54 protein-coding genes (1 of these 54 cut by a window edge) are annotated in these 57,671 nt (G+C 52.8%); 28 read left to right on the top strand and 26 right to left on the bottom strand.

Features of this window, described 5'->3' with window-relative positions:
- The first annotated feature begins 100 nt into the window (after positions 1–100).
- From rimP to ACJJI4_RS16310, 10 genes are all read left to right on the top strand, one after another.
- Complete coding sequence (gene rimP, locus ACJJI4_RS16355; RefSeq protein ID WP_108734364.1) at positions 101–565, top strand: ribosome maturation factor RimP; 465 nt, start codon at positions 101–103, stop codon at positions 563–565.
- Between the two features lie 42 nt (positions 566–607).
- Positions 608–2,110: a transcription termination factor NusA gene (gene nusA, locus ACJJI4_RS16350; RefSeq protein ID WP_444925808.1), complete on the top strand. Its 1,503-nt coding sequence runs from the start codon at positions 608–610 to the stop codon at positions 2,108–2,110.
- A gap of 64 nt (positions 2,111–2,174) precedes the next feature.
- Positions 2,175–5,069, top strand: a complete 2,895-nt coding sequence (infB, locus tag ACJJI4_RS16345) for a translation initiation factor IF-2 (RefSeq protein WP_444925807.1) — start codon at positions 2,175–2,177, stop codon at positions 5,067–5,069.
- A 90-nt stretch (positions 5,070–5,159) separates the two neighbouring features.
- The gene (gene rbfA / locus ACJJI4_RS16340) at positions 5,160–5,558 is read left to right on the top strand and encodes a 30S ribosome-binding factor RbfA (protein WP_108734361.1); all 399 of its coding nucleotides are present in this window, start codon (positions 5,160–5,162) and stop codon (positions 5,556–5,558) included.
- A 3-nt stretch (positions 5,559–5,561) separates the two neighbouring features.
- Positions 5,562–6,503: a tRNA pseudouridine(55) synthase TruB gene (gene truB, locus ACJJI4_RS16335; RefSeq protein WP_444891928.1), complete on the top strand. Its 942-nt coding sequence runs from the start codon at positions 5,562–5,564 to the stop codon at positions 6,501–6,503.
- A 413-nt stretch (positions 6,504–6,916) separates the two neighbouring features.
- Positions 6,917–7,186 carry a 30S ribosomal protein S15 gene (gene rpsO / locus ACJJI4_RS16330; RefSeq protein WP_252083174.1) on the top strand — a complete coding sequence of 90 codons (270 nt, stop codon included), beginning with the start codon at positions 6,917–6,919 and terminating at the stop codon, positions 7,184–7,186.
- 263 nt (positions 7,187–7,449) lie between these two features.
- Entirely contained in the window at positions 7,450–9,573 is a 2,124-nt protein-coding gene (gene pnp, locus ACJJI4_RS16325) for a polyribonucleotide nucleotidyltransferase (RefSeq protein ID WP_444918105.1), read from the top strand.
- 114 nt (positions 9,574–9,687) lie between these two features.
- Entirely contained in the window at positions 9,688–10,338 is a 651-nt protein-coding gene (locus ACJJI4_RS16320) for a hypothetical protein (RefSeq protein WP_444925806.1), read from the top strand.
- Positions 10,331–10,735 (top strand): GFA family protein, encoded by a 405-nt coding sequence (locus ACJJI4_RS16315; protein ID WP_413663182.1) that lies wholly within the window; start codon positions 10,331–10,333, stop codon positions 10,733–10,735. Before ACJJI4_RS16320 ends, ACJJI4_RS16315 begins: the two co-directional genes overlap by 8 nt.
- Positions 10,736–10,786: 51 nt before the next feature.
- Positions 10,787–11,755 (top strand): zinc transporter ZntB, encoded by a 969-nt coding sequence (locus ACJJI4_RS16310; protein ID WP_413663181.1) that lies wholly within the window; start codon positions 10,787–10,789, stop codon positions 11,753–11,755.
- 70 nt (positions 11,756–11,825) lie between these two features.
- Here ACJJI4_RS16310 and ACJJI4_RS16305 read toward each other — a convergent pair whose 3' ends face one another.
- The 7 genes from ACJJI4_RS16305 to pcnB form a co-directional block, all read right to left on the bottom strand.
- Entirely contained in the window at positions 11,826–13,385 is a 1,560-nt protein-coding gene (locus ACJJI4_RS16305; protein ID WP_444925805.1) for a hypothetical protein, read from the bottom strand.
- A gap of 164 nt (positions 13,386–13,549) precedes the next feature.
- Entirely contained in the window at positions 13,550–14,587 is a 1,038-nt protein-coding gene (locus ACJJI4_RS16300; RefSeq protein ID WP_444925804.1) for an endonuclease/exonuclease/phosphatase family protein, read from the bottom strand.
- Positions 14,588–14,985: 398 nt separating this feature from the next.
- Positions 14,986–15,777 (bottom strand): acyl-CoA thioesterase, encoded by a 792-nt coding sequence (locus ACJJI4_RS16295; protein WP_444925803.1) that lies wholly within the window; start codon positions 15,775–15,777, stop codon positions 14,986–14,988.
- 78 nt (positions 15,778–15,855) lie between these two features.
- Positions 15,856–16,668, bottom strand: coding sequence for a 3-methyl-2-oxobutanoate hydroxymethyltransferase (gene panB / locus ACJJI4_RS16290; protein ID WP_413663177.1), 813 nt, complete (start codon positions 16,666–16,668; stop codon positions 15,856–15,858).
- A gap of 5 nt (positions 16,669–16,673) precedes the next feature.
- Positions 16,674–17,360, bottom strand: a complete 687-nt coding sequence (locus tag ACJJI4_RS16285; protein WP_444915629.1) for a deoxynucleoside kinase — start codon at positions 17,358–17,360, stop codon at positions 16,674–16,676.
- A 101-nt stretch (positions 17,361–17,461) separates the two neighbouring features.
- The gene (gene folK, locus ACJJI4_RS16280; protein WP_444925802.1) at positions 17,462–17,938 is read right to left on the bottom strand and encodes a 2-amino-4-hydroxy-6-hydroxymethyldihydropteridine diphosphokinase; all 477 of its coding nucleotides are present in this window, start codon (positions 17,936–17,938) and stop codon (positions 17,462–17,464) included.
- Complete coding sequence (gene pcnB / locus ACJJI4_RS16275; protein ID WP_444925801.1) at positions 17,938–19,314, bottom strand: polynucleotide adenylyltransferase PcnB; 1,377 nt, start codon at positions 19,312–19,314, stop codon at positions 17,938–17,940. The genes folK and pcnB overlap by 1 nt, the downstream gene beginning before the upstream one ends.
- 150 nt (positions 19,315–19,464) lie before the next feature.
- Between pcnB and ACJJI4_RS16270 the strand changes: the two genes are divergently transcribed.
- Positions 19,465–19,944, top strand: coding sequence for a hypothetical protein (locus tag ACJJI4_RS16270; RefSeq protein WP_444925800.1), 480 nt, complete (start codon positions 19,465–19,467; stop codon positions 19,942–19,944).
- A 184-nt stretch (positions 19,945–20,128) separates the two neighbouring features.
- Here the strand turns inward: ACJJI4_RS16270 and ACJJI4_RS16265 are convergent, their stop codons facing one another.
- From ACJJI4_RS16265 to dksA, 5 genes are all read right to left on the bottom strand, one after another.
- Positions 20,129–21,520 carry a sigma-54-dependent transcriptional regulator gene (locus ACJJI4_RS16265; protein ID WP_282931423.1) on the bottom strand — a complete coding sequence of 464 codons (1,392 nt, stop codon included), beginning with the start codon at positions 21,518–21,520 and terminating at the stop codon, positions 20,129–20,131.
- A gap of 129 nt (positions 21,521–21,649) precedes the next feature.
- A complete protein-coding gene (locus ACJJI4_RS16260) occupies positions 21,650–24,613 on the bottom strand; it encodes an ATP-binding protein (RefSeq protein ID WP_444925799.1) in 2,964 nt (987 codons plus the stop codon).
- Complete coding sequence (locus ACJJI4_RS16255) at positions 24,603–24,779, bottom strand: hypothetical protein (protein ID WP_169337099.1); 177 nt, start codon at positions 24,777–24,779, stop codon at positions 24,603–24,605. The genes ACJJI4_RS16260 and ACJJI4_RS16255 overlap by 11 nt, the downstream gene beginning before the upstream one ends.
- 142 nt (positions 24,780–24,921) lie before the next feature.
- Positions 24,922–25,845: a tRNA glutamyl-Q(34) synthetase GluQRS gene (gene gluQRS, locus ACJJI4_RS16250; RefSeq protein WP_444925798.1), complete on the bottom strand. Its 924-nt coding sequence runs from the start codon at positions 25,843–25,845 to the stop codon at positions 24,922–24,924.
- A 29-nt stretch (positions 25,846–25,874) separates the two neighbouring features.
- Positions 25,875–26,312 carry an RNA polymerase-binding protein DksA gene (gene dksA / locus ACJJI4_RS16245; RefSeq protein ID WP_108734345.1) on the bottom strand — a complete coding sequence of 146 codons (438 nt, stop codon included), beginning with the start codon at positions 26,310–26,312 and terminating at the stop codon, positions 25,875–25,877.
- Positions 26,313–26,570: 258 nt separating this feature from the next.
- Here dksA and sfsA point away from each other — a divergent pair, with 258 nt between their 5' ends.
- Positions 26,571–27,272: a DNA/RNA nuclease SfsA gene (gene sfsA, locus ACJJI4_RS16240; protein WP_444925797.1), complete on the top strand. Its 702-nt coding sequence runs from the start codon at positions 26,571–26,573 to the stop codon at positions 27,270–27,272.
- 18 nt (positions 27,273–27,290) lie between these two features.
- On the opposite strand, the gene ACJJI4_RS16235 is transcribed toward sfsA, so the two are convergent.
- The 6 genes from ACJJI4_RS16235 to ACJJI4_RS16210 all read right to left on the bottom strand — a co-directional run bounded on the left by ACJJI4_RS16235 (position 27,291) and on the right by ACJJI4_RS16210 (position 31,374).
- Complete coding sequence (locus ACJJI4_RS16235) at positions 27,291–27,635, bottom strand: Rieske (2Fe-2S) protein (RefSeq protein ID WP_444915635.1); 345 nt, start codon at positions 27,633–27,635, stop codon at positions 27,291–27,293.
- 48 nt (positions 27,636–27,683) lie between these two features.
- Positions 27,684–28,739, bottom strand: coding sequence for a S1C family serine protease (locus tag ACJJI4_RS16230; protein WP_282931426.1), 1,056 nt, complete (start codon positions 28,737–28,739; stop codon positions 27,684–27,686).
- Between the two features lie 285 nt (positions 28,740–29,024).
- Positions 29,025–29,555 (bottom strand): hypothetical protein, encoded by a 531-nt coding sequence (locus ACJJI4_RS16225; protein WP_444925796.1) that lies wholly within the window; start codon positions 29,553–29,555, stop codon positions 29,025–29,027.
- A 7-nt stretch (positions 29,556–29,562) separates the two neighbouring features.
- Positions 29,563–29,922 carry a hypothetical protein gene (locus ACJJI4_RS16220; protein ID WP_444925795.1) on the bottom strand — a complete coding sequence of 120 codons (360 nt, stop codon included), beginning with the start codon at positions 29,920–29,922 and terminating at the stop codon, positions 29,563–29,565.
- 108 nt (positions 29,923–30,030) lie between these two features.
- Positions 30,031–30,915, bottom strand: coding sequence for a protease HtpX (gene htpX / locus ACJJI4_RS16215; protein WP_282931439.1), 885 nt, complete (start codon positions 30,913–30,915; stop codon positions 30,031–30,033).
- 174 nt (positions 30,916–31,089) lie between these two features.
- Positions 31,090–31,374: a TfoX/Sxy family protein gene (locus ACJJI4_RS16210; RefSeq protein WP_444928239.1), complete on the bottom strand. Its 285-nt coding sequence runs from the start codon at positions 31,372–31,374 to the stop codon at positions 31,090–31,092.
- Positions 31,375–31,620: 246 nt separating this feature from the next.
- Between ACJJI4_RS16210 and ACJJI4_RS16205 the strand changes: the two genes are divergently transcribed.
- From ACJJI4_RS16205 to ACJJI4_RS16195, 3 genes are all read left to right on the top strand, one after another.
- Positions 31,621–32,340 carry a M15 family metallopeptidase gene (locus ACJJI4_RS16205; RefSeq protein ID WP_444925794.1) on the top strand — a complete coding sequence of 240 codons (720 nt, stop codon included), beginning with the start codon at positions 31,621–31,623 and terminating at the stop codon, positions 32,338–32,340.
- Between the two features lie 155 nt (positions 32,341–32,495).
- Positions 32,496–33,302 (top strand): serine O-acetyltransferase, encoded by an 807-nt coding sequence (gene cysE / locus ACJJI4_RS16200; protein ID WP_444925793.1) that lies wholly within the window; start codon positions 32,496–32,498, stop codon positions 33,300–33,302.
- A gap of 18 nt (positions 33,303–33,320) precedes the next feature.
- Positions 33,321–33,797, top strand: coding sequence for a hypothetical protein (locus tag ACJJI4_RS16195; protein WP_444925792.1), 477 nt, complete (start codon positions 33,321–33,323; stop codon positions 33,795–33,797).
- An 81-nt stretch (positions 33,798–33,878) separates the two neighbouring features.
- Here ACJJI4_RS16195 and ppa read toward each other — a convergent pair whose 3' ends face one another.
- Positions 33,879–34,415, bottom strand: a complete 537-nt coding sequence (gene ppa, locus ACJJI4_RS16190) for an inorganic diphosphatase (RefSeq protein ID WP_444925791.1) — start codon at positions 34,413–34,415, stop codon at positions 33,879–33,881.
- 162 nt (positions 34,416–34,577) lie between these two features.
- Between ppa and ACJJI4_RS16185 the strand changes: the two genes are divergently transcribed.
- The 5 genes from ACJJI4_RS16185 (at position 34,578) to ACJJI4_RS16165 (ending at position 40,391) form a co-directional block, all read left to right on the top strand.
- Complete coding sequence (locus ACJJI4_RS16185) at positions 34,578–35,951, top strand: glutamine synthetase family protein (protein ID WP_444925790.1); 1,374 nt, start codon at positions 34,578–34,580, stop codon at positions 35,949–35,951.
- Between the two features lie 12 nt (positions 35,952–35,963).
- A complete protein-coding gene (locus tag ACJJI4_RS16180) occupies positions 35,964–37,376 on the top strand; it encodes an aldehyde dehydrogenase family protein (protein WP_444925789.1) in 1,413 nt (470 codons plus the stop codon).
- Positions 37,377–37,481: 105 nt separating this feature from the next.
- Entirely contained in the window at positions 37,482–38,666 is a 1,185-nt protein-coding gene (locus ACJJI4_RS16175) for an iron-containing alcohol dehydrogenase (RefSeq protein ID WP_444915641.1), read from the top strand.
- 62 nt (positions 38,667–38,728) lie between these two features.
- The gene (gene msrA, locus ACJJI4_RS16170; RefSeq protein WP_282931447.1) at positions 38,729–39,322 is read left to right on the top strand and encodes a peptide-methionine (S)-S-oxide reductase MsrA; all 594 of its coding nucleotides are present in this window, start codon (positions 38,729–38,731) and stop codon (positions 39,320–39,322) included.
- Between the two features lie 25 nt (positions 39,323–39,347).
- Positions 39,348–40,391, top strand: a complete 1,044-nt coding sequence (locus ACJJI4_RS16165) for an alpha/beta fold hydrolase (protein ID WP_444925788.1) — start codon at positions 39,348–39,350, stop codon at positions 40,389–40,391.
- Between the two features lie 369 nt (positions 40,392–40,760).
- On the opposite strand, the gene ACJJI4_RS16160 is transcribed toward ACJJI4_RS16165, so the two are convergent.
- From ACJJI4_RS16160 to pdxR, 3 genes are all read right to left on the bottom strand, one after another.
- Entirely contained in the window at positions 40,761–41,561 is an 801-nt protein-coding gene (locus tag ACJJI4_RS16160; RefSeq protein WP_444925787.1) for an ADP-ribosylglycohydrolase family protein, read from the bottom strand.
- A gap of 200 nt (positions 41,562–41,761) precedes the next feature.
- Positions 41,762–42,571, bottom strand: a complete 810-nt coding sequence (locus ACJJI4_RS16155) for a right-handed parallel beta-helix repeat-containing protein (RefSeq protein ID WP_444891906.1) — start codon at positions 42,569–42,571, stop codon at positions 41,762–41,764.
- Between the two features lie 260 nt (positions 42,572–42,831).
- Positions 42,832–44,286 (bottom strand): MocR-like pyridoxine biosynthesis transcription factor PdxR, encoded by a 1,455-nt coding sequence (gene pdxR / locus ACJJI4_RS16150; RefSeq protein ID WP_444925786.1) that lies wholly within the window; start codon positions 44,284–44,286, stop codon positions 42,832–42,834.
- 103 nt (positions 44,287–44,389) lie between these two features.
- On the opposite strand from pdxR, the gene ACJJI4_RS16145 reads away from it, so the two are divergent.
- Entirely contained in the window at positions 44,390–44,989 is a 600-nt protein-coding gene (locus ACJJI4_RS16145; protein ID WP_444915645.1) for a pyridoxamine 5'-phosphate oxidase family protein, read from the top strand.
- 28 nt (positions 44,990–45,017) lie between these two features.
- Here the strand turns inward: ACJJI4_RS16145 and ACJJI4_RS16140 are convergent, their stop codons facing one another.
- On the bottom strand, positions 45,018–45,992 hold the full coding sequence (locus tag ACJJI4_RS16140) for a S41 family peptidase (protein ID WP_444925785.1): 975 nt from the start codon (positions 45,990–45,992) through the stop codon (positions 45,018–45,020).
- A 2-nt stretch (positions 45,993–45,994) separates the two neighbouring features.
- Complete coding sequence (locus ACJJI4_RS16135) at positions 45,995–46,465, bottom strand: MarR family winged helix-turn-helix transcriptional regulator (RefSeq protein ID WP_444911424.1); 471 nt, start codon at positions 46,463–46,465, stop codon at positions 45,995–45,997.
- Between the two features lie 264 nt (positions 46,466–46,729).
- On the opposite strand from ACJJI4_RS16135, the gene ACJJI4_RS16130 reads away from it, so the two are divergent.
- The 3 genes from ACJJI4_RS16130 to ACJJI4_RS16120 all read left to right on the top strand — a co-directional run bounded on the left by ACJJI4_RS16130 (position 46,730) and on the right by ACJJI4_RS16120 (position 50,800).
- Entirely contained in the window at positions 46,730–49,582 is a 2,853-nt protein-coding gene (locus tag ACJJI4_RS16130) for an ExeM/NucH family extracellular endonuclease (protein ID WP_444925784.1), read from the top strand.
- 456 nt (positions 49,583–50,038) lie between these two features.
- On the top strand, positions 50,039–50,407 hold the full coding sequence (locus tag ACJJI4_RS16125) for a hypothetical protein (RefSeq protein WP_444925783.1): 369 nt from the start codon (positions 50,039–50,041) through the stop codon (positions 50,405–50,407).
- 30 nt (positions 50,408–50,437) lie between these two features.
- A complete protein-coding gene (locus ACJJI4_RS16120) occupies positions 50,438–50,800 on the top strand; it encodes a VOC family protein (RefSeq protein WP_413663152.1) in 363 nt (120 codons plus the stop codon).
- Positions 50,801–50,866: 66 nt separating this feature from the next.
- On the opposite strand, the gene ACJJI4_RS16115 is transcribed toward ACJJI4_RS16120, so the two are convergent.
- On the bottom strand, positions 50,867–52,129 hold the full coding sequence (locus ACJJI4_RS16115) for a 6-phosphofructokinase (RefSeq protein ID WP_444925782.1): 1,263 nt from the start codon (positions 52,127–52,129) through the stop codon (positions 50,867–50,869).
- Between the two features lie 287 nt (positions 52,130–52,416).
- Here ACJJI4_RS16115 and mpl point away from each other — a divergent pair, with 287 nt between their 5' ends.
- The 4 genes from mpl (at position 52,417) to ACJJI4_RS16095 (ending at position 57,471) form a co-directional block, all read left to right on the top strand.
- Entirely contained in the window at positions 52,417–53,799 is a 1,383-nt protein-coding gene (gene mpl / locus ACJJI4_RS16110; RefSeq protein ID WP_444925781.1) for a UDP-N-acetylmuramate:L-alanyl-gamma-D-glutamyl-meso-diaminopimelate ligase, read from the top strand.
- 31 nt (positions 53,800–53,830) lie between these two features.
- Positions 53,831–54,493, top strand: coding sequence for a flavin prenyltransferase UbiX (locus ACJJI4_RS16105; RefSeq protein WP_444925780.1), 663 nt, complete (start codon positions 53,831–53,833; stop codon positions 54,491–54,493).
- Positions 54,483–54,770: an Rdx family protein gene (locus tag ACJJI4_RS16100; protein WP_282931461.1), complete on the top strand. Its 288-nt coding sequence runs from the start codon at positions 54,483–54,485 to the stop codon at positions 54,768–54,770. Before ACJJI4_RS16105 ends, ACJJI4_RS16100 begins: the two co-directional genes overlap by 11 nt.
- A gap of 118 nt (positions 54,771–54,888) precedes the next feature.
- Complete coding sequence (locus ACJJI4_RS16095; protein ID WP_444925779.1) at positions 54,889–57,471, top strand: efflux RND transporter permease subunit; 2,583 nt, start codon at positions 54,889–54,891, stop codon at positions 57,469–57,471.
- A 73-nt stretch (positions 57,472–57,544) separates the two neighbouring features.
- Here ACJJI4_RS16095 and ACJJI4_RS16090 read toward each other — a convergent pair whose 3' ends face one another.
- Positions 57,545–57,671, bottom strand: partial view of a peptidylprolyl isomerase gene (locus ACJJI4_RS16090; RefSeq protein WP_282931463.1) — the final stretch only. 155 nt of this gene lie beyond the right edge of the window; 127 of the gene's 282 nt are visible here — the last part of the coding sequence; its start codon lies beyond the right edge, outside the window — the gene reads right to left on this strand; it ends in the stop codon at positions 57,545–57,547.

Raw genomic sequence — 57,671 nt, 5'->3', positions numbered from 1 at the left:
CGGTCAAAGCCCCGTCAGGGGCTTTTTCGTATCTGCAAGAAAAGTTGCAGATATTTTTCGAAGTGGGCCGTAGGCCCATTTTTTGTATGTGGTGACGAGAATGGCGAGCAAACGCGAATTGCTGGAAGAGCTTCTGGCGCCGGTGGTGGCATCGCTGGGGTGTGAGTTGTGGGGTATTGAGTACCAAACCCACGGTCGCAACGCGCTGCTGCGCATTTATATCGACTCCGAAAACGGTATTTCCGTTGAGGATTGCGAGAAAGTGAGCCGCCAATCCAGTGCTGTACTGGATGTGGAAGATCCCATCAGTAGTAAGTACACACTTGAAGTCTCTTCCCCAGGGCTCGACCGCCCTCTTTATAAGCTGGCCCAGTACGAGCGCTTTATCGGCGCCCAGATTGAAGTTCGCCTGCGTATGCCTCTGGATGGGCAGCGTAAGTGGCGCGGACTGCTGGCCGGTGTAGAGGGTGATGAAGTGGTTCTGCGTGTAGATAGTGAAAACGAATACCTTTTGCCGATCGACAGTATCGAAAAAGCAAATATCATTCCCCAATTTACCAAATAACCTGTAGGAGCCTGAGCTCAGGCGATTTTGAGGCACAGTTGCATGAACAAAGAGATCTTGCTGGTAGCCGAGGCGGTATCCAACGAGAAGGGCGTTGACCAGGAGATTATTTTCCAGGCCATCGAAGCGGCATTGGCAACGGCCACGAAGAAGCGCTACGACGAAGATTCAACCATTGAGGTTATCATTGATCGTCGTTCAGGCGATTACGAGACTTTCCGCAGCTGGGAAGTGGTCGGTGATGAAGTCTTGGCTGAGTTGGGTACCCAGTTCACCCTGGAAGAAGCTCACGAAAAAGATGCTGACCTGAAAGCAGGTGATGTTTTCCGCGAGCAGGTGGAAAATGTAGAATTTGGCCGTATCGCCGCACAGACCGCAAAGCAGGTCATCGTACAAAAGGTACGTGAAGCCGAGCGCGCCAAGGTTGTAGACGAGTACCGCGATCGCGTCGGCGAAATGGTTAGCGGCACTGTGAAGAAGGTGACCCGCGACTTTATCGCTGTAGACCTGGGTAATAACGCCGAAGCGCGCCTGCCCCGCGATCAGCTGGTTGGTCGCGAAATTTTCCGACTCGGCGATCGCGTGCGCGCAATCCTGTTGGAAATCCAGCCGGAAGCCCGTGGCCCCCAGCTGATGCTGAGCCGCTCCTGCCCGGAAATGATTATCGAGTTGTTCCGCATTGAAGTGCCGGAAATCTCCGAGCAGGTAATCGAAATTAAAGGCGCGGCCCGCGATCCCGGCCTGCGTGCAAAAATCGCTGTAAACACCAACGACGGTCGCATCGACCCGGTGGGTGCCTGTGTGGGCATGCGCGGCGCGCGTGTTCAGGCGGTATCCAACGAGCTGTCTGGCGAGCGCGTAGATATCGTTCTGTGGGACGAAAACCCCGCTCAGTTCGTTATCAACGCGATGGCGCCAGCAGAAATTGAATCCATCGTTGTAGACGAAGACACCGGTTCTATGGACGTGGCCGTAGCAGAGGAAAACCTCGCAATGGCTATCGGCCGCAGCGGCCAGAATGTGCGCTTGGCCTCCGAGCTGACCCAGTGGCAGATCAATGTCATGAGCAGTGACGAGTGGCAGAGCAAGCAGGAAGCCGAGTCCAGCTCCATCATGCAGGTGTTTATGGACCGCCTGGATATCGATGAAGACGTTGCTGGTGTACTGGTTGAAGAGGGCTTTGCCTCTCTGGAAGAAGTAGCTTATGTACCCATCGAAGAGATGCTCGCAATTGAGGGCTTCGATGAGGATATCGCTGAGGAGCTGCGCGCCCGCGCCAAGGACACCCTGTTGACCCAAGCGCTGGCATCTGAAGAGAAGCTGGATGCATCTGAGCCCCAGGAAGACCTTTTGAATATGGACGGTATGGAGCGCCAGCTGGCATTCCAACTGGCCAGCCGTGGTATTTCCACAATGGAAGACCTGGCAGAGCAGGCTGTCGATGACCTGCTGGATATCGAAGGTCTCGACCAGGAGCGCGCTGCAGCGCTGATTATGAAGGCGCGTGAGCCCTGGTTTGCCGATGACAGCGGCGAAGAAGCTTAAATGCAGCGAAAAATAACTTACGTATAAGTAACCCCCTCCGACCAAGTGACTTTTAGGAGAGAGAATGGCCGAAGTAACAGTTAGTGAACTCGCCAAATCGGTTGGTGCCACCGAAGACCGTCTGCTCAAGCAGATGAAAGAAGCGGGTTTGCCTCACACTTCTGCAAACGCAGTCGTGTCAGACGAAGAAAAGCAGGTCTTGCTCAGTTTCCTGAAAAGCAGTCATGGGGAGCAGGGCGCCGCGCCGCGCAAGATCACCTTGAAGCGCAAAACCACAAGCACGCTGAAGACTGGCTCTGGCACCGGCCGCAAGACTGTGAATGTGGAAGTGCGCAAGAAGCGCACTTATGTGAAGCGCCCTCAAGCTGAGCTTGAAACCGTAGCAGCAGGCGAAGAATCGAGCAGCCCCGAGCAGGAAGCGGCAGTCGATGCCCTGCAAAATGAGCAGAAAAGACTGGAGGCCGAAGCCGAGCGCGCACGCGCAGAAGCTGAGGCAGAAGCTGCACGCCTAGCGGCGGAAGAAGAGGCGCTAGCCAAAGCCGAAGCCGAGGCGAAAGCCAAGGCTGAAGCAGAAGCGAAAGCCAAGGCCGAAGCAGAAGCGAAAGCCAAGGCTGAAGCCGAAGCGAAAGCAAAAAATGAAGTAAAAGCCGATCAAGATGCGGCTAAATCAGAGGATAAGACCGCGGAAAACGTAGTGAAAAAGGCAGAGCCCGCCGCACCAATCCGCTCAAGCTACTCCGACGATATCGAGGCAATGCGAATTGCCGCGATGGAGCGTCGCAAGCAGCAGGCTGAGCAGGAAAAGCGTGAACTTGAAGAGAAGAAAGCTAAAGTAGAAGCTGACCGACGCGCAGCCCAGGAAAAGAAAGAGAAAGCTGCACAGGCTGCACAAGCAGCCAAGGCTAAGCCCGCACCGGCAAAAAGTGCTGAGAAGACCTCTGAGGTCAAGCCAGCTCTGCGTCGCAAGCTGGAGGCAGCATCCACTGCTCCCGCTGAAGCTGATCGCTCTGAGGACGAGCCGCGCAAGCGTCGCGGTCGCCGCTCCAAGTCCGGCCCGAAAAAATCCAGCAAAACCGCTCTGTACGAACAGGCGCTGGAAGTATTTGAGGAAGACGAAGCATCCAAGCGCAGCACGCGCTCCCTGTCTCGTCCGACCTTGAAGGTTAAACCTACGCACGGCTTTAAAAGGCCCACGGAGAAACAGGTGTACGAAGTACAGTTGGGCGAAACCATCACTGTTGGCGAGCTGGCCAAACAGATGAATGTGAAAGCCGGTGACCTGATCAAGCGCCTGATGAAAATGGGCGAGATGGTTACTATCAACCAGAGCCTGGACCGTGAAACTGCACAGCTGATCATCGAAGAGATGGGCCACAAGGTGGTATTCCGCTCTGAGAGCGAGCTGGAGGAAGCGCTGGTTGCCGAGACCCAGGCCAGTGAAGGCACTGAGGTGTCCCGCGCACCGGTAGTTACCGTTATGGGTCACGTTGACCACGGTAAAACCTCCCTGCTGGACTACATCCGTAAGACCAAGGTGGCTTCCGGTGAGGCCGGTGGTATTACCCAGCACATCGGTGCATACCGTGTGAAAACCAGCCAGGGCGAGATCGCTTTCCTGGATACCCCGGGACACGCCGCCTTTACCGCAATGCGCGCCCGTGGCGCCCAGGCAACTGACGTAGTTATCCTGGTAGTGGCTGCTGACGACGGTGTGATGCCGCAGACTGAAGAAGCTGTGAACCACGCTCGCGCTGCCGGTGTACCGCTGGTTGTTGCAATCAACAAGTGCGACAAAGAAGCTGCCGATCCCGATCGTGTTAAAAACGAGCTGGCTGCGAAAGATGTAATTCCTGAAGACTGGGGCGGTGATACCCAGTTTATCAATGTGTCTGCACACACCGGTGAAGGCATCGATGACCTGCTGGAAGCGATTTCCCTGCAAGCAGAGATGCTGGAGCTGAAGGCCAAGGTCAAGGTACCGGCAACGGGTGTTGTAATCGAATCCCGCCTGGAAAAAGGTCGCGGTGTTGTGGCCACCCTGTTGGTACAGAACGGCGAGCTGAAGCGCGGCGATATCATACTGGCAGGTCAGAGCTACGGCCGTGTTCGCGCCATGACCAACGAGCTGGGCAAGCAGGTTAAAGAAGCTGGCCCCTCAACCCCGGTTGAGCTCCTGGGTCTGGACACCACACCCAACGCCGGTGACGAGTTCATGGTGGTTGCGGATGAGCGCAGAGCTCGTGAAGTAGCCGAACAGCGCGGTGACAAAGAGCGTCGCGAGCGCATGCAACGCCAGCAGGCGGCCAAGCTGGAAAACATGTTTGCGAACATGGAAGCCGGCGAGCGCAAAGTACTGCCGGTTGTTATCAAAGCGGACGTTCGCGGCTCCCTGGAAGCTATCCTGGGCGCACTGGCGGATATCGGCAACGAAGAAGTTTCTGTCAACGTCGTGTCCAGCGGTGTAGGTGGTATCGCCGAGAACGATATCAACCTGGCCCTGACCTCCGGCGCTATCGTACTGGGCTTCAACACCCGTGCTGATGTGGCTGCCCGAAAGGTTGCTGAGACAGAAGGCGTAGAGATTCGTTACTACAGCGTGATCTACAACCTGCTGGACGAAGTGAAGCAGGCGCTGTCCGGTATGCTTGATCCGGAAATACGCGAAGAAATCGTGGGTATTGCCCAGGTTCGCGATGTATTCCGCTCACCGAAATTTGGCGCCATTGCCGGTTGTATGGTTACCGAAGGTACCGTCTACCGCAACAAGCCGATCCGCGTACTGCGCGACAACGTTGTGATCTACCAGGGCGAACTGGAATCCCTGCGTCGCTTCAAAGACGATGTGCAGGATGTGCGCAACGGCATGGAGTGTGGTATCGGGGTTAAGGACTACAACGACGTTAAGTCCGGTGACCAGATCGAAGTTTACGATATCGTTAAGGTTGCTCGCGAACTCTAAGGAGTTCCGCAGCGGATCGAGGATAAACCCGCGCGGCGCTAGCCGTGCGGGTTTTCCTGTCTTTAAACCGCCATTCTCAATAGGTAAACAATGGCAAGAGAATTTCATCGCGCAGACCGCGTCGCCGACGCCATGCGCCGCGAGCTGGCCCAGCTGATCCAACACGAGATTCGCGATCCTCGCCTGGGTATGATCAACGTCAATGATGTTGAAGTCAGCCGCGACTTAACCGTTGCTAAAGTTTTTGTCACCCTGGTGGGTGAGGATGATCGCAGCAAAATTAATACCTCTATCGAAGTGCTGAACAAAGCCGCCGGCTTTTTGCGTACGCAGCTCGCGCGCGCGATCCAGATTCGCACTATTCCCCGTTTGCACTTCCGCTACGACGAGACCTCGGTGCGCGGCCAGGCGCTGTCTGCCCTGATCGACAAGGCGGTTAAAGAAGATCGCAAACACCAAGACGACGATAGCGACTCCAACGAAGATTAATCCATGGGCCGCAGACCAAAATGGGGCCGGCCGGTTCACGGCGTGCTGTTATTGAACAAGCCCGCCGGGATTACCGCCAACGACGCCCTGCAAAAAGCCAAACGACTCTTTTTCGCCAATCGCGCCGGTCACACCGGAGCGCTGGACCCCCTGGCAACCGGTGTGTTGCCGATCTGTTTCGGCGAAGCGACCAAGTTTTCCCAGTACCTGCTCGATGCGGACAAGCGCTATCGCAGTACTTTTGTTTTCGGTATGACCACTGCTAGTGGCGATGCCGATGGCGATGTACTGGAAACTAAAGATGCTTCCGGTTTGACTGAAGAAGCCGTGCTGAAAGCGATGGAAGCCTTTCGCGGTCGCATCAAGCAAGTGCCGTCCATGTACTCGGCCCTCAAGCACAAGGGGCAGCCGCTGTATAAGTTGGCGCGCCAGGGCTTGGAAGTGGAGCGCGAGGCGCGGGAAGTAGAGATTTTTGAATTTGAACTGCTGAGCTTTACACCGGGCGCCCAGCCCCGTGCAGAAGTTGAGGTTCACTGCTCCAAGGGCACTTATATTCGCAGTATTGCCGAAGACCTGGGCCAGGCCCTGGGTGTCGGTGCCTATGTGGAAGAGTTGCACCGCAGCGCCGCCGGTCCCTACGTCGAGGCCGATTCAGTGACCCTGGATGAGCTCACAGAGGAGCGCGGTGAGGGAATGGCGGAGGAGTTGGATCACCACCTGTTATCGGTGGATTCTCCCGCCTCTTCGCTGCCCAAACTCACCCTTCCGGACGAGTCTGGTTACTATGTGCGTCAGGGGCAGCCGGTAATGGATTTGCAGGTCTACCGTATCGGTGAAGAAGGTGATATGGTGCGCCTCTTCCTGGAAAATGGCGATTTTCTGGGCGTAGGAGAAATTACTGACGACGGGTGTGTAGCGCCTCGGCGTCTGGTAAGTAGTACTTAAGCAGAAAACGCTATATTGGTGAGAGCCGATAGCGGTTGATGTGAGAGTATTGCAGTGGGCAAAGGAGCCTCTGAATAACTCCGTAATGCCTCTGCGGGCCTTGAAGGCTGCAGATGTTAGGCGCAGCTCGCCGTGAATGGCCTTAGCCCTTTGCAAGAGCTGTAACGCAGCAGCTGTGGCCTTCAAGGCCCGCCCTTCGGGGCTTGCAGAGCGATTCACACTCTGCGTTGCGACTTCTTGAAAGGTCTAGACATTCCTGCGAAGCCGCGCCTTGATTGTGAACCGCTCTGCATGCCAGAGGTATCACGGAGTTGTTTAGAGGCTCCTTAAGTCCACAACAGTGAGTAGCTGGTCTGTAAATATGCACGGGCCAGCCGAATCTTTTAAAGCATATTACGACGAGGTTAATCGTTATGGCACTGTCTGCAGTAGAAAAAGCAGCAATCCTGAAAGAGCACGGCCAATCTGAAGGCGACACCGGTTCTCCGGAAGTCCAGGTAGCCCTGCTGACTGCCAACATCAACAAACTGCAGGGTCACTTCTCTGCGCACAAGCAGGATCACCACTCTCGCCGTGGTCTGATCCGCATGGTAAACCAGCGTCGCAAGCTGCTGGACTACCTGAAGCGCAAGGATCTGAACCGTTACGCACAGCTGATCGCTAAGCTCGGCCTGCGTCGCTAAGACCCTGGAATGCCCGCCTCTGGCGGGCTTTCTTCTTTAATGCTTGCTGAAAAGTGGCGCTGTTGTCACTTTTCGGCAGTTTCGCAACACAACCCCAGGGGCAAATATCCCGGCGGATGTGCTGCGTTTGCACCGGCCACCCGGGTCGGTAGCGGTACATCCCCGTATCGCTCTGGATTGAAGGTTTGGAACTTCTATCCAGGCAACCACTGTAGGGGTTACTGGAATGGGCCAGTAACCGTAAGGAAATAGGAAAAAAACTAGTGAATCCAGTAAGCAAAACTTTCCAATACGGACAACACCAAGTCACCATCGAGACCGGCCGTATCGCGCGCCAGGCTACCGGTGCTGCCCTGGTTAGCATGGGAGAGACTGTTGTCCTGTGTACTGTTGTCGGCGCTAAAGAAGCCAAGCCTGATCAGGGCTTCTTCCCGTTGTCCGTGCACTATCAAGAAAAAGCCTACGCGGCTGGCAAAATTCCCGGTGGTTTCTTCAAGCGTGAAGGCCGCCCGTCTGAAAAAGAAACCCTGACTTCCCGTCTGATCGATCGCCCGATCCGCCCGCTGTTCCCGAACGGCTTTATGAACGAAGTTCAGGTGATGTGTACTGTTCTCTCCGCTGAGAAGGACATGGACCCGGATATCGCTGCCATGATCGGCACTTCCGCAGCGCTGTCTGTTTCCGGTATTCCTTTCGCTGGCCCAATCGGTGCTGCGCGCGTGGGTTACACCCAGCAAGACGGCTACCTGCTGAACCCGGGCTACGAAGCTCTGAAGACCTCTGAGTTGGACATGGTCGTTGCCGGTACCAAAGACGCCGTACTGATGGTGGAGTCCGAAGCCCAGGAGCTGCCGGAAGACATCATGCTGGGTGCCGTACTCTACGCACACCAGGAAATGCAGGCCATTATCAAGGTTTGTGAAGAGCTGAAAGCGGAAGCGGGCAAGCCCCAGTGGGACTGGCAGGCTCCGGCGGAAAACACCGAGCTGAAAGCTGCCCTGGACGCTCAGTTTGGCGAGAAGGTTGCCGAAGCCTACCGCATCACCAACAAGCAAGAGCGCAGCACCCGCCTGGCGGAACTGCGCAGCGAAGCCGCTGAAGCCCTGGCTACTGAAGAAATTAGCGCCGATCTGGTAAAAAGCTACTTCGGCAAGCTGGAGAAGAAGCTGGTGCGCGGCGCTGTAGTGCGTGGCGAGCCCCGTATCGACGGTCGCGACAGCAAAACTGTACGTTCGATTGCTGTGGAAGTTGGCGCTCTGCCCAAGTCCCACGGCTCTGCGCTGTTCACTCGTGGTGAGACCCAGGCTCTGGTAGTGGCTACCCTCGGTTCCACTGGCGATGCACAGATCATCGACGCCCTGGAAGGTGAGCGCAAAGACTACTTTATGCTGCACTACAACTTCCCTCCCTACTCTGTAGGTGAAGCGGGTCGTGTAGGTGCTACCGGTCGTCGCGAAATCGGTCACGGCCGTCTCGCTCGTCGCGGTATCGCTGCAGTTCTGCCGAGCCCGGACAGCTTCCCCTACACCGTGCGTGTGGTTTCCGAGATCACTGAATCCAACGGTTCCAGCTCCATGGCTTCCGTCTGTGGTTCCAGTCTGGCGCTGATGGATGCGGGTGTTCCGCTGAAGGCACCGGTAGCCGGTATCGCTATGGGTCTGGTGAAGGAAGACGAAGGCTACGCGGTTCTGACCGATATCCTCGGTGACGAGGACCACCTCGGCGATATGGACTTCAAAGTAGCGGGTACCGCCTCTGGTGTGACCGCGCTGCAGATGGACATCAAGATCGAAGGTATTACCGAAGAGATCATGGAAACCGCTCTGGAGCAGGCTCTGCACGCGCGTCTGCACATCCTCGCGGAAATGAACAAGGTGATCGACTCTTCCCGTACCACCGTGAATGAGAACGCACCGCGCTACGCGACCCTGAAGATCCATCCGGACAAGATCCGCGACGTGATCGGTAAGGGCGGTGCGACTATCCGTTCCATCACTGAAGAGACTGGCGCCTCCATCGATATCGAAGATGACGGCACTATCAAAGTCTTCGGTGAAGACGGTGAGAGCCTGGAAGCGGCGGTAACCCGCATCGAGGAGATCACTGCGGAAGCTGAGATTGGCGCTATCTACGAAGGTACCGTGGTACGTATCGTAGACTTCGGTGCGTTCGTTAACTTCCTGCCGGGCAAAGACGGTCTGGTGCATATCTCCCAGATCGCTGAAGAGCGCGTAAATGCCGTAACTGATTACCTGAGTGAAGGTGAGAAGATTAAGGTTAAGGTACTCGACGTTGACCAGCGTGGACGTATCAAGCTTTCTATCAAGGAAGCCAAGGCCGATGCAGCTGCCGCTGAAGAAGCCAAGCAAGCTTCCGACGAAGCTTAAGTCTACGGACTGAAAAAACCCGGCTTTTAAGCCGGGTTTTTTTGTATCTGCCGAAGCGGAATTGTCGCTTATTACCGGTTTTCTATTAGAATTCTGGAAAAAAAGGGCAAAACATTGGACAACTTCTGGCTGATCGACATTCTCCTCACCCTCGCCGCACTGCTGATTGCCAATCAGTACTGGCGTCTTACCAATGCTCGCTTTCAATCAGCTGCACTCTTGGTGATGGCGGGTCTTCTATTTATCGCTGTCTCCGCGATTGTCGGTGCCTATCGCTACGGTATTGATCCCGGGGCAACCCAATTACACCGGGCTTTACTGCAACTATCCGGGTTTAGTTCGCTGTTGCTAATTGGAATAGGGTTGGTTTGGGCACGTTTCGAGATAGGTATTGGACAGAATACCCGGGGACCCGCTTATGTAGTGCTGGTGCTGGTATTGGCCTCGTCTATTGGCGTCTCGGAAAGTGGCAGGTTATCGCCGCAGGAAGTGACAGAGGTATTTTCCGCCCTGGGGCTTTTGTTGTGGTTGTGGGTTGCAATGATGGAATTGATGTCACCGCGACGACTATCGCCACCGGGTCCTTTGTTACTGGGGGCAGGGGCAGTAGTCATTGCAATGGATGGATTGTTTGTGGGTACCGGCGCTCCGCGAGTGCTGGGCTTGGCGCGTACAAACTGGTTCCACCTGCTGCTGGGCCTTTCGCTGTTTTCACTGTTGGCTGCCCGCCCGTTATTTGAAAAGGACAATAATTCAAATGAGTAAAGTTACTACTGAACTTCGCGGAGGTTGCCACTGTGGCGCTATTCGCTATCGGGCGCGGCACGAGCGCGACTCAGAGGAGAAACTGGTAGCCCATGCGTGCAATTGCTCGATGTGTGAGAAAGTGGGTTTTCTGCACGTCATTATTCCCGCTGAAAACTTTAAGCTGGAGTCTGGGGAAAAAGACCTGGATTGTTATACGTTTAATACGGGGGTGGCCAAGCACCTGTTTTGTCGCCATTGCGGCGTTAAGTCTTTTTATGTGCCGCGCTCCAACCCGGATGGCTATAGTCTTAATGCGCGCTGTTTTGATGAGAGACCCGGAGACTTGGAGGTCGAACCTTTCGATGGTCAAAACTGGGAACAGAACGCCGCAGAGCTGGCCCATCTCAGTAAATAAGTCGCGCAAAGAAAGTGATGCTCCAATCAATATCAGGTGATATGAGAGCCTATGGAAACTGGTCTGGTCTACGCTGTCTTACTCGATCGCAAAGGCTCGGGCCGAGAGCTTTCCTGGGCAGAGGTGAAATCCTGGCAACCTGATCAGGGAATTCTCTGGTTGCATTTTGACTACGACAGCACCAACACCGTCGAGTGGCTGCAACAAGATAGTGGACTTACAGCTACGGCGATAGAGACCCTGTCTGCGAAGACAACGCGCCCCTGTGTAATGACTGTGGATCAGGGGCTGATGTTGGCTATGTACGGCATTGAGCGAAAATCCAAACCGCGCGCAAAGGATATGATCGCCATTCGCATTTGGGCCGAGGAAAACCGTATTATCAGTACCGGCCGACGGAAGCTGCTTTCAGAGGATGACTTGCTTTCTCGCTTGCGCAGTGGCTTTGGTCCCCGTGGAACTGCGGCTCTTTTGATGTCCCTGGCAGATCTGTTGGTCTTGCGTATGTGTGATCGGGCCGAAGACTTTGAAGAAAAAATTGATGACCTGGAAAACCTGTTATTAGATAAGGGAGGTTCGGAGCTTTCTTCCCTACTGGTTCGTCTGCGCAAGAGAACTATCGTATTGCGACGCTACTTATGCCTGCAGCGGGAGGTGCTCGGGCGTTTGCAGCAGGAATCCCTATCCTGGTTTGATGAGCACAGCCACGCCCTATTGGGAGAGGTAAATGATCGATTACAGCGCCATATCGATGATATCGATGCGGTAAGGGAGCGCGCGGCAATCGCTCAGGAGGAATTGTTGAGTCGCACTTCGGATCAGTTGAATAGTCGTATGTATGTACTATCAGTGGTGGCAGCAGTTTTTCTGCCGCTGAGCTTTCTCACTGGATTGTTTGGGATTAATGTCGGCGGTATTCCCTGGGGGCAGTCGTCCTTGGGCTTTATTGCTTTTTGTATCTTGCTGGTGGTGGCATTGGCTGGACAAGTCGCTTTATTCTATTGGAAAAAGTGGCTGTAGCGCTCTTTCGCTGTTTTTGAATCCAATAGTCGCTCAGGGATACTTGTAATTTTGGCGATATAGCAGTTAATTACGAAAATTTTATAGATCTTACAATTCGATCTGCATTTGCCATTATTGTATAAGCAATGGTTGAACCTGCAATATTGGGGAAGTTAGCGGAATCCACAATATGGACGTTCTTGAAGTTTGCAGGCCGTCCTAACAGGTCAGAGGAAAAGGTTTCGTGTTCCCCCTTCATTGGAAAGCTTCCACCGCTATGGTAACTTTTCCCCGGAGGAAGTACTTTCAAGTAAAAGGGAGGTACTAAACCCAACTTAATTAAACTGCGCCTTATCAATGATTGAGTTCTTGCTATAACCCAGCGGGCCCTCGGGTTTTCAATCCCTTTTATTTCTACTGTAGAGCTATCTGGACGTTTGTTAGTTAAAGTCAATTCCAGAGTATCCGAATCTTCCGAAGATAAGAAACCTTGAATGATATATAAACGGTCCAAAGCAAGATCTTTTGAGATAAATGATGGCAATAAAGCCGCAACCTGGTCTTCAATGATTTGGCTGCGGCCATATAACTGAAGGTGAATCTGTTCTGGGCTTATGTTCGCGTTCTCTATTTCCAAGAAAATTTCTGCTAATGTGAATTCAATTTCATAGTGGTGTCTTTTATAGGTGAGAAAAGGAAAAAAGAAATATTGACTGCTTTGAATCTCGATGGGTGTATTTAGCAGGTTAAGGGATCTTGCTACGATAGTAGTTGTGGCGAAGTGCCCCGCAGCCAAGAAGACTTTCTCTGCAAAAAAATTGTATACCTTTCCATCGTCTATGCTAACCGCAATAACTTCGACTCCCTCTTTATTCTCTTTCAGCTCCAATACAACAAATCCCTGGTGTATGGTCAAACCATCCTTTTGCAAATCTTCAAATAATGTTTTGGGGTTGAAGATGGATTGATATGCGCAGCCGTAAAGACAGTGCCCGCAATATCGACATCCACGTTTGCCAGAGCTTGCATCCACGGCTAACCGAGCCCGACCAAACTCAATGCCATTGCCCCGGAGGTTGTCTTCGACATTGGTGAGTTTTTGCAATATAAAATCTGTTGCTGGATTTCTTTTCAGGGTTTCAAAATTTTCCGAAAATAGTGGGAATTTTGTCTGGAGGTTGTCTGGCTCCGCACTTATTGGCATAAATCGGAGAACATTTTTGTAAGATGGGGCCAGTTCACTTAGGGAGAGTGGCCAGTTTCTTAATTGGCGCTCGCTGTAGGGAAGGATCGCTGCACCCCACACATTTCCAAGGCCACCAAAGCCGTGGGAAAACTCTGTGTTGCAGTTGGTTGTGTTGACTTGAAAATGTTCTGGGGTTCTATAAGGAAAGTCAGACCCAAAGATATACCTTCTTTCGACGCCGCTGCTGGAGACTTTGGGGGGAGGGAAAATCCGTTTTTTTTCTTCATCTTTCCAGCTGTCCACATGTTTTTGCGATAAGGTGTGAACCTGGTGCTTAATGTGATGTTCAAGATCATATGAGACGTCAATGACTTCGACTTCTTGCCCAATATCTTGCAATGCCTTGACTGTAGCGATACTCGCAGGACCACTTCCGACAACTAGGTTCTTAATCCTGTCCACTGAAAGCCCTTCCCGCCAAGCATGCGGTTTATGCGTGGGTTAAAGTTCTCCTCAATAAGTAAAATTGTAGCTGGATTGGGTTTTCAGTCCGGTGTCGTTCACTTTGTCGGTAAATTGGTTAAGCCCCTTCCGATCCCCTGCGGAAGAGGCTGTGTGCCGCTCGTTTAGTGTTTAACCCATGAGAAGTCTACAAATACTGGGTCGTGGTCGCTCAGCCCTGTGTACTCCGCGGAGCCAATGTAGTAATTGGTTACGTCCAGCGTGTAATTGGGGTTGTTATTAATAACGACGACATGATCGGTATCGTCCTGAAGTTCATCAGTACAGGCTTCCAAGCTGGTGTCGCTGCCAGATAGCATATATTGGCACGCATGCTTGCCGCCGGTTTTGGCAAAAAATGCTTTCCAGGTTTGGTAGTTTGTACCGCGCCAGCCGTCGTCATTTTCATCAAACGCCATATTGAAGTCGCCAGCCAATATGACTGTGGCATTACTTGAGTGGGCGACGATCATATCGGCAATCTGGTCGAGTTGCTTGGCTTTGGCATTTAGGTCATCGTCTTGGTGTCCTGCATCCATATGGGTGTTGTACACATGGACATGGAAGTTTTTGGTCACTTCAACTTTTGCTACGGTAAAGCCTTTTTCGGTATCACAGTCATTACCTGCGCACTTATCAAAAGTTTCCTCCTCATAAGTGGCGAAGGTGTAGTCGTCGTCATCGCGATTATCTCGGTCAAACGGAAACTTGGAGAAGGTCAGCAGGCCATTGCCAAAGCTGGTACCAGTGCCTTTCCAGTGTTTTGAGCGATAGGGGACTGTATCGTTATCGAGCTTGTCGTCGTCGTCCAGATAATTGGCTTTGGTTTTGCTCCAAGCCTCCTGCATCAACCAGAGGTCTTTGGGGTTATTCTCAAAAGTGTTAATAATCTGTTTGAAGTCAGATTTACTGTTGCCGCCTATACACTCCAAAAATCCATCCATGTTGTAGACGATCATGTCAAAGCTGCCTGAATTGGCATCGGCAAATTCAGTGTCACCGTATTCATAGCCGTCCAGGTCTTTTGAGCCGGTATCGTCGACATCATCAATAAATTCAAACCAGTTACAAGAAGTAATTGCATCCCAAACGTCTTCAAAATCTACTGCTGCGGCGGAATGGCTGAATAGAAGTGTGAGTGAAAAAAATATTCTTTTTATCATTATTGCTCTCCAACTTTGTTATTACCGACGGTTTTGTAGTGGGGTCGAAAATTGAGGCGTTTCTCTGGCGGCCCCTTTGTTTTCGATGGAGGGGATGATGGATAGCGTAGATTACAAATTGGAGTAAAGGAGGTTTTTTTTATTTTATTTTTCTGTAAGGGCGGCGCGAATTATTTTTTTCATAAAAAAATAATAAAAATCATGAAAATTGTATATTTTTACGCGGGTAATAATTGGTTCGTTAGGCGGGTTAAGCAGGCTTGGGAAATATTATTCAGAGTGGTCTGAAGATCGCAGAAAAATCACAAAATTCTTTAGGGCCGCTTAATTGGTTCCATCCGTGGAGCCAAGGCATTCAATGAGCGCCGGTAAAGGGGTAGTTGATCGACGAGTGCCGGTTAACCAAAGATAGTGACCATTTGGCGGGAGAGGGCGGTTAAACGTCCATCGGCATCCCACAAGCGGGCCTGGATCACTGCGTAGCCACCCTCGGCCTGTTCCACTTCGGCCTCGTATTGCCACCAGTCAGAAGCAGTGCGCTCTGGGAGTGGCTCCATAAACTCTATTGTCCATGTTAATGAGCTGGCGGGAGCCGGCTCTTTCATCATGGGGAGTGTCGCCGGTGGCCAGGCATCGATCAGTGCGAGTAAGTGGCTGATCCCAGTACGGCTCTCACTGCCATCCTTAAATCGTACCCAGCCACCTAAAACTCTCTCTGTCGCGCCGCTGAAAGGGAGGCCCCCACAAGCGATGCGGTAATCGAACTTCTGTGTGAACTCCGGCACTACACCTTCGATATAGGGCAGGGGCAGGCATTTATCCGGGGTGGGGTACTCCGGTGCTGAGGGACCTTTGGCGAGAACGGATGACTCCCTGCCGCGGCCAAAACTGGCGAGGCCCGCCAGCATAACGGCACCTTCCTGATCGAGGTGCCCCTGCACCTGGGTGACAGAGCGACCTGCGCGAAGGACATCCGCACGGGTGTTAATCGCCCCCGGGGCAACCGGGCCTACGAATGAGGTGGTAAAAGAGCGCAAGCTGCTGTCAGAAGGCAGGTCTGAAGCCATCTGCTCATACAGCATTGCGGCTACAAGGCCGCCAAATGTAGCCCGCCCCTGGGTCCAGCCTTCGGGCACAGAAGTGGCGCCATTGGTCGAGAGCCAATCCTGGATTAGTTGGTCGAAAGTCATAGTGTTACCGCTTGATAGCGGCAGGTGGGACCTGCCGCAGAAAAATACCAGGTGAGAAGCACCCGGATGAGGGGAGTATTATTTAAATATGTGTTCCTCGCCGGGGAAAACGCCTTGTTTGACGTCCTCGGCGTATTTGCGCAGGGCCCCGGGAATATCCTCGGCCTCTACCAGGAAGTTTTTGGAAAACTTGGGGGGCTGTTGGGTGAGGCCCAGGATGTCATTGATTACCAGTACCTGGGCATCGCAGTCGCGGCCCGCGCCTATGCCGATGGTGGGCATGGATACGGCTTCGGTAATACGCTTTGCCAGGTCGGCGGGAACACATTCCAACACCAGCAGGTCAGCTCCGGCTTCGTCGAGTTGCAAGGCGTCTTCGAGGATTTGCTTGGCGTGTTCTTCGTCGCGCCCCTGAACGCGATAGCCTCCCAGTTTGTGTACTGATTGAGGGGTGAGGCCCAGGTGGGCGCAAACGGGAATACCGCGATCAGTAAGGATTTTTACGGTATCAGCGAGCCAGGCGCCTCCCTCGATCTTCACCATATGTGCACCGGCCTGCATGATCCGGGTTGCATTCTGGAGTGCCTGCTCTGGGGTGGCGTAAGTCATAAACGGCATATCCCCCATAATCAGGGACTTCTTATTGCCGCGCGCGACCGCCTCGACGTGGTAAATCATTTGCTCCATCGTCACTGGCACGGTGCTGTCGTAACCCAGCACGGTCATGCCCAGGGAATCTCCGACGAGCAGTGTCTCAACCCCGGACTTTTGTGCCATCGCAGCCATAGGGGCATCGTAGAGAGCAACGGTAATAAACTTCTCACCATTCGCTTTCATTTTTCGCAGGGTTTGAACGGTTACGAGCTTTTCTAATTCAGAGGGTGCATACATAACGATTAACTTCCTGGGTTGTAATAGTGCCGGCCACTGGTGATCGTGAACAGATATTCGACCAGCTGTTGGTAGTCCTCTGGGCTATCGACAATGTCGATCTCCTCGGTATTGACGATAAGTAGAGGCGCCTCATCGTAAAAATGGAAAAAGCGGGTGTAGGCGTTGTTGAGGGTGGCGAGGTACTCATTGCTTATCGCCTGCTCAGCCGGGATTCCCCGATTGCGGATTCGGGCTTGCAGCACATCGAGGGGGGCTTGCAAATAGATCACCAGGTCCGGCTTGGGTGCTTCCAGGGTGAGGTGTTTGTACACCTGTTGGTACAGGTGCAGCTCATCCTTATCCAGGGTGACTTCAGCAAACAGCTGGTCCTTTTCGATCAAAAAGTCCGACACCCGCACCGGCTCAAAGATATCGTCCTGCCGCAGTGCCTGGATTTGCTGTGATCGCTGGAGGAGAAAGTGCAGCTGGGTGGGCAGTGCGGCATTTTGGGGGTCCCGGTAGAAACGCTCCAAAAAGGGGTTCTCCTCGGGTAATTCCAACAGCGTGTCGTAATTGAATGTGGAGGCCAGCTTCTTTGCCAGTGTGGTTTTTCCCACACCAATATTGCCTTCCACCGCGATAAATTTAGGCGGTGTTTTATTAGACAGGTTGAGTTCAGCTGTGCTGGTCTCGGGTTTTTCGATAACCACTTGAGCGACTCCTCTTTGTCTGGGGTCTTCCCTGATGAGTTGCAAACGCAAAAGTACTATTGAGAGGGCCGCCCGTCGAGTAGTTGGGGAGCCTCAGTCGATCAAACCTTTTCCAGGCGGTTTTCCGGGCAGCCCTGTAAGAGTGCTGGAAGGGCTCCCAATCCGGGCAGCTCCATCGCGGGAGCCAGCTCAGAAAGGGGTAGCAGTACGAAGTTGCGCTCGGCCATGCGCGGGTGTGGGATCTGTAGGCGGGGCTCATCGATTTGAGATTCCCCAAACAACAGGATATCCAGGTCCAGGGTGCGGGCGCCCCAGCGGATGGAGCGCTCGCGCCCGTGGGACAGCTCGATAGATTGGAGCTGGTCCAGTAGTGCTAGCGGGGACAGTGCTGTTTTCAATGCTGCGACGGCATTGATGTAATCGGGTTGGTCGCCGGGGCCGACCGGGGCGCTTCGGTAAAAGCTCGAGCGCCCCAATAATTCTGTACTGGGGATTTGCTCCATGGCCGATAGGGCGCTGCGCAGTTGTTTGCCGGGCTCTGCCAGGTTACTGCCCAGGCCGATGTATACCGTTTCCATTACTGTTCTGCTCTCGGCTTGCGACGGCGGCCGCGAGAGTTGCGGTTGCGGCGCCCACCGCTGCCTGTGCGCTGTAGCTTGCGGACCATTTGCTGGCGCTGCTCATCGTCGGCCTGTTGGAAGTCGGTCCACCATTTGCCCAGGCCCGCTTCAATCTCGCCACTTTCTTCCCGCAGCAACAGGAAGTCATAGGCGGCGCGGAAACGGGGGTGTTCCAGCAAGCGCTGGGCCCGGCTGCCACCGCGCTGGGGCAGGCGCTGTTGCAGGTCCCAGATTTCCCGCATGGGGATTGAGAAGCGCTTGGGAATAGCGGTGTGGGCCAGCTGTGAACTGGTAACTTTTTGTGCCGCTTGGGCCAGCGCCGGCGCTGGCGGGGTGCCCTTGGCAATCAGCTTTTGTTGCTCGGTGCTCACCGCAGGCCAGAGTAGGGCGGCGTAGAGGAACGCTGGTGTAACACGCATATCGGCGCGGATACGTTGGTCCGTGTTGCGCAGGGCTTGCTGGGATAGTTTCAGGGCCGCGTTGTTGGCCTCAATTTGTGCAGCGTTATCCGGGAACAGGTGTTGCCAGAGCTGGTACTGGCGCAGCAGCTCAAAGGTGCGCTCTCCGTGGCCACTCATTAGCAGCTTGAGAATCTCATCGAACAGGCGGGCCGGGGCAATATTGCGTAACAGTGGCGCCAGCTCGTGCAGGGGAGCTTCGGTCTTGCCTTCAATAGTGAAATCTAACTTGGCGGCGAAGCGCACTGCGCGCAGCATGCGCACCGGGTCTTCCTTGTAGCGGACCTCTGGGGAGCCGATCATTCTAATCAGGCGCTTTTCAATATCCTCGACACCGCCGGTGTAGTCGTGGATTTCGAACCCTTTGGTGGTGTAGTAGAGCGCATTGACCGTGAAATCCCGACGCATGGCATCACTTTCCAGGTCGCCATAGACATTGTCACGCAGCAGCATACCGTGTTCGGACTGCTTGGCCTCGTGGGTCTCGCCATCGCTGTGGTGACCGCGGAAGGTAGTCACTTCGATAACTTCACGGCCTATACGGGCGTGCAGGATGCGAAAGCGACGACCGACAATGCGTGCGCCGCGAAAAAGCACCTTGGCCTGCTCTGGAGTGGCGTCGGTGGCCACATCAAAATCCTTGGGGTGACCGCCGAGCATCAGGTCGCGTACACCTCCACCTACGATATACGCCTGGTATCCGGCATCCTGAAGGCGCTTCATAACTGTTAAGGCCGCGCGGCTAATTTCTCGGCGCGAGATGCTGTGGTCGTTGCGGGCGATAACCCTGGGGCCTTTACTGGCCGGCTTGCGCCAGCGTTTGATACTACTAATCAGGTTGTTGAGCATACGGCTGTCTATGTTGACTGCTGCCATTTAGGGATGGCCGGGAAAGCCCCGCTGTGCTTGGCCACGCATTGGTTGGCGGCCTGTATAAGTGGTGGTCCCTCTGGGGAGATTCACGATGGCACTGCTGGAGCCTCTATACCTGGGCTACCCCAGGAGCGAGTCCGGAAAGGAGCCTCAGTGGCTGTTTACCCTCAGAGATCGGAACTCGCGGGCGCGATTCTAACACACGCAAAGGAATGCGCCCGCAATATGCGGGTGCCTGTAAGTTCGGGGGAAAAGAAATATGGGAATTATTATTACCAGTATGAAGGCAGCGGCTTCCTTGCGCTCTCAATTTGCTTTCAAGCAAACACCCTCTCCCAGGTACAGTTCAGTCAGTTTGCAACGCGCTTGTTGTTATTCTTATTCTTCTTGAGTTTTATTGTTATTGTTTATTGTTGTTCTTGCGGTTTTGGCCACTCATTGCTTTTATTGTCGGCCGCCCCATTATTTTTATTATGTTTCGCCCCACTTATTGTTAGTTGTTATAGGGCTTTTAACAGTCATTTATTTTTATTGTTGGCTGTTTTCAATTTTTGTACTAAGAGTAAAGCACTTAGTATGCCAACTTTTAAAAATCCTTATAAATCAATAGGTTGCGATCTTTACGAAATTTGACGGAACTTTTCCTGGAGCTATTGCGTTACGGAAGGTGCGAGAGTTGTTACTTCTGGGTGGGTGTGGGTAACACTCTGGTTGGTAACCCCTGTGGGGGTGGGGTAACAAAGTGATGGAGGAGACTGGCAGGTGGGGGAGGAATGGGAGCAGGGGGCGGAAGCCCCCAGGGGGATAGGGTTAGTTTTTACACTTCTGCGGCAGCGCTGCGGCGACTCTTCTTGCGGGGGATACCCAGCTTTTGGCGGCGTTCCCACAGGCACTTGCGGCTGACGCCGAGCTTCTTGGCCAGGTCCGTCTCACTCATGGTGTCCTGGTGTTCAATAACAAAGCGGGCGAAGTAGTCCTCCAGGGACAGGTCCTCGCGGGGGTCTGTGTGCAGGCTGCGTGGGCGAGGGATGCCATCGGCTTCTTCGATCGGTACCAGGTCCAGATCGATGTCCAGGGTTTTGTGGTCGATCTCACGGCTGTTCTTATCCGTCAGGATCACAGCGCGCTGAATGGCGTTTTCGAGTTCGCGCACGTTACCGGGCCAGGTGTAGGTGGTAACAGCCTGGATGGCTTCCGGTGACAAGCGCAATAAAGGACGCTCGATCTTGGTGCAGAACTTTTCCAACAGGTGCTCTGCCAGTGCTAGGACGTCTCTGCCTCGCTCGCGCAAGGGGGCAAGCGTCATTTGCACCACATTGATGCGGTAGTAGAGGTCTTCTCGGAATTTACGCTCCGCTGATAGCTGGCGCAGGTTGCGGTGGGTGGCTGTTACCAGGCGCACATCCACTTTGCGGGATTCGATCGAGCCAATTGGCCGCACTTCGCCCTCTTGCAATACACGCAGCAGGCGGGCCTGTGCCTCCAGGGGCAGCTCACCGATCTCGTCGAGGAACAGGGTTCCTCCATCGGCTGCCGCTACCAGTCCCTCCCGGGAACTCTGGGCACCTGTAAATGCGCCTTTCTCGTAGCCGAACAGCTCAGATTCAATCAGAGTGTCGGGAATCGCGGCACAGTTGACGGAGATCAGGGGTTTGTTGGCCCGGCGGCTCTCCTCGTGAATAGCTCGGGCGACCAGTTCCTTACCGGTACCGGTTTCACCGTGCACCAGGACGGTGGCGTCTGTGGGGGCAACTTTATGGATGCGACCGTAGAGCTCCCTCATCACAGGGCTGCTGCCAATCATGCCGGCGATAGTGCCGGTATTCTCTTTCTCGTTGACGGGCTGGGCGCGATTCTGCTCCGCTTTGCCTATGACTCGGCGGACGGTTGCGAGCATTTCGTCGTGGTCAAAGGGCTTGGCGATATAGTCTGCGGCGCCCATACGCATGGAGTCCACCGCAGAGCGCAGGCTGGCGTAACTGGTCATGATCAGTACCGGAATATCACCGGCGTGCTTGAGCAGGTCGGTGCCCGGTGCGCCGGGCAGGCGCAAATCGGAAATAACCAGGTCAACTTCATTGAGGCGGTACTTGGTGAGCGCCTCCTTTACCGAACCCGCTTCACTGATTTTGTAGCGGTGCCGCTCTAAAAGCTTGCGCAGCGCCGTTCGGATAATGGCTTCATCTTCGACGATGAGGATGTGGCTCATATGTTACGCCTGGTTACAAAATGCTCAGTAAGCGCCTAGTTTTACCCGGGCGCCGTTTCGATGCAACTCAAAAACGGTTAATCGGGTTATTTTTGCACAAATAATGATCGATTTGGGTGTCCAGCCATCTCAGTCTCCCAGGGGGAGTTGCACAATAAAGCGGGCGCCAGTCCCGGTTTCAGGATTTGCGGGACTGACCAATTCCAGCTGGCCGCCGTGCTCCTCGATAATGCTGTAAACCATTGCCAGCCCCAGTCCTGTGCCTTCCCCGGGCTCTTTCGTTGTGAAGAAGGGCTCCAGAATCCGTTCACGATGTTGAGCCGAAATTCCCGGTCCGCTGTCGGTGACAGAGACACAGGCGCTGCCGCTCTTGCGATAGCCCTCAATTACAATCTGGCCGCCATCGGGGCTGGCATCGCGGGCATTACTGAGCAGGTTGATAAACACCTGGATTAGGCGCTGGTTATCTCCCGGGGCGATCAGGTCTTCGGGTACCCGATTCTCAAACTGGACCTCGGTCTTATCCCGTTGCAGGGACAGCAGGTTGACCGCCTCCTGTACACAGGCATAGAGGTCCACTGGGGCCCGCTCACTGTCTTCCTGGTTGCCGCTGTGAGAGAAGTTGACCAACGAATGGACGATACGGCTGATGCGCTGGGTCTGGCTCAGGATCTGGTCGGCGGTATCCAGGACTTCCGGATTGTCACAGTCGTACTGGAGATTTTGCGCCAGACAGGCGATCCCCGTGACCGGGTTACCCACTTCGTGGGCCACGCCTGCGGCCAAACGGCCCACAGAGGCCAGGCGCTCGCTGTGGATAAGTTCCTGCTCCAAGACCTGTGTTTCGGTAATGTCCTCCAGCAACAACATTTGTGCATCGCCGCGCTCGTCGCGGGAGCGGTCGCTGCGGCTGCGTTTTTGCCGTGCCTTATGTAGGTTGAGCCAGTGGCTGTTGCCGTCGAGGCTCACCTGTTGCTTAAAGCGGCTGGCATCAGTGGATAGGGCGAATTCCCCCAGCAGGCTGCGCCAGGGTTCCGCCAAGTATTCCAGTTTCGAGCCGATTACCTCGCTGGCACTGATACCGGTGAGGTCCTGCATGGCGTAGTTCCACAGCAGGACTTCTCCGTCGCGCCCCAGGGAGCAAGCGGCCATTGGCAGCTCTTCCAGCATTTGGCGGTGATACAGACGCAGGTTATTGAGTTCTGCGGCCAGGCCAGTGAGCTGGTGCTTATAACGGCCCAACCGGGTCTCGATCAGGTGAATGTCCTTGTTTGCCGGCTGATCGCTGTTCTGGAACGGGAAGTGTCGATCAATAATTTGCACCGCCAGAACACGCCCCAGCAGGCCGGAGAGATTGGACTCCAGCTTGTTGCGCAGTTGACGCAGGGCGTAGGGGCGGCGCTCGTTGTCCGGCAGATTGAGGGCGGCGAGAGCGCGTTTAACTTCTTTATTCGCAGTAGCGGCTCCGAGGCTTTCAGCCAAGCGCAGGCGAAAATCTGCGGCAGATTCCACATCCAGTCCCAGGCGCAGAGCCTGGGCGATGGTGTCGTCGCTACACAGGTCAGCGGCGTACTGCTCCAGGCTGCTGGTGCGGGTGAACAGAGATAGGCCGACAAATAACAGGACATTGACCCCCAGTGACAGGGTGGTGATCTGTGTCCAGATAGACATCCCCAGGGGGATCTGGAGGGAGGTGCCGGGCAGGGTGATGCCGGTAATCCCAAAAATTGACGGAATTAGCAGGCCGCCCCCCCAAAGCAACATGCCCGCCAGCAGGCCACCGACAAATCCGCGTCGATTGCCTCGCGGCCAGTGGATTACAGCAAAAATCCCAGGCAGAAATTGGAGTGATCCGATAAATGCCAGCAGGGCCAGATCCGACAGGGAGAGTCGGTTGTTGAGTAACAGGTAAAAGGCAAAGCCGGCAATAAATAGAGCGGCGATCAGAGCGCGGCGCAACCACACCAGCTGCCGGTACATATTGTCCTCAGAGTGCCAGCGGGTGCCGGGTAGCAGCCAGTGGTTCATCACCATGGTGGCGAGGGCCAGGGTGATCATAATCAGCGCGCCAGTGGCTGCTGACAGGCCGCCGATAAAGGCCAGGGTGGTGAGCAGTGCCGAGCCACTGGCGCGGGGAACCGCCAGGGAGAAGTACTGCACCGGGCCGGCCACATCCAGGGCAAAGCCCGCCCACATGATGGGGAAGATGGGCAGGGCCATCAGCAGCAGGAACAGGGGGAAGCCCCAGCTGGCGGTGCGCATTGCCTGTCCGGTGGGGCGCTCGGCAATACTCAGGTAAAAAATATGTGGCATAGCCACGGCAGTGGCGATAAACACCAACAGTAGGGTATGGGATGAGCCCTGCTTGATGGGGGTGTAGAGCAGCTGGTGCATATCGGGGTTCTCCAGCAGCCACTCATCCAGGCCGGAAAACCCTCTGAAGACGCCGTAAATGGCATAGCCGCCCACAGCGGTGAGAGCCACCAGTTTTACCAGGGACTCCAGGGCCATGGCACTGGCCAGGCCCTCGCCACGCTCGCGGGTAGCGCCGTACATACTGGTGAATACCGCCAGCAGCACGCAGTAGAAAAATGCGATTAAATTTTTGCTCGATACACCGCTGTCCGGCAGCGCCAGGGCTGCCACACTATCCCGCGACAGCAGCGCCAGGGTCTCAGATACCGCCTGGATTTGCAGGGCGATCAGGGGGAGCAGCGCCAACAGCATAAACAGGGTGGCGAGAGTCCCCGCCTGGCGGCTGTGATAGCGGAACACCAGAAGATCTGCCGGGGAGTACAGCTGGTAGCGCTGTGCCAGGCGCGCCAGTGGCTCCAGGGCTACTGGCGCAAACAGGAACATGGCGCCGGTGCCCAGATAGTAGGCGAGTACCCCGTAACCATATTGCCAGGCCAGGTCGACGATACCGTAGAAGGTCCAGGCCGATAATGATACGCCCAGGGAGAGCACATAAACCAGCGGATGGCGCACCCAGCGGGAAGGCAGCCAGCCCTTGGAGGTGGCGAAGGCGACAAAAAACAGGGTGGCGATATAGGCCACTCCCACCAGGGCAATGTGGGCAATATCAAAGCTCATTCGATTTGCGCCTCCACTGGATAAAAATCGCCAGTAGGATCAGCACGAACCAGAGGATAAAAGGCCGGTACCAGGCGCCGACGGGATTGATCATCCAGGTAAAGATGGTGGGGGAGAATACATAACCCACCAGTACCAGCAGAATTAATAGTGTGCGGTTACTCATAGATCGCCTTGAAAACCCGCTAGAGAAATTTGTTGCCCGCGCACTGTACCGGTGAGAAGTCATCCCTGTGTAATCGTCAACGCGGGTTATCAGCCGGACCCCTAAGGGCGGCTGGCGCGGAAATGGTAAGTGCAGCTTGGAATCAGTGCAATTGGCGGTTGCGCATATCTACCTGGTGGCGGCGCCAGCGTGCGGTAGCCCACTTGAGAATATGCTCGGGGGATTCCGTTAGGGCAGTGTTTGGCAGTTTGAAGCCGAGGAACTGTAAAGCCTTACACAGGTTACCGGAAGCCATGTTGTCGTCGATAGCCGGCGCGTGATTTTGTTTGCTGAGTTTTTGCCTGTCGTCAGGGCCCATCACCAGCGGCAGATGGCCGAACTGGGGGGGAGTAGCGCCGAGGATTTTAAACAGGCGCTGTTGTGCACCGGTGGTATCCAATAGATCTGAGCCGCGCACCACCTGGTTGATTTGTTGGTCGATATCGTCGACAACGACTGCCAGTTGGTAGGCATAGAGGCCGTCGCGGCGCTTGAGAATGGTGTCTTCGCGGATGAGCTGCCGTTGCTCTCCGTGCCAAATATCCACAAAGCTTTCCTCGCCGCCTGCGCATTGCAATCGCAGCGCTGAGGGTTCGCTCACATCGTATTTAAGGCGACAGAAGTCGTTCGCATGTCCACCATTTTTCTTAATCTGGCTGCGTGAGCAGTCGCAGGGGTAAATCAGTTGCCGTTGGCGCAGTGTGGACAGGGTTTCCTCGTAGAGTGCGTAGCGCTTGCTCTGCCATTCGACGGGGCCGTGCCAGTGCAGTCCGTGGGCTTCCAGGGATTTCAGAATGCGGGTTGCCGCGCCGGGCTCTTCCCGGGGAGGGTCGAGGTCTTCCATGCGCAGGAGCCAGTGTCCGCCATGGGCGAGGGCGTCAAGGTAGCTGCCGACGGCGCACACCAGTGAGCCGAAGTGGAGCGGTCCACTCGGGGAGGGTGCGAAGCGACCAATATAGGGAGTTGTGCTGTTCAAAATGAATAGGGGCGATACATTGATCGCCCCCTCCGAGCAGGGCGATCGCAAGCGAACGCCGTGCCGCTATCGGTTGTGGATCAGCCGGAGATCTGCCGTTCCTTGATTTCCGCGAGGGTTTTGCAGTCCACGCACAGAGTGGCGGTTGGACGGGCCTCCAGGCGGCGAATGCCGATATCAACACCACAGGCTTCGCAGAAACCGTAGTCATCCTGGTCGATAAGCTCCAGGGTGGCATCGATCTTCTTGATCAGCTTGCGCTCGCGATCGCGGGTGCGCAATTCCAGGCTAAATTCTTCTTCCTGGCTGGCGCGGTCTGCGGGATCGGGGAAGTTTGCGGCCTCGTCTTTCATGTGGGAAACGGTGCGGTCCACTTCCGCCATCAGCTCGGCCTTCCAGGCCAACAGCAAGTTGCGGAAATGCTCCTGCTGCTTCTCATTCATGTACTCTTCGCCCTGCGTCTCCTTGTAGGGCTCAAAGCCGTGCAGAGATTCGGTGCTCGCAGCAGTTTTGGGCATAGTCGTTGCCTCTCTTTCTATACGGGCCCCCCTTTATGGGGGCGATACCACCAAATTCAATCTAGCCTAGACCGGAATCTTTCTAAGTGATGCTTTTTTCACCTATCAAATTCGCTGCGGTGTCAGGCTAATCCTGTTCTCGGTACCGATACCCCTGGCGACCGAGAGCGAGGAAGCTATCAAATCTGCGCGATTCGCGCCACAAATAGTTGTCTGCTATTTTGTGGCGCCTGAAATTACAGCCAAGTGGTCCAGCCCGTGAAATTTACCCCCCCGTTGCAAAAGGCAACACTTTTGCGCCGATACAAGCGCTTTCTCGCCGATGTGGAATCTGCCAGTGGTGACGTGTTTACCATCCACTGCCCAAATACGGGGTCTATGAAGAATTGTTGGGTGGAGGGGGGAGACTGCTGGTACTCCGATTCTGGCAACCCCAAGCGCAAGTATCGCCACACTCTGGAAATCTGTACGACCCCGGATGGAGCCCTGGCGGGGGTGAACACAGGCCGCGCCAATGCTCTGGTTGAAGAGGCCATTCTGTCTGGCGTAGTCAGCGAGTTACAGGGCTATGAATCCCTGCGCAGGGAAGTGCGTTACGGCGAGGAAAACAGCCGTATCGATCTGTTGTTGTCCGGCGCCGATGGGGACTGCTACGTGGAAGTGAAAAATGTGACCCTGGCAGATGGGGTGCAGGGTTACTTCCCCGATGCGGTAAGTACTCGGGGCGCCAAGCACCTGCGCGAACTGCAAAAGTTGGCTGAGAGCGGAGTGCGAGCGGTACTTTTTTACTGCGTCCAACACAGCGGTATCGAGACGGTGCAGGCGGCGCGGGAAATTGATCCCGCTTATGCTGATGCCCTGGATTCCGCTGTCGATGCTGGTGTGCAAGTGCTTGCATACCGCGCGAAGCTCGATGCTGAAGGCGTCGAGCTGGCGGAGGCCCTGCCTTTTCTCTCGTGAGGGAAAGGCAGGGGGCTGTCAGTCGGCCAGTAATGCGTAGAGACCATCCTGTGCATATTCCACGGGTACTGGGGTCAGGGCATCACCAGTACAGGGCCCGGCGATACACTCCCCGGATTCAATCAGGAATAGCGCGCCGTGGGAGGCGCACTGAATAAGTGCGCCATCGGGATCGAGGAACTGGTCTTCCTGCCAGTCCAGATTGATGCCCCGGTGAGGGCAGGTATTTTTGTAGGCGTAGACCTCGCCATCTTTCATCACAGCAAACACATTGTCAGTGCCGGCGGCAGTGTCTCCGAGGGAGAACCCTTTAGATTGACCTTCGCTTATTTCGTCATAGCGACACAGGAAGTACTTCTGCATAGATTATCGGCTCCCGGCCTAATTCTTGTTCAGGGCGCAAGCGCCTGCTTATTCGGGTGCCGCGAGTCTAATGGACGTATAGCGAATTGTCCCGTCACGCAATATGCCGATAGTGATTTCGTCACCGGCACTGTGCTTTTCCAGGGCATTGAGCAGATCGTCGTAGCTGCGAATCGGCTGCTGTTCTATTTCTACAATCACATCGCCTAATTCCCAGCCTCCACCCCGGGTGCGGTGGATACCGCGCAAGCCGGCTTTCTCTGCGGGAAGCCCGGGAGCGGTACGCAATACGGCGACCCCTTCAAAGCCGTAGCGGCTACTCCACTGGTCCGGGGCGGATTCGATACCAATAATCGGGCGCACCAGGCGGCCGTGATTGATCAGTTCCGGCACAATTTTTTTGACCGTATCCACTGGAATCGCAAAGCCAATACCGACACTGGCGCCACTGGGGCTGTAAATTGCGGTGTTGACCCCGATTAAACGCGCTTGGGAATCCAGCAATGGGCCGCCGGAGTTACCTGGATTAATAGCAGCATCAGTTTGGATAACATTACGAATGGTGCGGTTGTTGGCGGCTTCAATTTCCCGCCCCAGGGCGCTGACCACCCCGGTGGTGAGAGTGGTGTCCAGGCCGAACGGGTTGCCGATAGCCAGTACTTTGCGGCCTACCGCGAGATTGCTGGAGGTGCCCACAACCAGCGGTTTTAGCAACTCCCTGGGAGCGTTAATTTTCAGAACTGCCAGATCTTTTTCCGGCGCAGATCCCACCAGTTCGGCCGGCCACTCGCTGCGATCCTGCAAAGTAATAGTGATTTGCCGCGCACCCTCAATGACGTGAAAATTGGTGACAATATGGCCCTGAGTGTCCCAGATAAATCCGCTGCCGGCGCCTTTGGGCACTGAGTGGAGGCGCAGGGTCCTGCGATCCCGCACCAGGGTTTCATTGGTGACATAGACCACCGACGGACTGGCAAAATTGAACACCTGCATGGTGTTGCGTTCGTCGTCGGTGGCAAAGGTTTCTGCCTGTGCAGATATTGCTGGCGTAAGCAGTAAAAAGACTGAGATTAAGCTGGCGCGTAGAGTTTTAAGTAGAGTCATTAATACAATCCTCCCTTTGAACTACCGGATTGGAAGAGACGTCTGTAACTGTCGTCTCCCTTTTTGTTTGTTGCTGTTTTGAAAGTGTATCTTGTTTGCAATCGTTATGCGGTGTTGGCTGTTTATTGGGGGCTGCTGGCGAGATTTAAAGTTGGGGGCTATGGATCGGAACTCACTTTGGCTGAGCGTCGCCGACTGCTGCTGGAGCAATGAAATTTCTGCGGTGGGATTAATGGTGACATATGCGCTAGTTTTGTCGAACAGTACAAAACCTGTTACGGCCTGTCAGGTTGACTCGCCACGGGCCTGGTGATTAAAAAACAGTACCAGGTTCCGGACCGTTGTTACCTTGCCAAAATAGGGATTGCTTTGATAGTCCTCAAGGGTTCGCCCGGTTCTTTGTGCGATCTCTTCAAATAAGTCCAGATAGAGATCATCTTCATCCAGTTTTAGGGTATTAAAGAAATCATCTGATGTTTGAATTGGGACCAGTTGTTTGGTGGGAAGTGTCGCTTGTAGTTGCTCATACACCGCTCTAATAATCCATGTATCTACAATTTTGCAATCAAACTCCCGGGCAAATTCACAAATGGATAAACCTTTGCGGTTGTCACGTAGATGTTGGAAATGCCTATCAATTTTGGGTTGTTCGAGATAGCCCCAAATTATGGCCAATAATACTAAGCCAACTAAAGCTAAAAGGTATATTGGATGGTAAATAAGGAGAGCTAACACTGCTGTTAGAAAAGTAAATAGTGTAAATTTACTTGCCCTTTCAGGCTTGTATTTAGGCATAAATCTTGATGCTTTTCTCATGTTTTTATTATTGCTCCAGTTTTGGTAGTTGTAGCTTTTGTTGCAATTTGGCAAAGGTTTTTTCTGTGTAGGGGCCAAAAATAAACTTGGAAGAATCTGCGAATTTGTGGTCTTTAAGTCGATCTATGTAATAGTAAGCGCAGGCACCCTCAGGGCAAGCGTAGACTGAGACGAACATCTCGTTTGCACTGATATGATGTGGTTCATCGATACGGCGGATGTAGGCATCGTCCCCCAAATTAAAACCAAGGGCTTTTTCGCCATCTATCCAATAAATCTCGTAAGGGCCATCACTCCATGAAGGAGAACACCCAATTAAAAATATGGCGATGAGTAGTGGGATGTACTTCAGGACACTTCTTTGCATAAATGCTTTTACTTTGCATCTGTCCACATAGAAAGTAACTACGTTTTAGTGGCAGCTCTGTGAGAAATTGAAACTACAGCTCTGATCACTTATCTATCCAATTAGACACTAATTACGGAAGTTTTGCAGGGCGAGAATACGATCATCCAGTGGTGGGTGCGTGGCCATAAGTGCTCCCATGCTACCGAATATACCGAAGGCTTTCATATTGCCGGGTAGGGGTTCCTCGTGACCGCGATCGGACTCCACCTTGAGTCGTTGCAGTGCGGCAATCATGGATTGGGGGCTAGCCAGTGTGGCGCCGGCATGGTCGGCCCGATATTCACGGCGGCGACTGAACCAGGCGACAATCATCATGGCGAAGAAGCCGAATATGATATCCATAACAATGGATGTGACAAAATAGCCGATGCCCAATCCCTCTTCGTTGCGCAAGATAACCCGGTCTACGAAGAACCCAACCAAGCGGGCGAGGAACATCACAAAGGTATTTACCACGCCCTGGATCAGTGCCAGCGTCACCATATCGCCATTGGCCACGTGACCAATTTCATGGCCAATAACGGCGCGGGCTTCCTCTCGGCTGAAGCGCTGCAACAGACCGGCACTGACAGAGACCAGAGCGCTGTTGCGATTCCAGCCGGTGGCGAAGGCATTCGCCTGGGGCATTGGAAATATCCCCACATCTGGCATACCGATGCCCGCCTTGCGGGAAAGTTCTCGTACGGTTTCTACCAGCCACTGTTCATCAGCACTGCGGGGTTGCTCGATAATTTGTGTGCGGGTACTGACCCGTGCGATGGTTTTCGATAAGAGCAGGGAAATAAAAGATCCGCCAAAACCAAAAATCGCGCACATCAGCAACAAGGCGCCGAGGTTGAGATCGACACCGTTTGCCTGAAGAATTCCCCCAATTCCAAAAATGTTGAAAATAATGCCAACCAGTACAAGGACAGCAAGGTTGGTCAGCAGGAATAGCCCAATGCGCAACATCGGATCTCTCCTTTGAGTGAGTGTCTTTACGGAATTATTCCGCGGCTCCACCGGTAAGTTTAGATAGGGTTGGCGCAACTTGCCTTACTGTAGATCGGCACAGCTTGGCCTGCTGTGCCGAGTCCGTCGAGTGCGCGTGTCTGCGACGCTTTCCGTGGTGTTTGAGGGGAATTGCTAGTTAGAGTTTTGGGTGGCAAGGAGGCGGTCGACCTCGCTGGTGAGGTGTTGTTTCAGCTCCGGCTCCAGGTCGTTCCAGTGCACATCCATCAGCGCGCCCTGAAGAGCGTAGAGCATTACTTTGGAGGCGTTAATCCCCCGGTTGCGAATACTGATAAAGGCCTCGACAGGCCCAACCCTGCGCAGGTCATCGTGGGAGCGAATGCCAATAGAGTGGAGAATATTGACCGAGGCCAGGCCCAGGTTTTTTAGTTTTAATAGTTCTGATTGACTCGGGTGCATTCGGTTTTCCCTACCAGTTTGAGCGTCCGTTGTCGCAGCCAACCCCTCGACTGCGGCTTTGAACTTAACATAAATTAACAGGTGGCTAACAAACATTACCGCCAGATTATTGTGCGGCGCGCCTGCTTTTGGTGCCCCTGCTTTGGTGCCATAGTTAAGGGCGATTGTCTGCGCTCTGTTAAAGTAGGCATAGCCTGTTGAATAATTTAGCCTGCCCTTTGGAGTTCGCCTAATAATGAGATGCAAATGTTATCGACACCGCTGAAGCGTATGTTATTTGGACTCGGCGATGAGCATGTCATTGTCGACCCAGCTTCTGACCAGCTTTTACATCCCGAAGCACTGATTGCCTTCCAGCGCTTGAGTCGGGATGCCCGTGAAGAGGGGTTTGCCCCCAAAATCGTTTCCGGTTTTCGCGCCTTTGATCGACAACTGTTGATTTGGAATGCCAAAGCGCAGGGTCACCGCCCGGTTCTCGATAGTCACGGTACTCCCCTGGATATTGAACAGTTAAGCGAGCGGGAGCTGATCTTCGCCATTCTGCGCTGGTCCGCATTGCCGGGAGCATCCCGTCACCACTGGGGTACCGATTTCGATATTATTGATGCGGCCGCGGTCCCCGCTGACTATGCAGTCCAGCTTACCCCCCAGGAGGTGGCGGACGACGGAGTTTTTGGCGCCTTCCACCGCTGGCTGGATAACCAAATCAGCACGGGTAATAGTTATGGGCTGTTCCGACCCTATGCAGAGGATCGCGGCGGAGTCGCACCGGAACGCTGGCACCTGAGCTATGCCCCCAGGGCCCGAGAGCTTCAGGAACTTCTCAGTGTGGAGCGCCTGTCCGAGTTGCTACAAGAGTCAGAACTATCCCTGGGCACTGCGATTTGCGAGCACCTTCAGGACATTTATACGCGCTATATCTGGGTTCCGGATCACTGCTATCCCCCATTTAATGGGCAACTATAGCGGCCTGTTGAGATAGGTTGGTTACAGTTCATTACCACCTCATTGGGGGTGGCAAGAAATCTACTTTGCGATGGAGGCTTCCTCTTGAAAGGGGCTAGTGATCCTGCCAAGCTGCGCCGCAGTGAGTGCCCTGGGGAATATAAGGGAGATGAATTATGGGTGAGGAAGCGGCCGTTCAAGGCCAGCGGGATATCTGGCAGGCGATGCGGGCTGAAGCCTCAGAGGCAGCTGCCGGTGAGCCTATCCTGGCAAGTTATTTCCACAATACCATTTTGCGCCACAAGTCCTTGGATGATGCTATAGCTGATCACCTGGCTTCGGTGCTTGAGCACAATGCCCTCACGGCAACCGCGCTTCAGGAAGTGATTGCCCTGGCTCTGGCCAATGACCCGAGTATTTCCCGCTGTATGGGCGAGGATATTTGCGCTTGGTATGACCGTGACCCGGCATGTGACCAGTACCTGACGCCTTTCCTGTATTTTAAGGGTTTTCACGCTCTGCAATCCCACCGGATAGCGCACTGGTTGTGGAATCAAGGCCGCCATACCCTGGCGCTCTATTTCCAGAGCCAGGTATCGGAGCAGTTTTCGGTGGATATTCACCCAGCAGCGCGATTTGGCTGCGGCATTATGATTGACCACGCTACTGGATTGGTGGTGGGGGAGACCTGTGTGGTAGAGGACAATGTCTCGATTCTCCACTCGGTGACATTGGGCGGCAGTGGCAGCGGCAGCGGCGATCGCCATCCGAAAATTGGCCCCGGAGTGATGATTGGCGCCGGTGCTAAAGTACTGGGTCCGGTTAAGGTGGGAGAGGACGTCAAAATTGCCGCCGGTAGCCTGGTCTTGCACGATGTGCCCGCTCATACAACCGTCGCCGGTGTTCCCGCCCGCCAGGTAGGAGGGCGTGTTGAAGGGGCTCCGGCTTATACCATGGACCAGACTCTGGATTCGGAAGAGTAACTCAGGGAAATATTATTGATGTCGCAATCTACCTACAGTTTGGTTTTTCGCGGTGATTTGGTGGCGGGTTTTACCGCTGGTGATGTAAAAGCCAGTATGGTGCGCCTGTTTAAAAGTAATCCCCAGGCGATAGAGAAACTATTCAGTGGGCGCCCGCTGGTACTGAAGAAAGGGTTATCTCTGCCCCAGGCACAGCAGTTTCGTGCAAACCTGGCCAAAATAGGCGCACAGGTCAGTATTAAGGAAGAGAGAAGCGGAGCAGCTGTTGCCGAGCAAACCAAGCCGAAGGCGGAAACTGCGGCTAGCCCGCAATGGACCTTGGCACCCATGGAGGGAAACCTCGTAAAGGAGCACGAACGCAAGTCGGTGGAACCGGTCAGCGTTGAGGTAGAGCACCTCAGTTTGCGTGCAGCGGAAGGCCAGCTTCTGGATGAGAGTGAACGCAAGGGGGAGGAACTGTCTCCTGTCCCTGTTCCCAATTGGGAAGTTAACTGACAGGACTTCTCCTAACAGATAATAAAAAACCGGCAATTGGCCGGTTTTTTATTGCTCAGAGTCTCCCGAAAGAAAAGGGGATTAGCCTTCTTCTTTCAGGTAGCGCTCGCGGGAAGCCATAACTTCTTTGCGTGCAGCTTCGGCGTCAGCCCAGCCTTCTACTTTAACCCACTTGCCCGCTTCCAGGGCTTTGTAGTTTTCGAAGTAGTGCTCGATCTGCTTGATCAGTAGCTCGGGCAGGTCACTGATTTCTTCAACGTGATCGTACAGCTTGGTCAGCTTGGTGTGCGGTACGGCCAGCAGTTTGGCATCAACACCAGATTCGTCGGTCATGTTCAGAACGCCCACAACGCGGGAGCGGACTACAGAGCCAACCATTACCGGGTAAGGCGCTACAACCAGCACGTCCAGGGGGTCACCGTCTTCAGACAGAGTCTGGGGCACGTAGCCGTAGTTTGCTGGGTAGAACATCGGAGTGGCAACGAAGCGATCCACAAATACTGCGTCAGAGTCCTTGTCCACTTCGTACTTGATCGGGTCGTGGTTGGCAGGGATCTCGATGATTACGTTGATATCGTTGGGCAGTTCTTTACCTGCCGGGATCTTTTCGAAGCTCATTGCTGGTCCTGAATGAATAGATAACTGAAAATCTGGAGCGCGGATTATATATGCTGAGGGGCTCGGCTGAAAGTCACGCCTGCGCCGGGTTTATGGCGTCGAAGCTCGTCTGGCGGGTCTATCCTGTAACTCGGAGATAACAACAACGGGGCAGGACCAGTCATGGTAAAGGCACGGGAGGTAAAAACCGCTCAGGAGGCCCGCGCAATTGTCGAAGAACGAGGCCTCAGTCATGTCAAAGTGGGCTTATTCGATACTGATGGTGTAATGCGTGGTAAATATATGAGCCGCGCCAAGTTCCTCTCATCCCTGGAAAAGGGCTTCTCGTTTTGTGATGTGGTCCTGGGCTGGGATGTTAAGGATCAGCTCTACGACAACACTCGTTATACCGGTTGGCATACCGGATATCCAGACGCCCCGGTACGCATACTCCCCGATAGCTGCCGTGATGTGCCTTTTGAAGGCGATATGTTGTTGTTTCTCGCGGAGTTTGATGGTCGAGCCCAGGCGCTGTGCCCCCGCGCAGTTCTGCGCAGGGTGATTGAACGCTGTCGCGCATTGGGATTTGATCCCTGTGCCGCCCTGGAGTACGAATTTTTCCTGTTTGACGAAACGCCCGATTCAGTGCGGAACAAGGGTTTCCGCAATTTAAAGCCTTTTACCCCCGATGTGTTTGGCTATTCCATACTGCGAAATTCCGTACACGGAGAGCTGTATCGGGAAATCCTGGAGCTGAGCGAGCGCATGGATTTCCCCTTGGAGGGCTTACACACGGAAACAGGCCCGGGAGTTTTAGAGGCGGCTATTGCAGTGGATGGTGCTGAGGCCGCTGGAGACAAAGCTGCCCTGTTTAAAACCTTTATAAAAGTGTTGGCACAGCGGATGGGTTTGATGGCTACTTTTATGTCCCGCTGGTCCAGTGAGTACCCGGGGCAAAGCGGGCATATTCATTTGTCACTGCGCAATAGTGGCAGCGGTGATTCCGCCTTTCTCGATTCGAGCCAGCCAGATGGTATCAGCCAGATAATGCGTCAGTTCATAGCTGGGCAGCAAAGGCTGATGCCGCAATTCCTTGCCCTGATGGCACCGACCGTTAACAGTTATCGCCGCCTGGTACCCGGTTTTTGGGCGCCGACGGGAGCCAATTGGGGGGTGGAAAACCGCACAACGGCACTGCGTGCTATCCCCGGCGGCGACACTTCCCAGCGCGTCGAATACCGCTTGGGGGCCGCCGATGCCAACCCCTATTTAGCACTGGCAGCAGCTTTGGGCTCGGGTCTTTACGGTGTTATGCAGCAGTGGCAGCCCAGTGAGCCTGTCGCCGGTAATGCTTACTCGCTGGAATTGGAAAACGAACAAGTGTTGCCGGGTACACTGTGGGAATCCACTCAGCAATTTAAGGCGTCAGAAGCGGCACAGGAATTATTTGGCAGCGACTTTGTTGAACACTTTTCTGCCAGTCGCGAATGGGAGGAGCGGGAATATCGCCGCCATGTGAGTGACTGGGAGTTGGAGCGGTACTTCGAAATTATTTAATTGGGAGTATCGATGCCGATGAAGACTACAAAAATCATGCACCACCTTCAGTGTATTTCCCCTATTGATAACAGTGTTTATGTAGAGCGCGCTCTGGCGGGAGAGGTGGAAATCCGTGTAGTGCTGGATCGGGCCAGTAAAGCACAAAAAGCATGGAGGCGAACTCCCCTCAATGAGCGCATCGCCATTGTCGAGCGGGCTGTGGAAATATTTGCCGTTAAAAAAGAGCGTTTGGGGCGGGAGCTGTGTTGGATGATGGGGCGTCCAATCCGTTATGCAGGAGGAGAAATTAACGGGTTTATGGATCGTGCGCAGACCATGGCACAGCTTGCTACTGAAGCCCTCGCTGACATTCAGTTACCTGAGAAGCCGGGTTTTACCCGGTTTATCCGCCGCGAGCCCTTAGGGGTCTCCCTGGTAATTGCCCCGTGGAATTACCCTTATCTGACGGCGGTTAATGCAGTGGTACCGGCACTGCTATCGGGCAATGCAGTGATTTTAAAACACTCGGCGCAGACACCGCTGTGTGCTGAGCGAATGGTGGAGATTTTTCGCGAGGCGGGACTGCCCTACGGTGTTTTTCAGTTTCTTCATTTAAATCATGCTTATACCCAGCGATTAGCCTGTGCAGGGGAAATCCAGCATGTTGCCTTCACCGGCTCGGTTGGCGCTGGCGCGAATCTAGAACGCACAGTTGCCGGTCGATTTATTCAAGTGGGACTTGAACTGGGGGGAAAAGATCCAGCCTATGTTCGCGCCGACGCCGATATTAGCCAAGCTGTGGCAGCGGTAGTCGACGGCGCCTATTTTAATTCCGGGCAGTCCTGTTGCGGTATTGAGCGGGCCTATGTGCATGAAGATATTTTTTCTGAGTTTATTTCCCAAACGGTCGACTTACTGCGTGACTATCGACTGGGGCGCCCGGATCAAGTGGAGACCACTTTGGGGCCTTTGGTGCGTGCGGAAGCTGCCGATCGGGTTCGCGCGCAGGTGGATGAAGCGATAGCGGAGGGCGCGAAGGTCCACTTGGATGTGAGTGAATTCCCAATGGACAAGCGGGGCACCCAATATATGGCACCGCAACTGTTAACCCGGGTGCGACACCATATGCGAGTGATGCGCGAGGAGACTTTTGGGCCGGTGCTGGGGGTGCAGAAAGTGCATGATGATGGCGAAGCTCTAGAATTTATGAATAACAGCCCATTTGGTCTTACTGCGGCTATTTTTACCCGCGATGAAGATGTAGCAATGGAGATGGGAGGGTATTTAGAGGCCGGCACTGTTTTTTTAAATCGTTGTGATTACCTGGATCCGGAATTGGCCTGGACGGGTGTTAAGCAATCTGGTCGTGGATGTACGCTTTCTAAAATTGGATTTGAGAATTTAACCCGCCCCAAGTCATTTCATTTTAAACATGATGGTTAGCGGGAACGGTTGCCGGATGCAGAAAGTGAAATTGTCTGCCTGTTTTACGAAAGGTCACAGCCTATTTTGAATATGCAAAAGTGACAGAACGTCAGAGAGGAAATTGTGGATAAATACCATGTCAATTGGAATTATCCCACGACCGTTTGGGTTGGCCCCGGTCGCATTACTGAATTGGCTGAAGCTTGCCTGGAGCTGAATATTCACAAGCCTCTATTAGTTACTGATCCTACAGTCGCCGCATTGCCACTGGTCGATAGTGCGATTAACCCATGCCAACAGGTGGGTCTGGAAGTTAGCGTTTTTTCCAAAATCAAAGGTAATCCCAATGAGATAAATATCGCCGATGGGGTAGCCAAGCTGCGTGAGCAGAAGTGCGATGGGGTCATTGCCTTGGGCGGGGGCTCGGCCCTGGATGCGGGCAAAGCCATTGCCCTTATGGCGGGACAGCAGCACAGTATTTGGGATTTTGAGGATATTGGCGATAACTACAGGCGTGTGGACCCAGAGGGTATTTTACCGCTGATTGCCATTCCCACGACGGCTGGCACAGGTTCTGAAGTTGGCCGGGTTGCGGTAATTACCGATGAGAAAGCACAGGTTAAGAGGCTGATTTTCCATCCGCGCATGATGCCGGACATTGTTATTCTCGATGCTCAATTGACAATGGGGTTGCCGCCAGACCTCACCGCAGCGACGGGAATGGATGCGCTGTCACACAATCTCGAGTCTTTTTACTCCCCTCAATACCATCCTATGGCCGAGGGAATCGCCCTGGAGGGGATGCGCCTGATCAAGGAGTATTTGCCTCGAGCTTATGCTATAGGCGCAGAACTCGAGGCGCGTCAGCAAATGTTGGTAGCTTCCTGTATGGGGGCTACAGCTTTCCAGCGGGGCTTGGGCGCTATCCACGCCCTGGCACATCCATTGGGGGCCCTGTACGACAAGCACCATGGTTTGTTAAATGCGATATTGATGCCCTACGTTCTGATCGCCAACCGTCCAGCCATCCAGGTGCCTATGGGGCATCTGGCACTTTATCTACAACTGGCCGGTAATGAGATGTTTGATAGCGGATTTGATGCGGTACTCAACTGGTTGCTCGGATTGCGCAAACAGCTGGGGATTCCCCACAGCCTGTCGGAGATTGGAATTGATGACACTGATGCCGACAGAGTTGGGAAAATGGCATCGGTGGAGCCTTCCGCTAGTACTAACCCGATGCGTTTTAACGGGATAGAGTATCGGGATATTTTCTTGCGCGCCTGTGAAGGTACCGTCACCCTGTAATAAATTCCTGCGAATAGACGACAGAAGAGAATGTGTTCCATCGACAATCGGTAAAGGACTGAATGATGCGCAGTATTATTGCTCTCTTGTTCCTCTCATTGGCCAGCATTTCCCTGGCTCAGGATTCATCGAATATTCGCACGGCTATTTTTGCAGGAGGGTGTTTCTGGTGCATGGAGCCGCCATTTGACAAGGTCGATGGCGTCCTGGAAACCACCTCAGGATACAGCGGTGGCCATGTCAAAAACCCGACCTATGAACAGGTATCTTCCGGTGGTACGGGGCATGCGGAAGTTGTTCAGGTAAAGTACGATGCGAATAAAGTCAGCTATTCCGACTTACTGAATATTTTTTGGCACAACGTTGACCCTTTTGATTCCGGTGGTCAATTTTGCGATCGCGGTGACCAGTACCGAGCCGAGATTTTTTACGGCAGTCAAGAAGAAAAGGTGTTAGCAGAGGAGAGCAAGAAAAAGGTAGAAGCGGAGTTGGGTAAAAAGGTGGTGACACAAATAAAACCCGCTGCAACCTTTTATCCCGCAGAGGCCTACCATCAGGACTATTACCAACGTAATCCTCTGCGTTACAAGTATTATCGCTACCGCTGTGGGCGTGATAAGCGCTTAGAGGAGGTCTGGGGGAAAGCGCCAAGTTAACGGATTGCCTCTCCGCAGGGTGAATATGGCACCGAGTCCCACTTTGTTTGACGGGGAAGTCCTGGAAACAATCAATGATTTTCCAGTGCTTTACCGTTATATTCCGGCGGTTAGTACCAATCCGCTAATGGTATTTATTCCAGGCACAGCACATCTAGCGCGTATTTTCTACGGCTATCCCGGTGGCCGCTCAGATGATTTTATAAGTCACTGGGTTAATCGAGCGGGTTTTCCCTTCCTTGCTATTTCTTACCCTGTGGAAAATGCCGTTTTTTGTAGTACTCACCCGGAGTTTACAATTCAAGATTGGGGAGATCAGGCTGCAGAAATTATTGCCAAGATTTTGTCTGAATATAACCTTCCAAATTCGGTAGTGGTGTGCGGCTGGAGTATGGGAGGGAAAATCGCTGGGGCTCTAGGGAGGGCGGCGAAAGCCTTGAATTTTTCGATTGAATGCTTTGTGGCTATGGCCGCAGAACCCGCATTGCCGGGCTTTCTTCCCGAAGCTAATGCCAAGGCCATCGAAATGACAGTTGATGGGATGGCCAGTCGAAAGGGCATATATCCTGCCTTTTTGGCCGCGCTTGATGAGCAGAATTCCTTAAACCAACACACAATTATTCCCAAAGATATCTATCGGGAGGCGTTCCTTGGAGCAATTCCCATCGCGCTTATTGGCACTGGATTAATGTATGATGGGCAAGGGTTTAAGGAAGATCTTTCCAGGGCATTGAAAACGGCAAACACCTTTGACTTCTTGGACTATCCAATTCCCGTTGTTATTCAGAGTGATTCAATGGGGGATTTGGAAAATGTGCTGTGCAATATTGATGATTGGGCATTTATTCGCAATCGAGTTCTTGCCAGTAAACTTTTAGGAGGTGCATCTCCAGAGCAGATTCCAAGGGAAAGGTGGGAGCTAGTACAGCTTATAATCCGCTCGTCTTCCGCTTATTTTTCACAGACCGTTACAGGTAACCATTTCTTCTTTGTTGGCGCTATTGGGGCGCGCACTACTGTTGATAGTATCGAAAAGCTTTTGGCCAGGGTGAGAAGTATTCAGTCCTAATAAAGCACTTCTTAATAGCCTCATGGTGCTCTGGTTAAGCTGTCAGAGATTTTTAAATTAACATTTTGGTTATTTTACGATCCGCTCTACTTTTTTAAGGCTTACTACTGGGGTGAAAGGAAAGAATACACCGCACTCGAGACTCACTGCGAATACATCCCTGTAAGCTTCTAATCGGCATCCATGCCTCATAGGGTCCAAGCGCGGTGTATTCTTCCCTTTTCCCTTTTTAGTAGGCTATGCGGGTTGTAAGGCTTGTTCATGCTGATATTGGGTGAAATAGAGTTTCTCAGAAAGCTCAGTAATAAAATCGATGTTTTCGACCTTGTCGGCCATGCTTTCCATTCGGTCTTCTCCATTTAATGCCCCCTAGATGCTAGCAGCCATAGCACCCAAGGTATCTGTGTCACCACCTAGAGAAAAAATATTAGCTAATACAGACGTTAAAGGAGAGTTTCGATACTTAAGTCCAAAGTAAATGGCGGTGATACAGGACTCTGGCGCGGTAATGCCATTACCTAGCCATTGCTTGATTTGCTGCGGATGTGGGATTTTCTGGTTAAACAGTAGAGTCGCACACTTTTCCAGTTTGTAGCGATATATTTCGGACTTACAACTTACTTCCAGTTTGTTCAATATCTCTCTGTTTGAACGATCTTGCAGGGATTCACAGATGGCGATAGCGATCAAGTATGCGCCCTCGACAGCAACTGAGTGGGCGTGGGTGATTTCAGACACCGATTGTACATATTGCTTGAGGCGATAGTCATTTTGGGGGTGGCAGAGGGCAATAATAGGTGCTCTCATGGCGGCCCCATTGCCCATAGAACCGTGCTTAAATTTTTTTCGGTTTAAATCTTGCCAGCGTTTACCATCCCTGACGCCTTTGAGTAGTTTCGCTGCACTGGGGCCATACCCTCTACTCCAGCGATAACTTTGGGCAAACTTTTTGGCTATGTGGTCCTGATCAAGGTAATTATGCTCAAGAAAGGAGGTCGCAATATCAATAGACATTTGCGTGTCATCGGTGTAACGCTTTTTACCCTGTTCGGTTTTCCCGATAATTTTCCAGAGTTGTCTTTCTAGAATGCCGCCCTCGTACGGGGCGCCAAATGAATCGCCGATGGCTATTCCTTTAAAGCAACCTCTGTATTTATTGAGCTTTATCATTTATTGATTTTTATACCTTATTCTCAGGGGAAGTCGCTACTAGCTATAAGGACCACTATTAATTGCTATTATAAGTAACAATTTTATTCTAGAAAACACTTGTTGGTAGTTAATGGCCCGCGAGGGGAAGGGTTTTGTTTTAGGTGAGAGCGAGCCGATATTTAAAACTAATCGGCTCGCCGCTAAAGTCGCTATATTATTTAATTAATACAGGCATCGTTAGCACTTCCAAAAGTATTTCTAATCCATACATTGCCAGTGCAAGCAGGGTGGTTGTGGTCAGCAAGATCTGCACCGGCATTATTTTCTGCGGTATTGCCAATGATCAAGTATCCGACTTGACCCAATCCCAACATCATAATGCCGTTAACGCCGTTATTATCTGATAGATTATTGGCAACAATGCCGCCATCCCCACTATCAATTACAATCCCACTCGATGTATTGAGAATCGTCTCATTGAATCTGATGAGAGTATTGTCACCAACGATCTTTATTCCTTGGAGACCGTTACTTGATGCATAAGAGTATCTCACACGATTACCGTCACCCATAACGCGTATACCCATTCCCCCATTGCCGCTAGCATCGGTGGCTTCAACTGTATTACCTGAACTCCAAAGTGCGATTCCTGCAATAGAGTTTGATGAAGCAGTGATATCAAAGATTTGATGGCTGCCATCACCTTCGGCTGATACGCCATTGTTACAGTTTGTGATAGTGCTTCCACCAACAGTATCCTCAAGGACTCTATCACTGTCTTTCAATTGAATGCCAATTCCGCTGCCATCGCAACTGAGGTGGTAACCCGCCATATCGAGTGATCCGCCAGCATCTATCACGAGTGCAGGATGGCTTGCGCAGCCAAGAATATCGCCGGTGAGTACTTCTGCTGTTGTAATGGTATCTCCACAGCTGACAGCTGAAGCGACGGCGGAGAGCGATAGTGCGGCAATACCGGATACAGCGAGTAATGATGCTTTTATAGAATTCATATTTCTATTTTTCATATCAAATTTCCCTAATTATCTGAGTAATTAAAAAAGAGAGTGAACACCCAAAGCCATGGAGATTGTGACCTAGGTTTGAGAAAGAGCCATAGGAAATTTTTCCTAATTTATTGGGTTTTATTTGATATTTTGGTGATAATAGATTGTTTTTATTCTATTAAAATATTTACTTTTTTATTTTAGGTGGAGGCGCTTAATGCTGGTGCGAAAAATGAAGAAACCTGCATTATAAAAATAAGTTTCGTTTGGGTTTGTTATGGCTACTTTTTCAGGGTTTTTGCGAGAATCTTTGCGCAATCTGCCCTCTGTTCGAAAGTTGTGTTGGCAAACCCGAGCACCAATCCTGGATCTTCAGTTTTATTGGAATAGAAGAGCGATAGTGGTGTGCTGCCAAATCCGTATTCGCGTATTTTTTTTGAAAGGGTGATGTCGTCGTGTCCCGGTGTAGATATTACCAAGTGCATACCGGCACTACTGGCAATTAGTCCGGCTGGAGGTGGTATTTCTTCTCGAATAAGCTGGCAGAAATGTTCCCATTTCTTCATATAACTAGCACGCATTTTGCGAAGATGTCGCACAAAATGCCCCTCATCGAGAAAGTCTGCCACGACAGCTTGTGTGACTAAGGGGGAGTGGCCAGATAACATTTCTTTGGCTTGGGTAAATGCCGCTACTGTAGATTTAGGCACCACTAAATAGCCCAATCGTAGGCTGGGTAGCAAGGTCTTACTAAAGCTCCCCATGTAGAGTACAGGTGTATTTTCTCCCATCCCCTGGAGTGCTGCGATGGGTTTGTGTTGGAATGAAAATTCACTGTCGTAATCATCTTCAATTATCCAGCAGCTTGCCTGTGTCGCCCAATCCAATAATTTGATTCGTTCACCAGCAGGCATAACACCACCCATTGGGTACTGATGTGTTGGCGTGGTAAAAAGTAACTTGGCTTCGGTTGCACTACTGACCAGCTTATCCACATCCAAGTGCTTATCTTTCAGGTTCGCTGGTACGAGCTTTGCTCCAACAGATTGGAAAGCTGCTCGAGCACGGCGATATCCCGGATTTTCTATATAAACCTTGTCTCCCTGGTTAATCGCGACTAGTGCACATAAATTCAGGGCCTCCTGAGTTCCATTGGTAATAATAATTTGTTCAGCGTTACAGCGAACTCCCCGGGAGTTGCGCAAGTATTCCGTAAGTGCCATACGCAAAGGTAAATAACCTTGGCTTTGCCCGTAACCTGCGAGAGCTAACCTGGATTGGTGACGGCGGTATAATTTGTTCCAAATAGTGAATGGAAATGTGTTTAGATCCGGTAGGCCGGGGGTGAAGGGAAGAGATTGATCTTCACTTTTCTTACCCCAAGATAAAGTCTGTGCAAAATCACCATAGTGAGAAAGTGATGGTAAGTACCTATTCCTCTGTGCTTGCCAACCTTGCCTGTGTGTTTTCTTTGTGTAGGCCGGCAATTCGGGAGATACAAATACGCCTTTCCCTGGATGGCTGGTAAGGAAGCCCTCCGCTTTCAGCTGGTCCAGAACTAATGTCACTGTATTGCGGCTGATAGAGAGGGATTCTGCCAATCGGCGCGAGGAGGGGAGCTTGGTACCAGCAGCCAGCCGGCCGTTGCAGATCCAATCTACCAATTGTCGATACAACTGTTCCTGTAGCGGCTGGCCTGATTCGAGAGTTAGGTCTGTAAGCTCGGCGGTACTCAAAACTGGCACCATAAAATAGTTAAAACTGGCGCTTATCAGCGTACCAGTAAGATCCTACATTGGCGATATCTATTTCATACCAGAGTGAATTAAAGGAGGTTTTATGAATTTACATTCGCCAATCTCTGATGAATTGCCAACCTCAGCGAAGAGTCGTGTACGTCGTGCTCCCAAGCGTGCCAGTTATCGGCGAGAGGATGTTTATAAGCTTGTCGACGAGCTAAAACTGGGCCATGTCGGATTTATTGAAGACGGTGAAGTCATCATTATTCCTTTAACCGTTTGGCGCCTGGGGGAGTTTTTGTATTTTCACCTGGCTAACAAGAGTCGGCTACAAAAACTATTGGAGGCAGGAGAGCAGGTCTGTATTTCATTTGCCCGTTATGATGAGTGGGTACTGGCCAAGTCAGCCTTTCATCACAGTGCTAATTATCGCTCTGCGGTATTGTTTTGCCGAGGTGAGAGGGTCAAAGAGCAGCGGGAATTTGATGCGGTTTTTAAAGCGATTATTGATGATATAGAGCCGGAGCGCTGGGATCAGGTGCGCCTCCCCAGCCTACAGGAGCGCAAGGGAACAGCTTTGATGCGCCTGACTATAGAGGAGGGGGCTTTCAAAAGCCGAACTGGCGCGCCATCCGATAATAAAGAGGATTTGGCTCTGCCTGTGTGGAGCGGGGTCAAGCCTGTGTGCCCGTTTCGCTAGTGCTCAATTTAGCAAAGTAAAGGGAGCCTTATAGGGCCTCTGCCACTACTTTTAATGCGATTTGAATGATCTCCTGCTGGCCGGCTTCAATATCGGGGATAACACCCTGTCCTTCCCAATTGGGGCGGCTGCCGGCAATCGTAGAAACCGGGCGTTTATCTGGGATACCGATTTCAAAGCCATAGGGGAGGGATTGGGGAGACTCCATGATATGTGCCCCACCGGCGCTGGCATTACCGACAATCGTGGCTCGGCCCAGCTGTTGTAGTGCGAAGGCGGTACTCTCGGATGCAGAGAAGGATCTTCCATCAATCAGAATGACCATTGGTCTGTCACTCCCATAGGTGGGCCAGGGTTGAGGTGAAATACGTTTCGGTATTTCTCTCCCCTTGCGGCTTTCAATAACAAAGGGAAAGGGAGAATGGGGGTCAATAAATGACTGCAGAACAGCATTGGCGGTTTCTTCGTCTCCGCCGCCATTACTGCGTAAATCGAGTATTAGGCCCTGGCTGTGGCGAAGCAGGGTGAAAGCCGCAGCGAGGGTTTGGTGGGCATTTTTATAGGTGTGGAAAGAAGAGAGGGAAAGGTAGCCAATGTTACCGGGAAGAATCTCAATTTTCTTAACGCCGTAGTTATTGCTGGGCGCTTCAGCCTGCCACTGTTCAATCCAATTGTGGGCTTCTTTTTGGTTATCTATATGCTCTATATAGAAATGCTTATCACCGGAAAGGGTGCGAATTTCTTTGGTAAGTGCGCTGGCTAATTGTTGGTAGTCACTACAAAGATGATTAAAGTGTTTGGATTCAGCCAGGCTATTGAGTTGAGTAGATAGCGCCTGTCCTTTTTCCTCCAATATATAGTGCTTCTGAATAGCTACTGCAGCAGCTTTAATAACCGGGCCTGTCTCAAACTGGCAGGAACTCATTGCGCCGGAACTTGCCGCGAGAGACATGGAAAAAAAACTGATTAATACCGCTAAACTCATCTTGAGTTGGCGTTTCATATTTATGTAGCCTCTATTGATAGATTTTCTTGTATCCGCTCTAAATAAGGACGTTTCTCTAAAGCTTGAATTGCTTGATTGAGCAGCTCTGAGAGTTCTGTCGGTAATTCGCTATTGAGGGACTGCTCAGCTTCCAGAGTTGCTATCCACTGCTGTTTTAACTTGGGTATCAACGCACTGCCTTTGCGGGTCAAGCGTATTTTGCGCTGGCGAGCATCCTCTCCAGAAGAGGTCTGTACCAGCCCTTGCTTAATCATGTCTTTTACAGTTTGACTCACTGCGGGCTGGGAAATGTGGGTGCTCGCTACCACCTCACTAATGGTGATATCTCTCTTGTGGATAAGTGCACGCATTATCGGGGTGTAGCGGGGTTTGTAATTCTCCAGGCCACAGGCCCTATAGCTCTCTGCTACATCGCCATCCAGTAATTCCAGAATGTGACGAAGCTGAGTCCCCAGTTGGCTGTATTTCATAAAAGCTGTTCCATAAGCACTTATATAAGTGACTATATAATTTTTGGCGAACTTTTCAAGCTTCTTTGCCGCTATTCATCACCCCGTACAAATTCTTTGGCGCTTTTTTTGCATTGTGTGGCGAGTTTGGCGGGTTCTGTGTGAAATGGATTTTTGAACAAAGAGCTGAAATTTAAATTTCATATTTCATTCATCGAACTTTAGGAATTAACCGCCAATCTTTGCGCCGCGTGATCTGTGTCAGGTACGAGTGAAGAGAACATTATGAAAGAGATTGGCTTGGCTGCCCTTGCAGCCCTGGGGTTACCATTTTTGGCTGAAGAGGTCCAAGCCAGCGACCTCATTATTTCTGAATATATCGAGGGCAGTAGCAACAATAAGGCCCTTGAAATTTACAATGGCACGGGTGCAGCGGTTGACCTCAGTAGCTACAGCATTGAACTTTACTTCAATGGCTCCTCTGCGGCGGCTTCAATCATCGCCCTAAGTGGCAGCTTGGCAGACGGCGATGTTTACGTATTCGCCCACGCCAGTGCTGACTCCTCAATCCTGTCAGTAGCCGATCAGGTTTATACCAGCGGCCTGTTTAATGGGGATGATGCGGTTGCCCTGAGTGGCCCCAATGGATATGTGGATGTTATCGGCCAGATCGGTGTTGATCCCGGTAGCCAATGGGGCGATAGCAGTCTGGGTACCCAGAACCAAACCTTAACTCGCAACTGGAGTGTGAGTGAAGGTCGTGTTGATGGCAGCACGGATTTTGACCCTGCTGCGCAGTGGTCCAGCTTGGGCCAGGACGACTTTTCCAACCTCGGTTGGCACAGCGAAGACGGCACTGGTGGCGGAGATGACGGCGGGGATGACGATGTGGTTCTCGGCGATTGCGGAGATATTTCTACGTTAATCAGCCAGGTTCAGGGTGATGAGTTTGAAAGCGCTCTGGAGAATGAGCGCCACGAAATTGAAGCGGTTGTTGTTGGTGATTTCCAAGATACCAGCACTGGCCTTTCCGGCTTCTTCCTGCAAGAGGAAGACAGTGACCAGGATGGCCAGATAAATACCTCTGAGGGGCTGTTTGTACACGACAAAGGCTTCGGTGTAGATGTGCAAGTCGGGGACTTGGTTCGCGTCGGTGGTGTGGTTACTGAATACTATGACTTTACCGAATTAGACGGGGTTGATGGCGTTACGGTTTGTGGTAGCGGCTTCAGTGTGACTGCCGAGGAAGTCTCCCTGCCGTTTAGTTCTGCCGAAGAGCAGGAGCAATACGAGGGGATGTTGGTTGAGTTCCCGCAAGCCCTCATGGTGAATGATCACTATAACCTGGGGCGATATGGTGAAGTCACCCTGGCCAATGGCCGCCTCTATATCCCCACCCACAACAATGAGCCTGGGGTTGCAGCTGTAGCACAGGAAAGCGCTAATGATCTGAACAGGATTGTGTTGGACGATGGTTCCAGCGTGCAGAACCCGGAAGCGGTGCCGTACCCGGTCTCCGGTCTCAGTGCCAGTAATACCTTACGCAATGGCGACACGGTAGAGGGATTGCGCGGTGTAATGGGGTATAGCTACAGCGCCTACCGAGTACATCCGGTGGAGGCGCCAGAATTTGTTGCTGCCAACCTGCGTGAAAGCGCTCCACAATTACCGGGTAAGGGCAGTTTAAAGATCGCCAGCTTTAATGTTCTGAATTATTTTAATGGCGATGGTTATGGTGGCGGTTTCCCTACTTCCCGTGGGGCTGATACTGAAGAAGAATTCCTGCGCCAGAAAAATAAAATTATCTCCGCTATTTTAGACCTGGATGCCGATGTAGTTGGCTTAATGGAAATTGAGAACGATGGCTACGGTTCAGAAAGTGCTATTCAGGATTTAATTAATGGCCTTAACACGGCTACTGGCAGTGAAAACTATCAATTTATTAATCCAGACCTGACTCAACTGGGCACCGATGAAATTTCTGTGGGGCTGATTTATCGCAGTGATCGGATAATGCCTGTGGGCGCTGCTGCGACAACTGATAGCTATCCCTTTGATGACGGTAACCGCCAACCACTGCTACAGGCTTTTGCCGAACTATCAAGTGGTGAAGAGCTGGCTGTGGTGGTCAATCACTTTAAATCAAAGGGAAGTTGTCCTGACGATGGCAGTTTGAACGATGATCTGGGTGATGGACAGGGCTGCTGGAACTCGCTGCGCACGGAAGCCGCAGATGCCCTGGTTTCATGGATTGATTCTGACCCGACAGGTAGCGGCACCGATCGTGTTCTGGTGATCGGTGACCTCAATAGCTACGCCCGTGAAAACCCAATTAGCACTCTAAAGGACGCTGGCTACGCTGATTTGTTGGAGGTTTTCGGTGAAGGAGAAGCCTACTCCTATGTCTACAGCGGTGAGTCCGGTTACTTGGATCACGCCCTCGCCAGTGAATCGCTGGCTCCTTTGGTAACAGGTGCGGCCGATTGGCATATCAATGCCGACGAGCCTCGGGTGCTGGATTACAACATCGAGAATAAAACCGATGAGCAGGTGGAGAGTTTCTACTCGACTGATGCATTCCGCGCTTCAGATCACGATCCGCTTGTGGTTGAGCTGGATCTGGGGGCTGATAACCAGGAGCCGGTTGCTGGGTTTGAGTGGGGTGTTGAAGGCTTCGAAGTGAACTACTTCGACAGCAGCGTCGATACCGATGGCACTATCGTTAGCTGGGCCTGGGATTTTGGTGATGGCACTACCAGTACTGAGCAAAACCCCAGTCATAGCTACGATGCAGCAGGCACTTATTCAGTAATCCTCCAGGTTGAGGACGACCGGGGAGCGATCTCCACCGTTGAGCAGCTTGTACCAGTTGAGGAGGTTGTTGATCTTCGGGCTGATTTTAAAGTCCACACATTCCTGCGCTGGGTGTGGGTCGAAGAGCGCAGTAGTTACGATGGCGACGGTAACCTGAGCTATGAGTGGGACTTTGGAGATGGCACCAGCCGCACTGGTCCCATGGCACTGCATCGCTATGCCACCGGTGGTAGTTATGAAATTACCCTGACTGTGAAAGACGATTTCGGTAATGAAGATAAAGCCTACCGTGAAATTGAGATTCGCAAGCCGTTTTGGCACTGAGATGGATATCAACAACAATAAATAATTAACTCCACATATTGAACGGTCGGATATTAAGGCAAGAGATATTCGGCCGTTTTCTTTCCTCCCTGCGTTAATTGCGTATTTTTCTTCTTTACCTTCGTGGGTATATGCCCGAGTGTTTCACTTCATCGTTTTCATATTGGTAGCCCGGCAAGGCTCCATTGCGAGTCATTAAAATCTTTCTTGTATGGACCATTGGAGGGGAAAGTGTTTGTGCGTGCCCGATCCCTGAATTGGAAAAAGACTTGAGTAAAATGCCTAAGATGTCTTTCTGGAGTATTGAGGTATCATTGGGGCCTATCGGAGACGTATCAAAATAGATAAATATTTAATGCAAGGAGTGTCGTTTTCAGTCAGCGTGTGGTTTATTGCTTCAGGTAAATCAGTTACTAGTGATCAGCGAAGCTATTAAACCACTGGGGGAGACATAGTTTGCAGGCATTTAAGACATTGGAAGGTTTAAGCCTGGAATGGACCGGCACACACTATTCAAAACAAGGTGATTTCCCCGACCTTTCTACCCACACGGTAACCTATGAAACCGCGACACATTGTTACGTTACGGCGTCGGGGAAGTTAGTTGGGGAAGCTTCATATACCTATGAAGCCATGGACGATAGGATGGCGGCGTTGATTTATCGGCCTGATATATATCAGGGGCAAAAAGGTGTGGTGCTTTATGCGATGCTCGATTTTGTACAGATGATGGATCGCGCCATTATTCTCTATCAGGATCGGCCACTAGCGTTGGCAAATGGCAGTTTTCAGGTGGTGAATACCCCTGTGCGACCTACAGCCTGAAAATTGAAAAATAAGGAAAATGGTGAGCTTATGAGAGAGTGCGAGAAAATTAATTATATTGAGTTGCCCTCCAGGGATTTGGGTAAGACAAAAGCATTCTTTACCGAGGCTTTTAATTGGACTTTTACCGATTACGGTCCGGAGTACACCGCTTTTTCAAATGCGGGATTGGACGGTGGCTTTTTCAAGGCAGAGTTGCAGAGCACTACTGAAAATGGATCTGCATTAGTGGTGTTATACAGCCGCGACCTGGAGGGTACCCTGGAGAAGGTCACGCGATGCGGAGCCGAAATAGCCAAGCCAATTTTCCCGTTTCCCGGTGGCAGGCGCTTCCATTTTAGGGAACCTTGCGGCAATGAATTTGCGGTTTGGTCTGATGTGGAGTCTGCGTAGAGGCGTTTACAGAAAAAAGCCCCCGATTTTACTCGGAGGCTTTTGGAAGACTGGCAACCGTTTCTATTAAGCTTCGAAATCGGTACCCAGCTTCTTTTCCACCAGCTGCTTTTTCAGGGTGGCGTACTGGGGAATGCCATTTTTGTAGGGAGGGTAGTCCTCACCTTGAATCAATGGCAGCAGGTACTTGCGTCCCTCTTCAGTAATTCCAAAGCCGTCTTCGCTGATATATTCGCGCGGCATAAATTTTTCTACGTTGGCGACTTCAGACAGCGGCGCCTCTGCGATGGACCAGCTGTACTCTTCACCTTCTGCGCGAATAATGGCTGGCATAATGGCATTTTTGCCTGCTACAGCCATTTCCACTGCGGCGCGACCTACGGCGTAGGCTTGCTCAACGTCAGTAGCAGAAGCGATATGGCGGGCGGCGCGCTGGAGGTAATCTGCCAGGGCCCAGTGGTACTTCAGGCCGAGTTCGCTTTTGACCATGTTGGCCAGGGTCGGTGCAACACCGCCCAGCTGCTTGTGACCAAAGGCGTCGGTGGTGCCGGCATCGGCAAGGAAGGTGCCGTCGCCGTACTGGGCGCCTTCGGAGGCGACGATAACGCAGTAGCCTTTCTCGTCTACGGTCTTTTGTACCTTGGCGAGGAACTTCTCTTTATCGAAAGCGATTTCCGGGAACAGGATAATGTGGGGTGCATCGCCTTCCTGTTCTTGGGCTAGAGCGCCGGCAGCGGCAATCCAGCCCGCGTGACGGCCCATCACCTCGAGAATAAATACTTTGGTAGAAGTGGCGCACATGGAGGCTACGTCCATGGCCGCTTCCTTGGTGGAAACGGCAACATATTTGGCAACGGAGCCAAAGCCCGGGCAGTTGTCGGTCAGGGGCAGGTCGTTATCCACAGTTTTGGGAATATGGATGGCCTGGATTGGATAACCCATGGTCTCGGACAGTTGGGATACTTTCAGGCAGGTGTCTGCGGAGTCGCCACCACCGTTGTAAAAGAAGTAGCCAATATTGTGCGCTTTGAAGACTTCGATCAGGCGCTCGTATTCTGCGCGGTTCTCTTCCAGGCTCTTCAGTTTATAGCGGCAGGAACCAAAGGCACCGGAGGGGGTGTGGCGCAGTGCAGCAATATCCTCTGCGCTCTCTTGGTTCACGTCGATCAGCTCCTCGCGCAGCGCGCCGAGAATACCGTTTAGCCCTGCGTAGACATTGCCAATCTGGTCCGGGTTTTCACGCGCAGCTTCAATTACGCCGCAGGCGGATGCGTTGATCACGGCGGTAACGCCACCGGACTGCGCATAAAAGGCGTTCTTTTTCGACATGGTTATCCTGTGCTTATAGAGATATAGAGAAGTATCCCGATCCGGTAATCCGCCTCGCATCTAGTTTTAAACATTTGTGCCAGTGGGGATAACCGGGAGCTCGTATCGGGTGTCGACCCTTTCGGGAAAATTCCTACCACCGTACCGGGGATGAGGCCGACCAATGCGGGGGCGGAGTCTAATGGAATAGCGAGTAAATTGCATGGTAACTGGGGTATTTGGCAATTACTGGCCCGATTTGCCGTGTTAAGCTTGCGCCGCAACCCGTAGGAGTACATTTTTCCGCTATGCATATTCATATTCTAGGTATTTGCGGCACATTTATGGGCAGTTTGGCCCAACTGGCGGTGGCGGAAGGGCACCGCGTAACCGGCAGTGACGCCAATGTTTATCCACCTATGAGCACCCAGTTGCAACAGGCGGGTATCCAAATTACCGAGGGCTATGATCCCGCACAGCTGGAGCCCGCCCCGGACCTGGTGATTATTGGCAATGCCATGTCCCGGGGAAATCCGGCAGTAGAGGCGGTGTTGGAAAAGGGGTTGGCTTACACCTCTGGCGCCCAGTGGTTGTGCGATCACTTCCTGGGTGGCCGCTGGGTATTGGCGGTTTCCGGAACTCACGGTAAAACCACCACCGCCAGTATGCTGGCCTGGATTTTGGAAGCGGCAGATATGCAGCCCGGCTTCCTGATTGGTGGGGTCCCGGCTAATTTTGGTGTCTCTGCTCGTTTGGGAGAGTCTCCCTTCTTTATTGTTGAGGCGGATGAGTATGACACTGCCTTTTTCGACAAGCGTTCCAAGTTTGTGCACTACCGCCCGCGCACGGTGATTATCAACAATCTCGAATTTGACCACGCAGATATCTTTGAGGACCTGGCGGCAATCCAGAAACAATTCCATCACCTGGTACGAACTGTGCCCGCTAGCGGCTTGATAGTGGCCTCTGCCGAAGAGAATGTAGAGCAGGTGCTTGATAAAGGCTGCTGGAGTGAAGTGCAGCGGGTTGGCAGCGAGTCTGCCGAAGGTGTGCGAGTGGGTGATTGGTGCGCAGTGGATATTGCCGCCGATGGCAGCAGTTTTACGGTTCAGTTCAAAGGCGAAGCTGTGGCGCGGGTCGAGTGGGACCTGACCGGGCAGCACAATGTGCAAAATGGCCTCGCGGCTATGGCTGCGGCGCGGCATGTGGGTGTCACCCCAGATTTGAGTGCGGCAGCTCTGGCACGCTTCCAGGGGGTTAAACGCCGTATGGAGTGCCTGGGAGAAGTGGCCGGCATCCGTGTTTACGATGATTTTGCCCATCACCCCACCGCGATTGAATCCACCCTCAATGGCCTGCGGGCGAAGGTTGGGGAGGATAAAATCATTGCCCTGATTGAACCGCGTTCCAATACCATGCGTATGGGAGTGCACCAGGGCAAGCTGGCCGACTCCTGCTCCGGGGCCGATATGGTGCTCTGGTATCAGCCTGAGGGAGTTAACTGGTCCCTGGAAGACGTCGCCCACCACTCATCGGTGCCGGCCAAAACTTTTGATTCGATTGAAGATGGTGTGGAATCTGTGTTGCAGCTAGCCGATTCCGGTAGCCATATCGTAGTGATGAGCAACGGCGGCTTTGGCGGTATCCACCAGCGGCTTATCGGTGCCCTGGAACAGAAATACGATCTCTAAGTCAGAAGACTAATGTTTCCTGCGCAGCCCTATGCTCGCAGGGCTGAATAAGGTATCGACTTTGCATCAATCCTCTTTCGAAAAGACCGTGACCCTGGCTATGACCGGGGCCTCCGGCGCTCAGTATGGTTTGCGCCTGTTGCAATGCCTGCTGGCATCGAATGTGCGCGTGTGGTTGCTGTTGTCTGAGGCGGCTCAGGTGGTCATCAACACCGAAACTGATATGCAGTTGCCGGAGGGCGATGAACGCGAGTTGCAGAATTTCCTCGCCGATCGTTTTGCCGCGCAGGAAGGTCAGCTAACTCTGTTCAGCAAGCGCGATTGGTTTTCCCCGGTGGCTTCTGGAACCGGGGCGCCAGCCAGTATGGTGATCTGCCCGGCAAGTGGTGGCACCTTGTCTGCGGTGGCCTGTGGAGCATCGAACAACCTGATTGAGCGGGCTGCGGATGTAGCCCTGAAAGAGCGCCGCCAGCTCATTCTGGTTCCCCGCGAGGCACCTTACTCCGAGATTCACCTGGAAAATATGCTGAAACTCACCCGCATGGGGGCCATGATCCTGCCGGCCAGCCCTGGCTTTTACCAGAGGCCCAGTTCGGTGGAAGATATTGTGGACTTCGTGGTGGCTCGACTGCTCGACCAGTTGGCCATCGAGCAGAAGCTGTTGCCCAGCTGGGGAGAGCAGGATGGGCAATGAGATAAAACCGAGTATTACGATTCACTACTGTGTGCAGTGCAACTGGATGTTGCGAGCCACCTGGATGGCCCAGGAATTGCTGCACACTTTCGCCGATGACCTCAATCAGGTTGCATTGCAACCGGGTACTGGGGGAGTATTCGAGATTCGGATTGGCGAAATTTTGATCTGGGAGCGCAAGCGTGACGGCGGCTTTCCCGGTGCCAAGGAGCTCAAACGTCGCGTCAGGGACACCCTGTTTCCCGAACGCGACCTGGGGCATATCGACAATCCCTGAAAAAAGTTCCAATAAAACGGTGCGGTGGCAAATTTTGGGTTTGCTAATTCATCGCATAGGCGAACAATATGCGCGCCGCAATGCGGCCAGTTTTTAGTTTGGAAAGAAGCGGAAATTTATGCTGTCAGCTTTACAGAAGTCTTATGAATACTTGGTGACCAAGCGGCCCGCTGCGGTGTTGGTGGTTATCGGCCTGTTAACCCTGCTGGCAGCCCTCGGATTGTCCCGCCTGAAGATCGACGCCTCTGCCGATTCCCTCACTCTGGAAGCTGATAAATCGCTGGATTATTTCCGCGAGATTTCCGAGCGCTATGCCAGTGGCGACTTCCTGGTTGTCACTTACCGCTCCAAGACTGGGGACCTGTTCAGTGATGAGTCCCTGGAAACCCTGGGCAAGTTGCGAGATGAATTGGCCAAGGTAGATGGTGTGTCCAGTGTGCAGAGCATTCTCGATGTCCCACTGCTGTACAGCCCCAAGCTGGTTCTCACCGATATCAGCGATGAGGTGCGCACGCTCGCCAGGCCCGATGTCGATCGGGATATGGCCCGGCAAGAGTTCCTCTCCAGTCCGATTTATCGGGAGTTGATCCTGAGCCCGGACGGGCAGACGACAGCCATTCTGGCGAACCTGAAACTGGATAGCCGCGGCATCGAGATGGTGCGCGAGCGGGATGCTTTGCGCAGCAAGCGCAATACAGAGGGACTGACCCCGGAAGAGGCCGTTCGCCTGGAGGAGATCAGCGCGGTCTATCTGGCCCACCGTACCGAGCAAGAGAAAGTTGCCCACCAGCGCGTCGATACCGTGCGTGCAATTCTGGCTGGCTACAACGGCGAAGCGGAGCTGTTCCTCGGTGGTGTCACCATGATTACCGCCGATATGATCTCGTTTATTAAAAGCGACCTGCTGGTATTCGGTGTGGGGATCCTCGCTTTTATCGTGATTACCCTGTTGCTGATTTTCCGCCAGCCGCGCTGGGTGCTGTTGCCGCTGATGACTTGTGTTACCACTGCGGTGGTGATGCTGGGGCTACTCGGCTGGCTGGATTGGCGACTGACAGTGATCTCGGCCAACTTTGTCGCACTGCTGTTAATTATTACCTTGGCAATTACCATCCACCTGGCGGTGCGCTACCGGGAATATATTGCCCAGAACCCGGATTGGAATCTTGAAAAGCTGGTATTGCAGACAGTGCGCTTTATGGCCAAGCCCTGCCTGTATACCGCACTGACCACCATCGTGGCTTTTGTGTCCCTGGTGGTGAGCGGCATTCGCCCGGTTATCGATTTTGGCTGGATGATGACGATGGGTGTGACTGTGGCTCTGCTGCTGTCGTTCCTGATTATTCCCAGTTTCCTGATGGTGCTGCCGAAGCGTGTGGGCAGTGTGAGTGCAGATAACTCCCACGCATTTACCCTGCAGTTTTCACGCTTTGCCGAGCGCCACAAGTTTGTGGTGCTAGGTATTTCACTGCTGGCAGCCGTCGTGAGTGTAGTGGGCATATCCCAGCTGAAAGTGGAAAACCGCTTTATCGATTACTTCGATGATTCCACGGAAATTTATCAGGGCATGCTGGTGATTGACCGCCGCCTGGGTGGCACTGTGACCTTGGATATTATCCTGGATCAGCCCGAGGAGCAGGAGGCAGCTTTCGAGGGAGAAGAAGATCCCTTTGCGATGGAAGCAGAGGAAGATCCCTTCGCTGTAGAAGAGGACCCCTTTGCCTCCGATGATCCATTTGGCGGTGAAGAGGAGTCAGTGGAGCAGAGCTACTGGTTTACGGTTGCCGGTTTGGCAAAGCTGGAGCAGCTGCATGATTACCTGGAGGAGCAGCCGGAGATAGGCAAGGTTCAATCTCTGGCGACCCTGTATAAAGTTGCCGTGGATCTGAATGGCGGCCCCCTCAATGACTTTGAGCTGGCGGTGGCCAATACCAGCCTGCCGGCCGAAATTCGCTCCGTTCTGGTAGACCCCTATTTATCCGTGGAGAATAACCAGGCTCGTATCACCCTGCGAGTGATGGAGACAGACCCCACCCTGCGTCGCGATGAGCTGATCCAGCGCATCTACAACTACGCTCACAATGAGATGGGTATTGCTCCAGAGAATGTCCATCAGACCGGCCTGTTGGTGCTGTACAACAATATGTTACAGAGCCTGTTTAAGTCCCAGATCCTGACCCTGGGTGCTGTTTTTGTCGGAATCCTGCTGATGTTCCTGGTGCTATTCCGCTCTCTGTGGATTGCTCTGATTGCACTGGTGCCAAATATGCTGGCGGCCTGTGTGGTACTTGGTGGTATGGGGCTCGCGGGTATTCCGCTGGATATGATGACCATCACTATCGCCGCGATTACCGTGGGTATCGGAGTGGACCACGCGATTCACTACCTGTATCGCTTCCGCGCTGAGTTTGCCAAAGATGGCAATTACCTGGCGACCATGCACCGCAGCCATGCGACGATTGGCCGTGCCATGTTCTACACAGCGATCACGATTATTGTCGGTTTCTCAATTTTGGCGCTGTCGAAGTTTGTTCCGTCGATCTATTTCGGCCTCCTCACCGCGCTGGCGATGTCCGCCGCACTGTTGGGTTCCCTGACACTTCTGCCCTTGTTGCTGGTGATGTTCAAGCCGCTCGGCCGCCAGAGGCAAGCTGATAAAGTTGAGCCCGAGGCACCGATGCAGGAGGCGCCCAGCGCCTGAATCGAAGGAATTGGAAATATAAAAAAAGCCGGGATAACCCCGGCTTTTTTTATGGCTGCTTAACAGCGAGGGCTCAGTCCTGGCGGCTGGTGATTTCCAGCAAGTGGTAGCCAAACTGGGTTTTGACTGGGCCATGTACCTTGTGCAGCTCTTCGGAAAATACGACCTTGTCAAACTCGGGAACCATCATTCCCTTGCTG

This window comes from Microbulbifer maximicatervae (SeqCode), assembly GCF_052467305.1.
Note: the sequence above shows the minus strand (reverse complement) of the source record. Positions and strands in the feature narration are given on the sequence as shown.

Bases quoted from the DNA above. Each gene is read 5' to 3' on its own strand.
- dksA (WP_108734345.1), bottom strand. From the start codon at position 26,312: ATGCCCAAAACTGCTGCGAGCACCGAATCTCTGCACGGCTTTGAGCCC.
- cysE (WP_444925793.1), top strand. From the start codon at position 32,496: ATGGGTGAGGAAGCGGCCGTTCAAGGCCAGCGGGATATCTGGCAGGCG.
- ACJJI4_RS16255 (WP_169337099.1), bottom strand. From the start codon at position 24,779: ATGAGTAACCGCACACTATTAATTCTGCTGGTACTGGTGGGTTATGTA.
- ACJJI4_RS16265 (WP_282931423.1), bottom strand. From the start codon at position 21,520: ATGAGCCACATCCTCATCGTCGAAGATGAAGCCATTATCCGAACGGCG.
- ACJJI4_RS16310 (WP_413663181.1), top strand. From the start codon at position 10,787: ATGGAAACTGGTCTGGTCTACGCTGTCTTACTCGATCGCAAAGGCTCG.
- pcnB (WP_444925801.1), bottom strand. From the start codon at position 19,314: ATGGCAGCAGTCAACATAGACAGCCGTATGCTCAACAACCTGATTAGT.
- ACJJI4_RS16225 (WP_444925796.1), bottom strand. From the start codon at position 29,555: ATGAGAAAAGCATCAAGATTTATGCCTAAATACAAGCCTGAAAGGGCA.
- folK (WP_444925802.1), bottom strand. From the start codon at position 17,938: ATGGAAACGGTATACATCGGCCTGGGCAGTAACCTGGCAGAGCCCGGC.
- ACJJI4_RS16235 (WP_444915635.1), bottom strand. From the start codon at position 27,635: ATGCAGAAGTACTTCCTGTGTCGCTATGACGAAATAAGCGAAGGTCAA.
- ACJJI4_RS16315 (WP_413663182.1), top strand. From the start codon at position 10,331: ATGAGTAAAGTTACTACTGAACTTCGCGGAGGTTGCCACTGTGGCGCT.
- ACJJI4_RS16180 (WP_444925789.1), top strand. From the start codon at position 35,964: ATGCCGATGAAGACTACAAAAATCATGCACCACCTTCAGTGTATTTCC.
- ACJJI4_RS16205 (WP_444925794.1), top strand. From the start codon at position 31,621: ATGTTATCGACACCGCTGAAGCGTATGTTATTTGGACTCGGCGATGAG.
- rimP (WP_108734364.1), top strand. From the start codon at position 101: ATGGCGAGCAAACGCGAATTGCTGGAAGAGCTTCTGGCGCCGGTGGTG.
- ACJJI4_RS16295 (WP_444925803.1), bottom strand. From the start codon at position 15,777: ATGACTTTCGACCAACTAATCCAGGATTGGCTCTCGACCAATGGCGCC.
- msrA (WP_282931447.1), top strand. From the start codon at position 38,729: ATGATGCGCAGTATTATTGCTCTCTTGTTCCTCTCATTGGCCAGCATT.
- ACJJI4_RS16260 (WP_444925799.1), bottom strand. From the start codon at position 24,613: ATGAGCTTTGATATTGCCCACATTGCCCTGGTGGGAGTGGCCTATATC.
- ACJJI4_RS16145 (WP_444915645.1), top strand. From the start codon at position 44,390: ATGAATTTACATTCGCCAATCTCTGATGAATTGCCAACCTCAGCGAAG.
- infB (WP_444925807.1), top strand. From the start codon at position 2,175: ATGGCCGAAGTAACAGTTAGTGAACTCGCCAAATCGGTTGGTGCCACC.
- ACJJI4_RS16165 (WP_444925788.1), top strand. From the start codon at position 39,348: ATGGCACCGAGTCCCACTTTGTTTGACGGGGAAGTCCTGGAAACAATC.
- mpl (WP_444925781.1), top strand. From the start codon at position 52,417: ATGCATATTCATATTCTAGGTATTTGCGGCACATTTATGGGCAGTTTG.
- rbfA (WP_108734361.1), top strand. From the start codon at position 5,160: ATGGCAAGAGAATTTCATCGCGCAGACCGCGTCGCCGACGCCATGCGC.
- ACJJI4_RS16185 (WP_444925790.1), top strand. From the start codon at position 34,578: ATGGTAAAGGCACGGGAGGTAAAAACCGCTCAGGAGGCCCGCGCAATT.
- ppa (WP_444925791.1), bottom strand. From the start codon at position 34,415: ATGAGCTTCGAAAAGATCCCGGCAGGTAAAGAACTGCCCAACGATATC.
- ACJJI4_RS16120 (WP_413663152.1), top strand. From the start codon at position 50,438: ATGAGAGAGTGCGAGAAAATTAATTATATTGAGTTGCCCTCCAGGGAT.
- ACJJI4_RS16155 (WP_444891906.1), bottom strand. From the start codon at position 42,571: ATGAAAAATAGAAATATGAATTCTATAAAAGCATCATTACTCGCTGTA.
- ACJJI4_RS16195 (WP_444925792.1), top strand. From the start codon at position 33,321: ATGTCGCAATCTACCTACAGTTTGGTTTTTCGCGGTGATTTGGTGGCG.
- ACJJI4_RS16135 (WP_444911424.1), bottom strand. From the start codon at position 46,465: ATGAAATACAGCCAACTGGGGACTCAGCTTCGTCACATTCTGGAATTA.
- ACJJI4_RS16160 (WP_444925787.1), bottom strand. From the start codon at position 41,561: ATGATAAAGCTCAATAAATACAGAGGTTGCTTTAAAGGAATAGCCATC.
- rpsO (WP_252083174.1), top strand. From the start codon at position 6,917: ATGGCACTGTCTGCAGTAGAAAAAGCAGCAATCCTGAAAGAGCACGGC.
- panB (WP_413663177.1), bottom strand. From the start codon at position 16,668: ATGTATGCACCCTCTGAATTAGAAAAGCTCGTAACCGTTCAAACCCTG.
- ACJJI4_RS16105 (WP_444925780.1), top strand. From the start codon at position 53,831: ATGCTCGCAGGGCTGAATAAGGTATCGACTTTGCATCAATCCTCTTTC.
- nusA (WP_444925808.1), top strand. From the start codon at position 608: ATGAACAAAGAGATCTTGCTGGTAGCCGAGGCGGTATCCAACGAGAAG.
- ACJJI4_RS16140 (WP_444925785.1), bottom strand. From the start codon at position 45,992: ATGAAACGCCAACTCAAGATGAGTTTAGCGGTATTAATCAGTTTTTTT.
- truB (WP_444891928.1), top strand. From the start codon at position 5,562: ATGGGCCGCAGACCAAAATGGGGCCGGCCGGTTCACGGCGTGCTGTTA.
- htpX (WP_282931439.1), bottom strand. From the start codon at position 30,915: ATGTTGCGCATTGGGCTATTCCTGCTGACCAACCTTGCTGTCCTTGTA.
- ACJJI4_RS16220 (WP_444925795.1), bottom strand. From the start codon at position 29,922: ATGCAAAGAAGTGTCCTGAAGTACATCCCACTACTCATCGCCATATTT.
- ACJJI4_RS16300 (WP_444925804.1), bottom strand. From the start codon at position 14,587: ATGATAAAAAGAATATTTTTTTCACTCACACTTCTATTCAGCCATTCC.
- ACJJI4_RS16100 (WP_282931461.1), top strand. From the start codon at position 54,483: ATGGGCAATGAGATAAAACCGAGTATTACGATTCACTACTGTGTGCAG.
- ACJJI4_RS16130 (WP_444925784.1), top strand. From the start codon at position 46,730: ATGAAAGAGATTGGCTTGGCTGCCCTTGCAGCCCTGGGGTTACCATTT.
- ACJJI4_RS16095 (WP_444925779.1), top strand. From the start codon at position 54,889: ATGCTGTCAGCTTTACAGAAGTCTTATGAATACTTGGTGACCAAGCGG.
- ACJJI4_RS16230 (WP_282931426.1), bottom strand. From the start codon at position 28,739: ATGACTCTACTTAAAACTCTACGCGCCAGCTTAATCTCAGTCTTTTTA.
- ACJJI4_RS16115 (WP_444925782.1), bottom strand. From the start codon at position 52,129: ATGTCGAAAAAGAACGCCTTTTATGCGCAGTCCGGTGGCGTTACCGCC.
- ACJJI4_RS16210 (WP_444928239.1), bottom strand. From the start codon at position 31,374: ATGCACCCGAGTCAATCAGAACTATTAAAACTAAAAAACCTGGGCCTG.